The sequence below is a fragment of the Streptomyces sp. NPDC057702 genome (genome assembly GCF_042799315.1).
GTDB lineage: Bacteria > Actinomycetota > Actinomycetes > Streptomycetales > Streptomycetaceae > Streptomyces.
This window is the reverse complement of the sequence record NZ_JBHVJC010000015.1, coordinates 145,390-192,283: the sequence shown is the minus strand read 5'-3', so window position 1 is coordinate 192,283 and position 46,894 is coordinate 145,390. Positions and strand designations below refer to the sequence as shown.

The 46,894-nt window shown below is 73.9% G+C and carries 33 protein-coding genes (1 of these 33 cut by a window edge); 17 read left to right on the top strand and 16 right to left on the bottom strand.

Annotated features, from left to right (window positions below; genetic code table 11):
• The coding region (locus ACFVFR_RS14245; RefSeq protein ID WP_383701041.1) for a toprim domain-containing protein at window positions 1-762 on the top strand (762 nt) is incomplete at its 5' end.
• 240 nt (window positions 763-1,002) lie between these two features.
• Here the strand turns inward: ACFVFR_RS14245 and ACFVFR_RS14240 are convergent.
• Both ACFVFR_RS14240 and ACFVFR_RS14235 read right to left on the bottom strand, forming a co-directional pair.
• Window positions 1,003-2,016: an HNH endonuclease gene (locus ACFVFR_RS14240; protein ID WP_383701039.1), complete on the bottom strand. Its 1,014-nt coding sequence runs from the start codon at window positions 2,014-2,016 to the stop codon at window positions 1,003-1,005.
• Entirely contained in the window at window positions 2,013-2,669 is a 657-nt protein-coding gene (locus ACFVFR_RS14235) for a class I SAM-dependent methyltransferase (RefSeq protein ID WP_383701036.1), read from the bottom strand. The genes ACFVFR_RS14240 and ACFVFR_RS14235 overlap by 4 nt, the downstream gene beginning before the upstream one ends.
• 281 nt (window positions 2,670-2,950) lie before the next feature.
• Here ACFVFR_RS14235 and ACFVFR_RS14230 point away from each other — a divergent pair, with 281 nt between their 5' ends.
• The gene (locus tag ACFVFR_RS14230) at window positions 2,951-6,157 is read left to right on the top strand and encodes a bifunctional [glutamine synthetase] adenylyltransferase/[glutamine synthetase]-adenylyl-L-tyrosine phosphorylase (RefSeq protein ID WP_383701033.1); all 3,207 of its coding nucleotides are present in this window, start codon (window positions 2,951-2,953) and stop codon (window positions 6,155-6,157) included.
• A 52-nt stretch (window positions 6,158-6,209) separates the two neighbouring features.
• On the opposite strand, the gene ACFVFR_RS14225 is transcribed toward ACFVFR_RS14230, so the two are convergent.
• Complete coding sequence (locus ACFVFR_RS14225; protein WP_383701030.1) at window positions 6,210-7,190, bottom strand: phosphatase PAP2 family protein; 981 nt, start codon at window positions 7,188-7,190, stop codon at window positions 6,210-6,212.
• A gap of 140 nt (window positions 7,191-7,330) precedes the next feature.
• Complete coding sequence (locus ACFVFR_RS14220; protein ID WP_383701027.1) at window positions 7,331-8,383, bottom strand: LacI family DNA-binding transcriptional regulator; 1,053 nt, start codon at window positions 8,381-8,383, stop codon at window positions 7,331-7,333.
• 564 nt (window positions 8,384-8,947) lie between these two features.
• Here ACFVFR_RS14220 and ACFVFR_RS14215 point away from each other — a divergent pair.
• Window positions 8,948-10,657 (top strand): glycoside hydrolase family 13 protein, encoded by a 1,710-nt coding sequence (locus ACFVFR_RS14215; protein WP_383701024.1) that lies wholly within the window; start codon window positions 8,948-8,950, stop codon window positions 10,655-10,657.
• Between the two features lie 75 nt (window positions 10,658-10,732).
• Here ACFVFR_RS14215 and ACFVFR_RS14210 read toward each other — a convergent pair whose 3' ends face one another.
• From ACFVFR_RS14210 to ACFVFR_RS14165, 10 genes are all read right to left on the bottom strand, one after another.
• A complete protein-coding gene (locus ACFVFR_RS14210; RefSeq protein WP_383701021.1) occupies window positions 10,733-11,521 on the bottom strand; it encodes a hypothetical protein in 789 nt (262 codons plus the stop codon).
• 336 nt (window positions 11,522-11,857) lie between these two features.
• Complete coding sequence (locus ACFVFR_RS14205) at window positions 11,858-12,853, bottom strand: DUF4253 domain-containing protein (protein ID WP_383701018.1); 996 nt, start codon at window positions 12,851-12,853, stop codon at window positions 11,858-11,860.
• Between the two features lie 194 nt (window positions 12,854-13,047).
• Entirely contained in the window at window positions 13,048-13,806 is a 759-nt protein-coding gene (locus tag ACFVFR_RS14200; RefSeq protein ID WP_383701015.1) for a TetR/AcrR family transcriptional regulator, read from the bottom strand.
• 158 nt (window positions 13,807-13,964) lie between these two features.
• The gene (locus tag ACFVFR_RS14195) at window positions 13,965-15,068 is read right to left on the bottom strand and encodes a PDR/VanB family oxidoreductase (protein ID WP_383701012.1); all 1,104 of its coding nucleotides are present in this window, start codon (window positions 15,066-15,068) and stop codon (window positions 13,965-13,967) included.
• Window position 15,069: 1 nt separating this feature from the next.
• Window positions 15,070-15,999 carry a metal-dependent hydrolase gene (locus ACFVFR_RS14190; RefSeq protein ID WP_383701009.1) on the bottom strand — a complete coding sequence of 310 codons (930 nt, stop codon included), beginning with the start codon at window positions 15,997-15,999 and terminating at the stop codon, window positions 15,070-15,072.
• Between the two features lie 189 nt (window positions 16,000-16,188).
• Window positions 16,189-18,216, bottom strand: a complete 2,028-nt coding sequence (locus ACFVFR_RS14185; RefSeq protein WP_383701006.1) for a hypothetical protein — start codon at window positions 18,214-18,216, stop codon at window positions 16,189-16,191.
• Between the two features lie 83 nt (window positions 18,217-18,299).
• Window positions 18,300-21,467 carry an alpha-N-acetylglucosaminidase gene (locus ACFVFR_RS14180; protein WP_383701003.1) on the bottom strand — a complete coding sequence of 1,056 codons (3,168 nt, stop codon included), beginning with the start codon at window positions 21,465-21,467 and terminating at the stop codon, window positions 18,300-18,302.
• Between the two features lie 92 nt (window positions 21,468-21,559).
• On the bottom strand, window positions 21,560-22,207 hold the full coding sequence (locus tag ACFVFR_RS14175) for a LuxR C-terminal-related transcriptional regulator (RefSeq protein ID WP_383701000.1): 648 nt from the start codon (window positions 22,205-22,207) through the stop codon (window positions 21,560-21,562).
• Between the two features lie 179 nt (window positions 22,208-22,386).
• Complete coding sequence (locus tag ACFVFR_RS14170; protein ID WP_383700997.1) at window positions 22,387-23,214, bottom strand: RluA family pseudouridine synthase; 828 nt, start codon at window positions 23,212-23,214, stop codon at window positions 22,387-22,389.
• A gap of 371 nt (window positions 23,215-23,585) precedes the next feature.
• A complete protein-coding gene (locus ACFVFR_RS14165) occupies window positions 23,586-24,866 on the bottom strand; it encodes a sensor histidine kinase (RefSeq protein ID WP_383700994.1) in 1,281 nt (426 codons plus the stop codon).
• A 238-nt stretch (window positions 24,867-25,104) separates the two neighbouring features.
• Here ACFVFR_RS14165 and ACFVFR_RS14160 point away from each other — a divergent pair, with 238 nt between their 5' ends.
• Entirely contained in the window at window positions 25,105-27,423 is a 2,319-nt protein-coding gene (locus tag ACFVFR_RS14160; protein ID WP_383700991.1) for an MMPL family transporter, read from the top strand.
• A gap of 680 nt (window positions 27,424-28,103) precedes the next feature.
• Here ACFVFR_RS14160 and ACFVFR_RS14155 read toward each other — a convergent pair.
• Complete coding sequence (locus ACFVFR_RS14155) at window positions 28,104-28,643, bottom strand: hypothetical protein (protein ID WP_383700988.1); 540 nt, start codon at window positions 28,641-28,643, stop codon at window positions 28,104-28,106.
• A gap of 54 nt (window positions 28,644-28,697) precedes the next feature.
• Window positions 28,698-29,363 (bottom strand): winged helix-turn-helix domain-containing protein, encoded by a 666-nt coding sequence (locus ACFVFR_RS14150; protein ID WP_383700985.1) that lies wholly within the window; start codon window positions 29,361-29,363, stop codon window positions 28,698-28,700.
• Window positions 29,364-30,425: 1,062 nt separating this feature from the next.
• Here ACFVFR_RS14150 and ACFVFR_RS14145 point away from each other — a divergent pair.
• The 13 genes from ACFVFR_RS14145 to ACFVFR_RS14085 all read left to right on the top strand — a co-directional run.
• Window positions 30,426-31,148 (top strand): hypothetical protein, encoded by a 723-nt coding sequence (locus ACFVFR_RS14145; protein ID WP_383700982.1) that lies wholly within the window; start codon window positions 30,426-30,428, stop codon window positions 31,146-31,148.
• 265 nt (window positions 31,149-31,413) lie between these two features.
• Entirely contained in the window at window positions 31,414-32,025 is a 612-nt protein-coding gene (locus ACFVFR_RS14140; protein WP_383700979.1) for a sigma-70 family RNA polymerase sigma factor, read from the top strand.
• Between the two features lie 265 nt (window positions 32,026-32,290).
• On the top strand, window positions 32,291-33,043 hold the full coding sequence (locus ACFVFR_RS14135) for an aspartyl/asparaginyl beta-hydroxylase domain-containing protein (RefSeq protein ID WP_383700976.1): 753 nt from the start codon (window positions 32,291-32,293) through the stop codon (window positions 33,041-33,043).
• A 1,042-nt stretch (window positions 33,044-34,085) separates the two neighbouring features.
• Window positions 34,086-35,501, top strand: coding sequence for an MFS transporter (locus ACFVFR_RS14130; protein ID WP_383700973.1), 1,416 nt, complete (start codon window positions 34,086-34,088; stop codon window positions 35,499-35,501).
• 203 nt (window positions 35,502-35,704) lie between these two features.
• Window positions 35,705-36,754 (top strand): beta-ketoacyl-ACP synthase III, encoded by a 1,050-nt coding sequence (locus tag ACFVFR_RS14125; RefSeq protein ID WP_383701070.1) that lies wholly within the window; start codon window positions 35,705-35,707, stop codon window positions 36,752-36,754.
• Window positions 36,751-36,987, top strand: coding sequence for an acyl carrier protein (locus ACFVFR_RS14120; RefSeq protein ID WP_383700970.1), 237 nt, complete (start codon window positions 36,751-36,753; stop codon window positions 36,985-36,987). The genes ACFVFR_RS14125 and ACFVFR_RS14120 overlap by 4 nt, the downstream gene beginning before the upstream one ends.
• Window positions 36,988-37,058: 71 nt before the next feature.
• Complete coding sequence (locus tag ACFVFR_RS14115) at window positions 37,059-37,946, top strand: TauD/TfdA dioxygenase family protein (protein ID WP_383700967.1); 888 nt, start codon at window positions 37,059-37,061, stop codon at window positions 37,944-37,946.
• Complete coding sequence (locus ACFVFR_RS14110) at window positions 37,946-38,503, top strand: FcoT family thioesterase (protein ID WP_383700964.1); 558 nt, start codon at window positions 37,946-37,948, stop codon at window positions 38,501-38,503. Before ACFVFR_RS14115 ends, ACFVFR_RS14110 begins: the two co-directional genes overlap by 1 nt.
• A 111-nt stretch (window positions 38,504-38,614) precedes the next feature.
• Window positions 38,615-40,237 (top strand): long-chain-fatty-acid--CoA ligase, encoded by a 1,623-nt coding sequence (locus ACFVFR_RS14105; protein ID WP_383700960.1) that lies wholly within the window; start codon window positions 38,615-38,617, stop codon window positions 40,235-40,237.
• 46 nt (window positions 40,238-40,283) lie between these two features.
• Window positions 40,284-40,541, top strand: coding sequence for a phosphopantetheine-binding protein (locus ACFVFR_RS14100; protein ID WP_383700957.1), 258 nt, complete (start codon window positions 40,284-40,286; stop codon window positions 40,539-40,541).
• The gene (locus ACFVFR_RS14095) at window positions 40,528-45,201 is read left to right on the top strand and encodes an amino acid adenylation domain-containing protein (protein WP_383700954.1); all 4,674 of its coding nucleotides are present in this window, start codon (window positions 40,528-40,530) and stop codon (window positions 45,199-45,201) included. The genes ACFVFR_RS14100 and ACFVFR_RS14095 overlap by 14 nt, the downstream gene beginning before the upstream one ends.
• 72 nt (window positions 45,202-45,273) lie before the next feature.
• On the top strand, window positions 45,274-46,326 hold the full coding sequence (locus ACFVFR_RS14090) for an ABC transporter substrate-binding protein (protein ID WP_383700951.1): 1,053 nt from the start codon (window positions 45,274-45,276) through the stop codon (window positions 46,324-46,326).
• A 254-nt stretch (window positions 46,327-46,580) separates the two neighbouring features.
• Window positions 46,581-46,894 carry the start of a FecCD family ABC transporter permease gene (locus ACFVFR_RS14085; RefSeq protein WP_383701067.1) on the top strand. Its footprint extends 652 nt past the window's final position, so the window shows 314 of its 966 coding nt (coding positions 1-314); it begins with the start codon at window positions 46,581-46,583; its stop codon lies off the right edge, out of view.

Sequence of the window (46,894 nt, the reverse complement as noted above, 5' to 3'; positions counted from 1 at the left end):
AAGGCGCGGGACCTGACGCGGCGCAAGGGGTTGCTGGAGACGGCGTCGTTGCCGGGGAAGCTCTCGGACTGTCAGTCCAATGACCCGACGAAGTGTGAGATCTTCATCGTCGAGGGTGACTCGGCCGGTGGTTCGGCGAAGTCGGGGCGTAATCCGCAGTATCAGGCGATTTTGCCGATCCGGGGCAAGATCCTGAATGTGGAGAAGGCGCGGATCGACAAGATCCTGCAGAACACCGAGGTGCAGGCGTTGATCTCGGCGTTCGGTACGGGTGTGCACGAGGATTTCGATATCGACAAGCTGCGCTATCACAAGATCATTTTGATGGCGGACGCCGATGTCGATGGGCAGCACATCAACACGTTGTTGTTGACGTTCCTTTTCCGGTTCATGCGGCCGTTGGTGGAGGCGGGGCACGTCTTCCTCTCGCGTCCGCCGTTGTACAAGATCAAGTGGGGTCGGGACGACTTCGAGTACGCGTATTCCGATCGTGAGCGGGACGCGTTGATCGCGGCCGGGCGTGAGGCGGGCAAGCGGATTCGGGATGACTCGGTCCAGCGTTTCAAGGGTCTTGGCGAGATGAACGCCGAGGAGTTGCGGGTGACGACGATGGACGTGGATCACCGGGTGCTGGGTCAGGTCACGTTGGATGACGCGGCGCAGGCCGACGACCTGTTCTCGGTACTGATGGGCGAGGACGTCGAGGCGCGACGTTCCTTCATCCAGCGCAACGCCAAGGACGTCCGCTTCCTCGACATCTGAGTCCTCGGCGCCTGGGTCGACGACGGCCGGACCCGCCCCACCGCCCGCACCCGGCCCTCCCCGTACCTGGAGCGCACGCGTGAGCACTCCGCCCCCCGTCCCGTTCGCCCGGCCGCCGACGCGCTCCGGTACCGCGACGGTCCGGGCCCCGCACGGACTCCCGCGTGGCGGGGTGAGGCACCGGTCGTGGCGCCCCGTGGGCATCGGAGGGGGCCGGTCACGGGGGAGGCCCGGTGCCCGTCACACCGTCGACCGCACCGCGTCGAGGAACTCCGCCCACGTGGCAACGCGGCGGCCCGGCAGCGCGTGCTCGCGGCTCAGGCGCAGGGTGGAGCTGAGCGGGTGCGGGGAGTCCATGATCGCCTCGTTGCGGGCGGCCAGCCGCGCGAGTTCGGCGGCGGTGGGCATCCGGTCGCTCTTGGCGCCGTTGCAGCTGGCGTGCACCGGTGCGAGGTTCCACAGGACGTCCAGGTCGGGTCCACGCCACCCACCGACGCTGGCCAGCCGGCGCATCAACGCGTGGGGAAAGACGTGGTCGACGGCCGTGGCGTCGTCAGGGGCCAGGACCTCCTGGCAGATCAGGCAGCGCCCGTGCTGGAAGCTCACGGTCGCCTCCCGTACGCCGGTCACCGAGCGGCGCCGGTGTACGTCGGTGACGCTCAGGGTCTCCCAGTCGACCGCGACCCCCTCCCGGACCAGGCTCACCCCCACCTCGGCGTCGAAGGCGCACTCCACGATGCTCCACCGCGCGTCCAACTCGCCCGCCAGGCCGGCCGCCTGCTCCGACTCCGCCACCCGCAGCAGGTCGGGGGTCAGCCGCAGCACCCGGTCCCGCCCCCGCCCGGTCAGCGCGTAGAAGGTGTGCGGCGCCGGACCGCCGCCCCGCAGGTTGTGGAACGTGCGGAGCACCATCTCGGGTATCGACTCCGCCGCGGCGGCCACCAGCCGCTCAGTGGGCTCGCCGGCGGCCAGGGACGCCGGGCTCTCCCGGCGGGCCACCGTGAGGAAGTCCCGCTCGCCAAGCGGGGTGTTCGGCGACGCCTGGGCCGCCCGGCCCACGCGCTCGGCCATGGCCATGCCGTACGCGGCGGCGAACTCGGCCAGCGGGACCGCGTCCCGCCCGCGCCGGCCGAACTCCAACAGCGTGCGCCCCAGCGCGAACTTGTACGTGCGCGTGTTGGCGCCCATCAGCACGACCAGGCGCCAGGACGCGCGCGCCGAGGCGTCCCCCGCGTAGAACTCCCGCCCGATCACTGCGCGTCCCTACCGAGCACGACGGACTGCCACCACACCTCGGCGCGGCCGAGGCGGTCCGCTCCCTCCGTCACGGAACGGACGAGCCGCAGACCCGCGCGCTCCCCCTCGGCCGCCACCTCCTCGGCGGGCACGTCGAACATCTCGCGGTCCACGGGCGGGGCGCCGCGCCGCAGCGAGATCACCAGCAGCCCGCCCGGGGCCAGGATCTCGGCCAGGCGCGCCATGGCCCGCCCGCGTGCGGGCGGCGGCAGGTGCATCCACACCGCGGACAGCAACGCCAGGTCGAAGCCGCCGTCCACCAGCGGCAACTCGGGGAGCGCGTCCGCTACCCAGCGCACCCGCCCGCCCGGACGCAGGCGCCCGGCGACCTGTCGCAGCTCGGGCACCGGCTCGACCGCGGTCACCTGGTACCCCAGCGCGGCCAGCGCCGCCGCGTCCCTCCCGGTGCCCGCGCCGATGTCCACCACCCGCGCCGGCGCTGGCGGCAGCAGGTCCAGCACACCGCCGTGCACCTCCGCGAAGGTGACGCTCTCGTACCGCCGCCCCAGCAGCGCGGCGTTGCGCGCGTAGTAGCGCTGGACGCCCACGCCCGCCCGGTCCCGCCCGGCCGCCGGACCGTGCCGGTCGCCGTCCTCACTCGCTCCGTCCATGGCCGCACGCTACGCGCCCCCTCTGACAACGGGCGTCGTGGCCCCGCGCGGGCGCCCGCCGCCCACCCGGCCGCCCGGCCCGCGCCCCGACCGCCCCCGGTGGCGCGGCACCCCGTGCCGCGCGGGTATGGGGCACAGTGGACACGGCCACCCCATGCCGGGGGTTCCGCGCTGGGCAGGTACTAAGCTCCCTCGCGGACCAGGGCGAGCGGTCGTGGCCAGGGGCGGCTCGTCGCCGGCGACGGCACCGGGTGACGACCGCGCGGAAAGGCGGGTACGCCGTGCTGCAAGGGCGACGGGACAGCCGGTTCGGACGGCTGCTGCGCTATGGATTCACCGACCCCGAGGCGGCCGGGCGGCTGCTCGACGCGCCCGCGCTCGCCGCCGTACGGGCCGACCCGCTGCTGCTCGACGCGCTGGGCGCCACCGCCGACCCCAACCTCGCGCTGATGGGCCTGGTACGGCTGGCCGAGGCGCTGCCGGAGGACGAGCGGCAGACTCTGCTCACCACGGTCACCACGGCCAAGCCCCTGCGCGACCGGCTCCTGGGCGTGCTCGGCGCCTCCGAGGCGCTCGGCGACCACCTCGCCCGGCACCCGGGCGACTGGCACTCGCTGGTCACCTACGAGTCCGCCGACCTGCACCCCACCACGCCCGAGTTCGAGCAGGCGCTGACCCACGGCGTGTGGGGCGCGCCGCCCCAGGGACTGGACAGGCCCGACGCGCTGCGCGCCGCCTACCGTGGCTGCCTGTTGCAGATAGCGGCCCGTGACGTGTGCGGCACCACCGGCGTGGCCCAGACCGCCGCCGAACTCGCCGACCTGGCCACCGCCACCCTGCGTGTCGCCCTGCGGATCGCCACCGAGGAGGCGCCCGAGGACGCCGCCGCGTGCCGGCTGGCCGTGATCGGCATGGGCAAGTGCGGCGGGCGCGAACTGAACTACGTGTCCGACGTGGACGTCATCTTCGTGGCCGAGGCGCCGCAACGACCCGTGGCGGGCGGCGCCGACGACGCGACGGCCGGCACGGCGGGCGACGCCGAGTCGGCCGCGCTGCGCGCCGCCACCCGACTGGCCGCCCGACTGGTCCGCGTCTGCGGCGACGTCACCGCCGAGGGCACCATCTGGCCGGTGGACGCCAACCTCCGCCCCGAGGGCCGCAACGGCCCCCTGGTCCGCACCCTGGCCAGCCACCTCGCCTACTACCAGCGGTGGGCCAAGACCTGGGAGTTCCAGGCGCTGCTCAAGGCCCGACCGGTGGCCGGGGACGTCGCGCTGGGTCAGTCGTACGTGGACGCGCTGGCCCCGATGGTGTGGCAGGCGGCCGAGCGCGAGAACTTCGTGGCCGACGTGCAGCAGATGCGCCGCCGCGTCGTGGAGAACATCCCGGCCGCCCAGGTGGACCGGGAGATCAAGCTGGGCCCCGGCGGCCTGCGGGACGTCGAGTTCGCCGTGCAACTGCTCCAGCTCGTCCACGGCCGTAGCGACGCCTCCCTGCGCAGCGGCAGCACGCTGGACGCGCTCGCCGCGCTGGCCGCCGGCGGCTACGTCGGCCGCGCGGACGCCGCCGCGCTCGACGAGGCGTACCGCTTCCTGCGCGCCATGGAGCACCACATCCAGCTCTACAAGCTGCGCCGCACCCATCTGGTGCCCGAGGACGAGGCCGACCTGCGGCGGCTGGGGCGCTCGCTGTCGCGGCCCTTCGACTGGCCGCGCACCGAGCCGGTGACGCGGCTGCGACAGGAGTGGAAGCGGCACGCGCGCGAGGTGCGCCGCCTGCACGAGAAACTCTTCTACCGGCCGCTGCTCGACGCCGTCGCCCAGCTCGAACCCGGCGAGACCCGGCTCAGCGCCAAGGCCGCCGGCCAGCGTCTGGAGGCGCTGGGCTACGCGGACCCGGTCGGCGCGCTGCGCCACCTGGAGGCGCTGGCCTCCGGCGTGACGCGCAAGGCCGCCATCCAGCGCACCCTGTTGCCCGTGCTCCTGGGTTGGTTCGCCGACTCCGCCGACCCGGACGCGGGACTGCTGGGCTTCCGCAAGGTCTCCGACGCGCTCGGCAAGACCCCGTGGTACCTGCGGCTGCTCCGCGACGAGGGCGCGGCGGCCGAGAACCTGGCCCGTGTCCTGTCGGCCGGCCGGCTCGCCCCCGACCTGCTGCTGCGCGCCCCCGAGGCCGTCGCGCTGCTCGGCGACCCGCAGGGCCTGCGCCCACGCACCCGGGCCCACCTGGAACAGGAGGTGCTGGCGGCGGTCGGCCGCGCGGACGGGCCCGAGCAGGCGGTGGCCGCCGCGCGGGGCGTACGCCGCCGTGAGCTGTTCCGCACCGCCGCCGCCGACCTCATCGGCGCCTTCGCCCCCTACCACGAGCACCCCGGGCACCCCGGGCACGCGGGGGGAGCCACGCCCCCGGTCGGCGGGCCGCCCGCCGCCCCGCCACCGGCGCGCGGTGGCGAGTCCGCCGCGCACGGCCCCGGCGCGTCGGCCGGCGGCGCGCCAGCGGCCGGCCTGGACGCGGGCGCGGCGGCCGACGCGGTGGGCGCCGCGCTCTCCGACCTCAACGCGGCGACCATCGCCGGCGCGCTGCGCGCCGCCGTGCGCGACGCGTGGGGCGACACGCTGCCCACCCGGTTCGCCGTCATCGGCATGGGCCGCTTCGGCGGCCACGAGCTCAGCTACGGTTCCGACGCGGACGTGCTCTTCGTCCACGAACCACGGCCGGGCGTGGACGAGCAGGAGGCGGGGCGGGCCGCGTTCGCCGTCGCCAACGAGATGCGCCGACTGCTCCAGCTCCCCACCGCCGACCCGCCCCTGCTCATCGACGCCGACCTGCGCCCCGAGGGCAAGTCCGGGCCGCTGGTGCGCACCCTGGCCTCGTACGCCGCCTACTACCGGCGGTGGGCCAAGGTGTGGGAGAGCCAGGCGTTGCTGCGGGCCGAGCCGGTCGCCGGCGACGTCGAGCTGGGGGAGCGGTTCATCGAGCTGATCGACCCGCTGCGCTACCCCGTCGACGGCCTGGCCGACGACGCCGTGCGGGAGATCCGCCGGCTCAAGGCGCGAATGGAGTCCGAGCGGCTGCCGCGTGGCGCCGACCCCACCACCCACACCAAGCTCGGCCGGGGCGGCCTGTCCGACGTCGAGTGGACCGTGCAGCTCCTCCAGCTACGACACGGCTGGGCCGAACCGGGGCTGCGCACCACCCGCACCCGGCCCGCGCTGGCCGCCGCGCACGCGATCGGGCTCATCGACACCGACGACGCGCAGACCCTGGACGAGGCGTGGGTGTTGGCCACCCGGGTGCGCAACGCGGTGATGCTGGTACGCGGCAGGCCCGGTGACACCTTCCCCGCCGACGGCCGCGAGCTGGCGGCCGTCGGCCGCTACCTGGGATACGAGCCGGGGCACGTCGGCGAGATGGTGGACGACTACCGCCGTACGACGCGACGCGCCCGCGCGGTGATGGAGCGGCTGTTCTACGACTACGCGGGCTGAGCCCGCGCCCCGGCGTGGGCCGCGCCTCCGTCGGGCGGGGCGGGTGCCCGGGTCAGGGGCGGCGTGGCGCCGGGTCGGTGTGGTCCTCGGCCGCCCCGTCCGCGACGGGCCCCCGGTCGGTGTCGGCCGGCGTCGGCGGCGCGGGGTCCTCCTCGGCGGTGGGCTCGCCGGGGAGGGAGCGGTGGGCGACGGGGCTCGCGATGTGCCGGGGCAGCCGGTAGGGCGAGGCCGCGTACCACAGGGTGGCGACCGCGAAGCCGAAGCCCAGGCACAGCAGGCCGCCCACGGCGTCGAGCCAGAAGTGGTTGGCGGTGGCGACGATGACCACGAGCGTGGCCACCGGGTACAGCACGCCGAGCGCCCGGACCCAGCGCGGGCCGGCCAGCGCGGCGATGGTGATCCCGCACCAGGTGGACCAGCCGATGTGCATCGAGGGCATGGCCGCGTACTGGTTGGAGACCTCGGCCAGGTTGCCCGAGGCCAGCGAGCCCCAGGTGCGGTGGACGATGACGGTGTCGATGAAGTCCATGTCCGGCATCAGCCGGGGCGGGGCCAGCGGGAAGAAGTAGAAGCCGACCAGCGCCACGGCCGTGGTCGCGAACAGGACCAGGCGGATCGCCGCGTACCGCCCCGGGTGCCAGCGGTAGAGCCACACCAGGACGCCGACGGTCACCACGAAGTGCAGCGTCGCGTAGTAGTAGTTCATGCCGACGATCAGCCACGTCACCGAGTCGACGCCGTGGTTGACGCCGCGCTCGATCGCCAGCCCCAGGTGCTGTTCCAGATCCCAGATCCACTCGGCGTTGCGCAGCGCGGCGCTCTTCTGCGCGGGCACGGCGTTACGGATCAGCGAGTACGTCCAGTAGCTGACCGCGATCAGCAGGATCTCGAACCACAGCCGTGGCCGGCGGGGCGAACGGAGCCGGGCGAACCGGGTGCGGGTGGCCGACGGACGGCCCGCCGCGCGTTCCCCTATGGGTGGCGGGGGAGCTCCCGTCCGGCCTCGCGGAGTCCTCGAAATCGCTTCACCCATAGAAGAACAGTCTGCCAGACTTGTCCGCTCGACAGATCACCCGAGGGACGGGTACCCGCCGCTCAGAGCCCGATCCGACCCCCCCGTTCCGCCCCCGTTCCGCCCCGGGACGGGCCCCGGCCGGCGGCCGGGGACGGACCCTAGGTGACCCGTGGCGCGCGAGCGGTGGAATCGCGTACCACCAGCTCCGGCAGGAACACGAACTCGCCGTAGAGCGGAGCCGAAGCGGCGCTCGCCGCGTCCGCCGAATGGGCCCCGCCGATCTCCTCCAGCAGCGCCCGCACCGCCGCCTGCCCCATGGCCCCCACGGGCTTGCGCACCGTGGTCAGCGGCGGGTCGGTGAAGGCGATCAGCGGCGAGTCGTCGAAGCCGACCACCGAGACGTCCCCGGGGACCCGCAGGCCGCGCTCCCGGGCGGCCCGCACCGCGCCCAGCGCCATCATGTCGCTGGCGCACACCACCGCCGTACAGCCGCGCTCCAGCAGTGCGCCGCCGGCCGCCCGGCCGCCCTCCAGGGTGTACAGCGAGTGCTCGACCAGCTCCGCGCACGCCCGCGCGCTCACCCCGAGCCGCTCGCGCATCACGTGCTGGAACCCCTCGATCTTGCGCAGCACCGGAACGAACCGCCGGGGCCCGAGCGCCAGGCCGATCCGCTGGTGCCCGAGGGCGGCCAGATGGGTGACGGCCAGTTCCATCGCGGCCCGGTCGTCGGGGGAGATGAAGGGCGCCCGCACTTGCGGCGAGTAGCCGTCCACCAGCACGAACGGCATGCCACGGGCGCGCAGTCGGGCGTAGCGTCGCACGTCGGCCGTGGTGTCCGCGTGCAGCCCGGAGACCACGATGATGCCGGCCACGTCCCGGTCGACGAGCATCTCGGTCAGCTCGTCCTCGGTGGGCCCGTCCGGGGTCTGGGTGGCCAGCACCGGCGTGTAGCCCTGTCGGGTCAGGGCCTGCCCGATGACCTGGACCAGGGCGGGGAAGATCGGGTTCTCCAGCTCGGGTGTGATCAGCCCGACCAGTCCGGCGCCACGTCGGCGCAGCGCGGGCGGGCGCTGGTAGCCGAGGGCGTCCAGCGCGGCGAGCACGGAGGCGCGAGTGGCCGTGGCCACGCCGGGCTTCCCGTTCAGCACCCGACTCACCGTGGCTTCGCTGACCCCCGCCTGGGCTGCGATGTCGGCGAGCCGTGCGGTCATGGAGTGGGACTGTACCGGTCGCCCGGCGCCGTGCGCACCGCGGGCGCGAGAGCCGCCGACGCCTGTCGTACGGCACCACCCGGGCCACCGGAACAGTCCGTCCCTGCAAGTTCTTGCAGCGGTCGCGGCGGTCCGTGACTGCCTGCGGAGACCGTGCTGAGCTGGCTGTCAAGGGCGTACGGCGGCGACGGGGTGGGCGCGTGGAGGCGGGAGGTCGCGGGCCGGGTGGAAAAATTCCGCAAGCTCTTTCGGTGACCTTGCAACCCTGTTACGTTCCTCGGCAACCCGGACTCGCGCCGGGCCGGCGAGCCGGTCGCCCCCCGCCGCGACACCGGCCCGCGACGCCACCCCGCCGGCCCGGCGCACCCCCACGGCGCCCGCCCTCCCACACCCCCACACCACCCGCCTCACTCCCCGGCACCCCGCCCCGGCCACCGCGCACCCCGTACGCCGGCCGCACCCCGCCGCGACGACGGGCCGACCCCGCGAGGCCGGCGCCACCGCCTCCCGCACCCCGCACCCCGCACCCCCCGCACCCCGCACCCCGCACACACCAGGGATGACATGACAGAGCACCTCGCCGCCCCCACCGGCCCGGCGCCGACGGGCCAGCCCACCCCCACCCCGCGCGCCGTCGCCCCGCCCACGCCGGCCGCTCCGCCCCCCGCGCCGTGGTGGCACGACGCCGTCATCTACCAGGTCTACCCGCGCAGCTTCGCCGACGCCGACGGCGACGGCATGGGCGACCTGGAGGGCGTCCGCCGCCGCCTGCCACACCTGCGCGACCTGGGCGTCGACGCCGTCTGGCTCAGCCCCTGCTACGCCTCGCCGCAGGCCGACGCCGGCTACGACGTCGCCGACTACCGCGCCATCGACCCCGTCTTCGGCACCCTGGCCGACGCCGAGGCCGTCATCGAGGAGGCCCACCGGCTCGGCCTGCGGGTCATCATGGACCTGGTGCCCAACCACTGCTCCGAGCAGCACGTCTGGTTCCAGCGGGCGCTGCGCGAGGGGCCGGGCTCCGCGCCGCGCGAACGCTTCCACTTCCGCCCCGGTCGGGGCGCCGGTGGGGAACTGCCGCCCAACGACTGGGAGTCCGTCTTCGGCGGGCCCGCCTGGACCCGCGTCACCGAGCCCGACGGCACGCCGGGTGAGTGGTACCTGCACCTGTTCGCGCCGCAGCAGCCCGACTTCAACTGGGACCACCCCGCCGTACGCGACGAGTTCCGCTCGATCCTGCGGTTCTGGCTCGACCTGGGCGTCGACGGCTTCCGCATCGACGTCGCGCACGGCCTGGTCAAGGCGGCCGGGCTGCCGGACGCCGGGCACAGCGGCCAGCTCAGGCTGCTCGGCAGCCAGCCGTTGCCCTTCTTCGACCAGGACGGGGTGCACGCCATCTACCGGGACTGGCGCACCGTCCTCGACGAGTACCCCGGACCGCGCATCGGCGTGGCCGAGGCATGGACCCCCAGCGCCGAACGCACCGCGCTCTACCTGCGCCCCGACGAACTGCACCAGGCGTTCAACTTCCACTACCTCACCACCCCGTGGGACGCCGCCGCGCTGCGTACCGTCATCGACGCGTCGCTGGCCGCCCTGCGCCCGGTCGGCGCCCCCACCACCTGGGTGCTCTCCAACCACGACGTCGTACGGCACGCCACCCGGTTCGCCGAGACCAGCCCGGAGCAGGGCCTGGCGCGGGCGCGGGCCGCCACGCTGCTGACGCTGGCGCTGCCCGGCTCGGCCTACCTCTACCAGGGCGAGGAGCTCGGCCTGCCGGAGGTCACCGACCTGCCCGACGCGGTGCGGCAGGACCCCTCGTTCTTCCGGGGCGACGGGCAGGACGGGCTGCGCGACGGCTGTCGGGTGCCGCTGCCCTGGTCCGGCCAGGACCCGCCGTACGGCTTCGGGCCCACGCCCGGCGGCCCCAGCTGGCTGCCGCAGCCGGCCGCCTGGGCGCGGCTGAGCGTGGCCGCGCAGACCGGCGACCCGCACTCGACGCTGGAGCTGTACCGGCGGGCGCTGGCGGTACGCCGCCAGCAGCCGGCACTGGGTGCCGGGGACGCGGTGCGCTGGCTGCCGGCGCCCGAGGGCGTGCTCGTCTTCCGGCGCGAGGCGCCGGAGGGCGGCGTGCAGTGCGCGGTCAACACCACGCCCCACCCCGTACGCCTGCCCGAGCCCGGCCCGGTACTCGTGGCCAGCGCCGAACTGGGCCCGACGGCCGGGGGATCGCGCGAGCTGCCCGCCGACACGGCGGTGTGGTGGGCGGTGTGACCCCACCCCGGGGCGGGAGCACACCGCCCGCCCCGCCGCCGGCCCACGGTCCGGGGCCCGGCCGAGTGTGGTGGCTCAGCCGCGCAGGCGTACCCCGTACCGGGTGCGCAGGCGACTGATCTCCCAGCACGCCAGGGCCGTCACCGTGGCCGGGCCGCCGACGAGCAGCGTGTACGCCAGGACGGGTGGGCCGGTGGGGCGGCCGGTGACGACCGCGCACACCCAGACCAGGACGATGGTCAACAGGGCCGGGGCGGCGGGGTGCACGTCGGCCGCGCCGAACCCGGTGCGGGTGACCGTGAGCGAGGCGAACAGGAACAGGAACACCGACCACACGCACACCCCCAGGCCCGCCATGAGCAGCGCGAACGGCGGGAGCCCGCGCACCTCGTCCGGAGTGAGCCACACCAGGCCGGCGAACAGCGCGGGGACCAGGGCCAACGTGCCGAAGAAGCAGAGGAGTTGACGCAGTGGGCCACGCAGGGCGGCCCGCATCGCGGGGCGACGAGCCGGCGGCGCGCACCAGATGAGGACGCCGAGGACGACCGGCCCGCTGGCGATCAGCAGCCAGGGCGCGGCCAGGAGCGTGACCCACCGGTCCGAGACCTGCTCGTCGATGTCGTCGGCGGAGCCGAAGGCGGCCAGGACCACGAGCGTGAAGCCCACCGCCGCCCACATCCGCAGCGCCTTCAGACGCGCCACGTCCGGATCGTGTACGGGCACCGGGCCGCTGCCGCGCACGAAGACGTGCCAGGCGGCCAGCCGGCCGAGCCGGGCGAGGGCGTAGAGCCCCAGCAGGGGGGAGAGCATCAGCAGTACCGGCGTGAGGAAGAGCAGCACACCCGCCGGGAGTCGGATCAGCAACCGCCACAGCGCCGGCCAACCACGCGGCCGGGACGGGGTGTTCGGGGGCGGAGGTGGAGGTGGGGGCGGTGGCGCGGGTCCGCCGCCCGGCGGGCCGGGGACGGGTGGATCGGCTCCCTGGCGGACGGTGGTCATCTCCGCGCACCTCACCCTCTGGCGCTCACGCGCCGGCTGGACGGCCCTCCCCCGAACAGGACGCCCGCCCGGCTCGACACGGTTGCGCGCGCCACCTCCTCACACGCTGACACGCGGCCGCCCGGGCGCGCGCCGGGGCGCGCCGCAAGACGGCGCGCCACCAGGCGGGTTGGGCCGATCGGGCGGGACGAGGCGGCCCGGTCAGTCCCACCAGAAGGACCAGTTGTGCTTGCCCACCAGGTGCTCCCGCGCGTACCGCTCCAGGGTCTCGCTGTCCTGCCAGACGTTGTCCGGGCAGAACGCGAAGTGCTCGGCGGCGATCGGCAGCGCCTCCTCCAGCGTGCGCGGCGGGTGCGGCACCGACACGTGCAGGACGTCGAACTCCAGCGCCACCACGCGTATCCCGAACCGGTCCTCCCAGGAGCGCAGCACGGCGGAGAACGCGGCGGCGTCCTCGTCGTAGTTCAGCGGGCCCAGCCAGCCCACCGCCGCCAGGATGTCCGCGCTGCGCCCGGCCGGCACCAGGGCGATCCGGGGGGCGGTGAGGATGTCGTACTCCACCAGCGCGGCGGCCACCTCGGCGGCCCGCTCGTCCGGGTCCACCCGGGCCGAACAGGCCGGCGCGAGGCCGGGCCAGGCCGTGCCGTACGGGGCGAGCACCACGGCGTCGTCGGGGCCCTCGTCCGCCTCGCGCGCCGTCTGCCCCGCGCCGCGCCCGCGCCAGGAGCCCTCGTCCTGGCCGTCCGCCAGCTCGCCGTCCGCGCCCTCGTCGAAGGACTCGGCCCGCTCGGGAGTGCCCTCGCCGGAGGCCGACGCCGGCCGCTCCTCGTCCTCCTCCGGCGCGGTGTTGTCCGCCCACCACTCGGCCAGCAGCGCGGCGGCGTCGAACCGGGCCGGGTCGGAGGACAGGTCCGGGCCCAGCTCCTCGTTCCACGGCTGGTCCCCGTCGCTCTCGCGCGACCCGCCGAGCAACACCGGGTGCAGCCCGGCCGCCTTCAGCGCGGGCAGCAGCTGCCCCCAGGAGTCCTCCGTGGCCGGCTCGGTGGCCCGCCACAGCAGCGGCTCGTGCCACGGGCCGTCGACGGTGAGCCGGTGCAGGGTGCCCGGCGGCAGGTCGAAGTCGAGCCCGAGGGAGCGTCCGGTGGGGTCGGAGGCCAGGGTGTGGAGGGGGCTTGGAGGTGTCGCGTGCGTGGTCACGGGGTGACGCTACCCCCGGTGTCTGACAACTCGGCGTCGAACAGGCGTCCAGCGATCAACGTCGCGGCGCGAAACCGGCAGCTCACCGGGGTGCGCGGGCACCTCGCCCGGGCACGCGGGCAGCCCGCCGGGGGTCGCGCGGGCAGGTCGTGACACCGGCCGGGGCCGACGCGCGCCCGCGCTCACCACCGCCCTCAGCCCGGCGCCACCTGGGGCGTCACGGAGATCGGGGGCGCCGGTGTCATCAGGCCGGCCAGCCGCACGAGCAGGTCCGCGAACAGCCCGTCCGAAGGCTCGCGCGCGATCAGTTCGCGTACCAGCGCGGCCATGTCCGCGTCGGCCGCCGCGCCCACCGCCGCCAGCGCCGCGAAGTCGTGCACGAGCTGTACCTCCAGCTCGCCGCGCGGCACCGAGCGTCCGTCCAGCCACAGCAGCGCCGTCGTCTCCGCCAACGAGACCCACGACCTGACGACCAGCGCGAGCCGCGCCGAGGGCCGCTCGACGTCCAGATGCGCCAGGATCTGCTCGTACGCCGCCTGCCGCACCGCGTCGACCGTCGCGCGGGCGCTGCCCACGGGGTGCGGTTCGCCGCAGCCGACCGCCGCCGCCGGGCCGCCGCGCATCAGGGCCGCGAAGCCGGGGCCGTGGTCCTCGACGAAGTCGAAGAAGCGCGCCATGACGCGCGCCAGCCGCTCACTCAGCGGCCCCTCGCGCGGCTCGACGAAACGCTCCCGCAACTCGTCGCCGGCCCGCCGCAGCGCCGCCTCGTACAGGCTCTGCTTGCCGCCGGGGAAGTAGTGGTAGACCAGCGGCCGGGAGATACCGGCGTGTTCGGCGATCTCGTCGATCGACACGTCCTCGGGGGACCGGTGACCGAAGAGGTCGAGCGCCACGGTGATGAGTTGTTCGCGTCGTTCTTCCACGCCCATTCTGCGGCGCGCGCTCTTGGCCATGGCGCCATCCTAGTTGGCCGACGCGCCCCCGGGCGGCCCCCGTTCGCCGCCCGCGCCACGCGGCGCGGCGGGCCCCCGGCGCGCCGGCGCGGCAGCCGTCGCCCGTGGTCAGCGCGGTGGTCGGAGGCGTCGCCGGCCCAGGCCACCGACGCCCGGCCTCAGAGGTCGAGTACGAGCCTGTCGCCCCGCGCGCGCGAAACACAGATGAGCATCTGGTCCGCGCGCTCGGCGTCCGTCAGCAGCGCGTCGCGGTGGTCGACGTCGCCGGCCACCACGCGTTGCACACAGGTGCCGCAGAAGCCCTGCGCGCAGGAGTACGCCAGGTCGGGCAGGGCCTGTTCGCGGACGGCCGTCAGCACGCTGGTGTCCGGGCCGACGCTGACGGTGGCACCGGAGCGGCGCAACTCCACCTCGAACGCGCTCTGCGCGCCGGCGGGCCGCCCGGCCCCGCCCGGCGCGAACCGCTCCAGGTGCAGCCCGCCGCCGGGCGGGTCGGCCGCGCACAGCTCGGCGAGCGCGTCCATCAGCCCGTCCGGTCCACAGCAGTAGACCGCCGCGCCCTCGGGCGCCGTGGCCAGCGCGCCCGCCAGGTCGGGCGACCCCCGCTCGTCGGCGGGCACCAGCGTCACCCTCCCCGGCCCGCCGAGCTCCGTCACCTCGGCCACGAAGGGCATGCTGGCCAGCGAACGCCCCCCGTACAGCAGCGTCCACGGCACCCCCGCCGCCGCCACGGCGCGCAGCATCGGCAGGATGGGCGTGATCCCGATGCCGCCCGCGACGAAGACGTACGCCGGCGCCGGCACGAGCGGGAAGCGCTCGCGCGGCTCGCCGACCTCGATCTCCGTGCCCTCGCGCAGCTCCTCGTGCACCTCGCGGGAGCCGCCACGGCCGTCCTCGACCCGTCGGACGGCGACCGTGTACGCGGTGGTGTCGGCCGGATCGCCGCACAGCGAGTACTGCCGGACCGCGCCCGAGGGCAGGACGAGGTCGAGGTGGGCGCCGGGCCGCCAGGGTGGCAACGCGTCGCCGGCCAGCCGCAGGCGCACCACGCCCTCGGCCACCTCCCGCCGCTCGGTGACCACCACACGCCGCCGCGCGCCGCCGGGCCCGGCCCGGCCGCGCCCGGACACCGGGTCGGCCAGCGCGGGCAGCGGCCACAACGGTGAGCGCGCGATCCGGCGGCTCAGCGCGCACCGGACGGCCAGGGCGGCGACGCCCAGCGCCAGGGCGGTGCGGGGCCGGGGCAGCGGGACGCGGGCCACCTCAGGCACCTCCGGCGGGGCGGGCGGAGCGCGACCTGGCCTCGGCGGCGCTCGCGGCGGGCGAGCTGGCCAGGTAGGCCAGGGCCTGGGCGGTGCTGCACTCCCGCGAGGGGTGGTAGTCACGGCTCAGGTAGGCCGGTACGGAGCGCGCGATGGCGCCGGTACGCGGCAGCAGGCCCTGCCGCCCGGCGCGGACGAACTCCCGCAGGCTGGCCTTGCCGTCACACAGCGTCGGGTCGTTGGCCATGAAGAACCTGATGCCGCGTTGCCACATGAAGACCAGCGCGGTGAACGCCGTGCCCCAGGTCCGCACCCGGCGCCGGTAGCCGCCGTCCACGTGCGTGAACAGGTCGAACGCCACCGACCTGTGCTCGACCTCCTCGGCGCCGTGCCACCGCAGCAGGTCGAGCATCACCGGGTCGCAGCCCTCGCGGTCCAGCGCCTCGGCGCTCAGGATCCAGTCCCCGAGGAAGGCCGTGTAGTGCTCGATGGCCGCGATCAGCGCGACGCGCTCCAGCAGCCACCAGCGGCTCGCCCGGCCCGGCGGCAGCGTCCGGTCGCCGAGCAGCTTCTCGAAGAACCAGTCGACCTGCGCCGTGTACGGGGTCGGGTCCAGGCCGAGCTCGGCCAGGTGGGGCAGGACCTGGTCGTGCGCCTGGGAGTGCGTGGCCTCCTGGCCGATGAACCCGAGCACGTCCGCGCGCAGCCGCTCGTCGCGGATGAGCGGCAGGACCTGCTTGTAGACGTGCACGAACCAGCGCTCGCCCGCGGGCAGCAGCAGGTGCAGCACGTTGATCGTGTGTGTCGTGGACGGGTCGCCCGGCACCCAGTGCAGGGGAGTACCGGACCACTCGAACGTCACGTCGCGTGCCGTGAGCGGGGTGTACTCCGAGGCCACGGGGGCGGGCCGCGCCTTGGCCGTATTAGACATGCTGTCAATGTACTGGCGGGTAAGTGTATGCGACAGGGTGTGCGCACCAGTTTTCTCCCCGCCGTTCCGCTCCCGCCCCGGCCCGCGACAGCGGACGGGGCCGCACCGACGAACGCGGTGCGGCCCCGGGGACCGGCGGCGCGGGCCGAAGAACCGACGGGTGTGGCCCCACCGGCACGCGGCCGTGGCTCAACGCAGCGGCGTCAGCCGTTCGCCGTCGGCCAGGGTGGCGCTGAGCTCCGGGCGGGCGCCGGGCTCGACCGGCAGAGCCAGCAGCCGGCCCAGGGCCGAGCCGCTCATCGTCCCGTCCCACCGGATCGAGGCCACCGCCGGGTCACCCGCGGCCAGCACGTACCACTGGCCGGCCGGGGACTTCCACAGCACGCCGGCCAACGCGTGCGGAGCGCGCGGCCCGCACGCCGCCGAGTCCTCCGCGCGGGCGGCGGCTGTGCCTGGCGCGTCGGGGCGGCGCGCGGGCAGTTGGAGTTGGGCCAGCGTCCTGGTGCCCGTACCGCGCCAGGTCTCCGCCCTCACACACACCCAGTCGGCGCTGCCCGCGGCCTCCGGCAGCGGCTGGGTGGCGAAGCGCCAGGCGTTCACCTCGCGCACACCGGCCCCGCGCAGGGTCGACAACTGGCAGGCGGTGCGCGCGAGGTCGCGGCGCGCCCGCTCGCCCGCACCGGCCGCGCCCGCCGCCTCCGACGCGCCTCCCGTCTCCGGTGCGCTCGCGCCCGGGGGCGGCCCGTACGTCAGCCGGGCCGGGGCGAGCTCGCCCAGGTCGGTGACCAGCTGCGGGCCGAGCTGAAGGGCCGGCCAGGACGCGCAGTCCCGGGCTTCGGCGGGGCTGCGCACCGGGGCCGTGACCCCGTCCGCGCCACGCGCGAGGGGGCGCGCTCGATCCAGCGGCCTGAGCAGGTCACGCAGCCCCACCGCACGCACCCAGGGCGCCGTCAGATAGCGCACGTTCCCATCGACGCGGCCGACGACCAACGCCGTCGCCGACGCCTGGTCGGCGGCGTCCGCACGCCCCAGGTCGAGCAGCGCGCCGCCGCCGTCCCCGCTCCTGGCCTCCGCGTACCGGACCACCCGCAGCCCGTCGTGGAAGAGCACCACGGCCGCCTGGTCCACCGTGCCCGCGAACAGCAACCGGGGCGGCCCGGCCGGCGGTCCGGGCAGCGTGCCGGGCGTGGCCGAGACCCGCACCGAGCCACCGGGCCGCGCCCACACCGCCAGCGCGCGCCGCAACAGGTCCCGATCCTCCAGCCGGTCCCCACGCGCGGGCCAGGTGGCGAAGTCGGGCCGGCTGACCGTACGCCAGGCGCCCGGCTTCGCGCGGGTCAGCCTGCCCGGGTCCAGGGCCGCGTCGACGGCGGGGTTGCGGGCGTACGAGGGCGCCGCCGCGCCACTGGGGCCCCAGCCGTCACCGGGCAGCCCGAGCAGCACGCCACACACCGCCAGGGCCGCCGCCGCGGCCAGCGCGGCCCGGGTGTGCTGGCGGCGGCGCCCCAGGTCGGTGGGGCGGGCGCGCAGCGCGCACGGGTCGAACTCCGGCGAGCTCAGCAGCGGATGGTCGGCTCCGTCGGTCAGCGGGCCACGGCGGCGCTGGTCGTCGGCCTCGGCGAGCGCCGCGTCCGGATCGCTGACGCCGGCCTCCGCCAGCACCCGGCGCAACGCGTCCTGGTCCAGCCCGTCCAGGTCGCGCAGCGCGAAGGCGGCCCGGCCGGGACCGGAGAGCGCGCCCAGCGTCTGGTCCAGGGCCATCGCGTCGGACCCACCGGAGTGCGGCGCCAGCCGCAGTCCCCACACCTGGGGCAGCAGCGGCGGCAGGCCAGCCCGGGGCGGCAGCTCCCACCGCCGCCGTGGCCGGGCGGCCTCCAGCGCGGCCCGCAGCACCCGCACCCGCAGCAGCGCGTAGCCGCTGTCCTGGGCGCGCGCTCCGCGCTGGCCCGGCAGTCCGGACGCGTACGCGGCGGCCGGCGCGCCGTGGTGGGGCGCGCCGACCGGTGTCGTGGCGTCGGTGCCCGCGCCGCGCGGCAGGGCGCGCTGGGCCAGGGCGTGCGCGGTCAACACGCGCCGGGTACGGGGGAGGTCGGGTGGGAGGACGACGTAGCCGATCCGGACCAGATGCGCGTAGTGCGTCGCGAGTGCGGTTTCGGCGAGTTCCGGGTCGAGGGGGCTCGAAGGCTCGCTGGGGGGCGCTGTCGTCTGCTGTTCCACGGCCCGTAGAACGAGCGAGGCATGCGATGGTCACCTGAGCCGGGTGGACGCGGGGCCCGGCGTGCGGGCCCCGCGCCGTGGGCCTACCGCACCTGCCAGTCGCTGAGCTCGACCAGTCCGCGCGCCCCCGAGCCGCCGTGCGTGGCCGTCATGAACAGGCCCACGTCCTGGCTGGCGGCGGCGCCCGGCACGGTCACGGTGGCCACGGTGCGCCAGGTGGCCCCGTCGTCGGTGGACAGTGCCCCGGTGAAGGCGCCGGAGGGCTCGCGGGTCAGCCGCAGCAGGACCGGGGCCTGGACGCCGGCCACGCGCCGGTTGGTGTCGATGGTGCCGTCCCCGTCGGAGTCGTAGGAGAGCACCACCCCGTTGCCGGGCGTGACGGAGAGGTTGAGGAATCCGGTGGAGCGGCTGGCGGACAGGTCGTCGCGCACGATGACGCCGGCGCGCGCCCACGCCCCGGTGGCCGGCTGGCTGTCCACCCGCACGCTCACCACGCCGCCCGGCGCCAGCGACCGCGGCCGGTAGAGCGCGCCGAACTCGGCCGTGCCCTTCCACAGGTCCCGGCCGCCGCCCTCGATGGCGTACCGCTGGCCGAGCTGGCCGAAGACCGCGTCGTTGGTGCTGACCGTGCGCAGCCCCGGCTCCAGCGGTCCCGCGACGTAGAGCGCGCCGGTGCGCACGTCGGTGACCCGGTCCTCGCCGCGCGGGCCGTAGACCGTGCTCAGCTCGTAGGGCAGCGGGCGCAGCGGGTCCTTGAGCGGCGTGCTGGGCGCCCTCAGCCGCCAGTGGGCCGTGGCGTGGCCGGCGGCCGGGACGCTCGGCACCGAGGTCGGGCCCTGCGGGGTGGCGTCGGGGCCGGTGAGGCGGAAGTCGACGCGGCCGGTGGGAGCCAGGCCGTTGATGTTGTGGAAGTCCGCCGTCACCAGGGCGGTGCCGCCCGGTTCGAGGGTCTCCGGGTCGGCGCTGACCTCGATGGCGCCCTGGTAGGGGGCGCGGGCCAGCACCTCGCGGACCCGGCTCGCGGTGCGGTGCGCGTCGCGCGTGGGCCGCTGCGGGTAGCTCTTGCGCTCCCGGGTCCACGGCTCCTCGATCGCGTACCAGTCGAACGTCTTCGGCGCGCGCCCCTCGGCGAGCGCGTCCTCCAGCTCGTCGAGGTAGGCCCGCCACTGCGGCAGGTGGAAGTCACCGATCAGACCCTGCCAGTCACGGTTGCCGTAGTTGGCCAGCCGCCCCGTGTCGGCGGTCGGCCGGTCGGCCCAGGTGGTGATCAACGCCCGCGCGGAGTGCTCCAGTTGGACCTGCTCGGCCTCGCTGGAGGCCATCCGCTTGGCCTCCTCCAGCCACGGCCCGAGCAGGAACCGGCGGTGGGCGCCCGACATCTCCTCGCTCAGCTCCATCAGCCGCAGCCACAGCCGGGACAGGGCGCGGAAGGCGGTCAGGTCGCCGCGCCGGTAGGCCGACTGGAGCTGGGGCTGCAACTGCCAGGAGCGGTTGGCCAGCACCTGCCGGCCCAGGTCCGTGATGTCGTGCCGGTAGGTGTCCGAGCCGCGCAGCGCGGGGCGCACGCCGAGCAGGGCGGCGAAGGCGGTGTCGAAGACGGCCAGGTCGAAGGCGGGTTCACGGGTGGCGTAGTAGGTGCCCGAGCGCGCGCCCAGGTTGGGTCGCGCCGCGAAGATCGAGTCGTGCGGCCGGCCGTCGGCGCTGCTGATCCGGTACGCGCTCTCGCGCAGCGCGGCGAAGGCCCGCCGGGCGTGCTCGTCCCGGCCGCCGAAGCGGGCGTCGGCGTACGTCTCGAACCAGGCCGTGCGGTCCACGGCCGCCTCGCGCCAGGCCAGCTCGCTGAAGAGCTCGAAGGCCGCCGGATCGCGCTCGGCCGCCTCGGGCATGTACGCGGTGCCCACCAGGTGGCTGTCGGGCTTGTCGCGCCAGAGCGTGAACCGGTCCGCCCACATGTGGGTCTTGGCGCCGATCGTGGTGCGCCCGCCGAAGTTGGGGATGGTGCCGAAGGCGTACGGCGTGCCGCCCCAGTCCTTCTCGCGGTCGCCGATCCGCTCCAGGTCCGAGAGCCCGTCCACGATCAGCAGCCGGCTCTTGTCCACGGCGTCCAGCAGTTCCCGGCGCGGGTTCTGCTGCCAGCCGAGAATCACCCAGACGGCCTCGGGGCGGGCCGCGTCCAGCGCGCGCTGCACGGCGCGGGCCGCGTCGGCCACCGGCACGTCGCCGGCGGTGCCGCCCTCGTGCAGCAGGTCCATCTTGTAGCCGACGGCCGGGCCGAACAGCTCCTCCTGGTGGCGGTAGAACGCGGCGGCGACCCGCTCGAAGACGGGCGTACGCGGGTCCAGCCACTCCGGGCGCGGCAGCCCGTTCCAGGTGCCCTGGGTGACGGTGCGCCCGCCGGGGTTGCGCTCGGCGAAGCCGCCGGGGACGGTGCCGAAGTAGCCGGGGAAGACGGGCGACATGCCCAGCTCACGCAGTCGGTCGGCGATGCGCCGGCCCAGCGCGGTCCGCTTGGCCAGCAGCTCGGGGCTGACCGGGCCGGCGTACTCGCTCATGTTCTGCAACATCCACCAGGGCTGGTGGGAGGGGGCGGGCAGCCAGGTGCGCAGCTCGGTGTCGGAGTAGCCGAACTCCTGGAGCAGCCGGTGGTAGACCGCCTCCTGGCCCGCGGTGACCAGCACCTCGTTGCAGCCGTGCAGCGCGAGCAGGTCGATCATCCGCTCCCAGCGCTCCCAGTCGGCGTACGGGGCGGTGTACCCGTCGTGGGTGTCGTTGAAGGCGAAGCGGTGCGGCAGGGCCGTGGAACGGCTCAGGCCCTGGCCCGGGGCCGGCAGCCGCTCGGGCAGTTCGAGCTGGCTGCCCGACCAGGACAGATGGGCGTGACAGGTGTACTTGAGGTACCAGTGCACGCCGGTGAGCAGCGTCGCGGGGCTGGTGCCGGCGACCTCGACGCGGCCGGCGGAGCCGGTGACGGTGAAGCGCTCGCGCCGCGCGGGCCCGTGCCGCCGCCCGGGGCCAGGTCCGCCGTCGCGGCCCGGCCCGCCGTCCAGCCGCCGCAGGTGGAACTGGTCCGCGTGCTCGGGCAGCAGCCGGGCCAGGGCCGCGTGGGCCGGGGCGAGCGGGAACGGTTCGCCCGGGGCGGCGTCGGCCGTCAGCGGGGTGGCGCCGGCCCCGCCGCCGTGCGCGGCCAGTGCCGCGGTGACGCCGAGGGCGCCGGCGGTGCCAAGGACGGTGCGTCTGGTCAGGTCACTCACGGATGCCCCCAGGCTCGTCAGGATCGGCGGACACGTGCGAGGGCACGGTAGCCGCTGACACACCCCGGGTCGAGACGCCGCGAGGGGTGTCGTCAGCCGTGGTCCAGGTAGGCCAGAACGGCCAGAACGCGACGGTTGTCGTCGTCGGACGGGGGCAGTCCGAGCTTCCCGAAGATGTTGGAGGTGTGCTTGGCGACGGCCCGCTCGGTGACGTAGAGCTGCGCGGCGATGGCCGCGTTGGACCGACCCTGCGCCATCAGCTCCATCACCTCCTTCTCGCGGGGGGTCAGGTTGCCCATCGGCTTGTCCTGCGCGCGCCGCGTCAGGAGCTGCGAGATCACCTGCGGGTCCATCGCCGTGCCGCCGCCGGCCACGCGGCGTACCGCGTCGATGAACTGGTCGGCGTCGAAGACCCGGTCCTTGAGCAGGTAGCCGATGCCGCCGCTGCCGTCGGCGAGGAGTTCGCGCGCGTACAACTGCTCCACGTGCTGGGACAGGACCAGCACCGGCAGCCCGGGCCTGGCGCGGCGCGCGGCCAGCGCGCACTGGAGACCCTCGTCGGTGAAGGACGGCGGCAGCCGTACGTCCACCACGGCCACGTCGGGCGCCAACTCGGCCAGCGCGCGGGTGAGTTCGGGGCCGGACTCCACCGCCGCCGCGATCTCGAAGTCGTACGCCTCCAACATCCGCACCAGGCCGTCCCGGAGCAGAAAGAGGTCTTCGGCCACGACAACGCGCACGGCGTACTCCAGCACAGGGGGTGGCCGTCGGCCTTCCCGACGGCGGGTTCGCCCCGCACTCTACCCAGCGCTCCCGAGCCCGCGACCAGCACGTGGACGGCTCCGACCACGCCTTTGCGCCGCGTACTTGGCGCACGGGCGGCGGGCCGTCGGGGGCGGGGCTCAGGCGGAAGTGGGGCTCAGACGACGGCGGGGCCGGTGGCGGCGGGGCCCTCCAGCAGCGCGGCCGGCCCGCCCGCGGGCAGCCGGTCGGCCACCGGGGCCCAGAAGTCCTCCCCGGGGTCTGCCGCGACCTTCACCCGCGCACCCCTGGCCCACGTCGCGTCGAACGCCAGCCGCCACGAGTGCAGACAGGTCCGCGCGCCGCCCGCCGCGGCCTGCTTGTCGAACAGCGGATCGCCCACCAGCGGAAAGCCGATCCAGGCCAGGTGCACCCGGATCTGGTGCCGGCGCCCGGTGACCGGCGCGATGGCCAGCAGCGTGTGCCGCTCGTCGGCCCACAGCCGGGTGAAGTGCGTGATCGACGGATACGTCTTGACGTGCGTGAACACCTTCTCCTCCGGCACCCGCCAGCAGCCGTGCGCGAACGCGTCCGCCGTCTCGGGGTCCGTGGTGATGTCCTCGCGCTGCGCGCCGACCCGCACCCGGTTCTTGCGGCCCACGCTCAGCGGCATGTCGATCGTGCCGCGCGCGGGCAGCCCGCCCGGCCGGCCGTCGGAGGGCACCAGGGCCAGGTACGCCTTGTCCACGGTGCGCTTGTTGAACTGCCGGGTGACCTCGGACTGGATGCGCTGCTCCTTGGCGAACAGCACCACACCCGAGGTCACCTTGTCGATGCGATGGCACGGGATCAGCGTCTCGCCGGCCTCCTCGGCCAGCCGCACCAGGTCGCTCTCGTGCCGCTCGCCCATGACGGAGATGCCGGCGGGCTTGTTCACCACGAGGAACGCCGCGTCCTCCCGCACGATGGAACCCGCACGGTCCCGGATCTGGGTCCACTCGTTCATCTGCATCCATCTCAGGTCCACGACGCGGCCAGGCGCCAGCGCTCGGCCCATGCTCCCAAACCGCGCGGCGCGCGCGAAATCCAGCCGGCGCCCCCACCACCGGGCCGCCCGACCCCGCCCCCGTCCGTCACCCGCACCCCCGCCCGCGCCACCCGACCGCCGCGCGTACGCCATCGGCCCAGGTCAGCCGGGTCAACCGGGAGTGGCGGCGGGCGGCCGGCGGCCGGCACGAAACGGGGCGGGGCCGCCACCCACGGGCGCGGCCCCAGCCGATCGGCCCGGGGGTCATCTTTGGTCAGGCCGGGCCAGTCTCGGACACTTCGGGGCGTCCTCGGTCACACCGGGTCGTTCCCGGTCGCGCCGGTTCCCGATCAGGGGCGATGCGACGCGACGGGGTAGGGCTCGCACGGGATCTCCATGGTCACCATCGTCGGCCCGCCGACCGGACTGTTGACGGCCAGCAGCCCGTCGAAGGCGCCGAGCCGCCGCTCGATGCCGGTCAGCCCAGAGCCGGCCGAGGTGTCCACGCCGCCCCTGCCGTTGTCGGTCACCGCGATCCGCAGCGCTCCGCCCGCGTGGTGCACATCCAGCCACACCTTCTCCGCCCGCGCGTGCTTGGCCGCGTTCGTCAGCACCTCGCTGACCGCGAAGTACGCCGCCGACTCCACCGGCTCCTCGAACCGCCCCGGCAGCTCCACGTCCACCTCCACCGGCACGGCCATGCGCAGCGCCAGCGCCCGGACGGCGTCACCCAGGCCGCGCTCGGCCAGCACCGGCGGGTGGATGCCGCGCACCAGGTCCCGCAGCTCCGACAGGGCCTCGGCCGAGTTCGCCCGGGCCATGGCGAGCATCTTCTTCGCCTGCTGCGGGTCCTTCTCGATCAGCGCCTCGATGGTGCCCAGGCTCATGCCCATCGCCACCAGCCGGGCCTGCGCGCCGTCATGCAGGTCGCGCTCGATGCGGCGCAGCTCGGCGGCCGAGGTGTCCACCGCGTCGTGCCGGGTCGCGGTCAGCCGCTCCACCCGGGCGGCCAGCGCCATCTGCGGGGTGGGCGCCAGCAGCCCCCGGGCCAGCGTGAAGTGGGCGCGCTGCAACATCGGGTTGGCGAACACGCCGACCGCGATGAACACCAGGCCCAGCAGGGCCGCCAGGCTCGCCGTGAACTGCGAGGAGACCGGGATGAAGGCGTACCACTCGTTGCCGCCCGAGTGGACGATCGGCCGCCAGACGCCCGCCGCGAGCACCGAGCCGTAGACGCCGTAGGGGATGAACACGAAGGAGAACAGCGCGGTGACGAAGCCCGCCGTCATGTCCGTGAACAGCCACAGCAGGTCGCGCCAGGTCGCCGGGTCCTTCAGGAGCAGCGTGCTCCGCTCCACGACGCCGGCCACCCCGGGCCGCAGGTCGGCCGGGAAGGGACGGTAGGGGCTGGGGATGCTCACCCCGGCCCAGTCACCCGCCCACGCGCGCCGCCAGTTGGCGAAGCCGCGCACCGCGGCCACCACGTACGGGGTGGTGATCAGTCCGATGCCGAGCACGATGAAGACGATCGACAGGATGGAGAGCACGAACAGCGTGATCGAGCCCGCGAGGGTGATGAACATCAGCGCCAGCCCCTGGGCTGACACGCGCAGCGCGTTGCGGACTCTCATGTGTGCTCTCCCCGTCGTGGGCCACCTCACCCGTACTTCGGGCACTCTCCAGTCTGGCCGCCCGACCCATTGTGAGGCACTGGCGCCGGACCCCGAGTCGGGGTGTACCTAGCACCACCCCACCGACCTCGCCTTTTGCTTCGGGCGTTGGGTGCTTTGGCGGCTGGGGCGGAGGGCCGGCGATTTCTAGGTTGAGGGACGTGACGCATCCGGTCCTTACCTCAGGGGGAGAAACGCCATGAAGCAGAACCTCGCGGCCCGGCTCGGCGGGTGGAGCACCCGCCACCGCAAGACCGCGATCTTCGGCTGGCTGCTGTTCGTCGTGCTGCTCGCCGTCGTCGGCGGCGCGTCGGGCATGGTCGAGATAACCAATTCCGAGAACGGCGCGGGCGACTCGGTCAAGGCCGAGAAGATCCTGGAGGACACCGGGCTGGAGACCCCCGCCAGCGAGATGGTGATGGTGCGCAGCGCCGAGCCGGACGGCTGGCGTCGGGTGGCCGGTCAGCTCGTCGCCGACATCCGGAAGACCGGCGAGGTCGAGCGGGTCAAGGATCCGATCCGGTCCGACAGCGGGCGCGAGGGGTTGATCACCTTCGACATGAAGGGCGACGCGGACACCTCGGGCGACCGCGTGGACCCCGTCATGGACGTGGTGGACCAGGCGGCCAGGTCCCACAAGGAACTGGAGGTCTACCAGTTCGGCGAAGCCAGCTCCGCCACCTGGCTGGAGACGGTGCTCGGGGACGACATGAAGAAGGCCGAGTTCACGGCCGTTCCGCTGGCGCTGGGCATCCTGTTCGTGGTCTTCGGCGCCGTGGTCGCCGCGCTGCTGCCGGTGATCCTCGCGCTGACCGCCTGCGTCGCCACCTTCGGCGTACTGGCCCTGGTCAGCCACCAGATGCACCTGACGCCCACCATCAACTCGGTGATGTTCCTGGTCGGACTGGCCGTCGGCGTCGACTACTGCCTGTTCTACCTGCGCCGTGAGCGGGACGAGCGGGCCGCGGGCCGGGACGCGGAGAGCGCGCTGCGGATCGCCGCGGCCACCAGCGGACGCACCGTGCTGGTCTCCGGCTTCACGGTGATGGTCGCCATGGCCGGCATGTTCTTCTCCGGGCTGCTGCTGTTCAAGGGCTTCGCGGTCGCCACCATCGCCGTCGTCTTCATCGCGATGCTCGGCTCGGTGACGGTACTGCCCGCGATGCTGTCCTGGCTGGGCGACCGGGTGAACAAGGGCCGGCTGCCGTTCGCGGGCCGGGTCGCCCGGCGTCGGGCCGCCCGACCCGCCAGGACCGGCCTGGTCACACGCATGATCCGGCCCGTCGTGGCCCGGCCGAAGGTGTTCGCCGCCGTGGCCACCGTCCTGCTGGTGGTCCTGGGGGCGCCGGCGCTGGGCATGAAGACCGAGCAGCTCGGCCTGGAGAAGCAGTTCGGCAAGGACGCCGGCATCGCGGTGGCCTTCCGCGAGATCACCGACACCTTCCCCGGCGGGCCGACCCCGGCCCAGGTGGTCATGGCGGGCGACGTGGGCGCGCCCCGCTTCACCGCCGCCGTCGACGCCTTCCGCGAGCGGGCGGCCGACACCGGCGAGTTCGGCAAGGCGATCGAGGTCACCGTGCACCGGGACAAGGGCGTCGCGGAGATCGACGTACCGCTGGCCGGCAACGGCTCGGACGCCGCGTCCAAGCGGGCGCTGTCCACGCTGCGCGACGACGTGGTGCCCGCCACGCTGGCCGACGTCACCGACCGGGTGTACGTCACCGGCGACCTGGCCTCCTCGGTCGACTTCAACGACCAGCTCAAGGCGGGCATCGTGCCGGTCTTCCTGTTCATCATCGCCATGACGTTCGTCCTGATGCTGGTCTGCTTCCGCTCGGTGCCCATCGCGCTGGTGTCGATCGTGCTCAACCTGCTGTCCGTGGCCGCCGCCTACGGCGTGATGGTCGCCGTCTTCCAGCACGGCTGGGGCGCCGGACTGCTCGGTATGGAGAAGGTCGGCGCGATCGAGTCCTGGATGCCGCTGTTCGTGCTGGTCATCCTGTTCGGCCTGTCGATGGACTACCACGTGTTCGTCGTCTCCCGCATCCGGGAGGCGCACGACCGGGGCCGCTCCACCCGGGCGGCGATCGTCGAGGGCATCCAGGCCACCGCCGGTTCCATCTCCGGCGCGGCGGCGATCATGGTCGCGGTGTTCGCGGTCTTCGCGATGCTCTCCATGCAGGACATGCAGCAGATGGGCGTCGGCCTCGCGGTCGCGGTCCTGCTGGACGCCACCCTGGTCCGCATGGTGCTGCTGCCCTCGGTGATGGCACTCCTCGGCGACCGCAACTGGTACCTGCCGCGCTGGCTCGGCTGGCTGCCGCACTTCTCGCACGGCGAGGAGCCGACGGAGCCGACCACCCGCCCACTGACCCCCCAGCCCGCGACGGCCGCGACCCCCGGCCCGTACGACCAGCGCCCCGGCCACGACCCGAGCCACGCCCGGGGCCACGCCCCCGACCAGGGATACGCCACCGGCCACGGCCGCCCCTACGACGCCGGAACGCACCGCCCCTGAGCCCCGCGCCCCGCCGCCTCCCCCGTGAGGGGCCGCGCACCCGGGGCCGGTGCGAGGACCGGACCACCGGCCCCGCCCCAAGCCGCTGTCGGACACGGAACCCCGTGTCCGACAGCGGCTTCGCGCGATGGACACCCGCACCACACACGGGCGACGGAACGGGTCCGGGTCGGCCTTGCCTTGTTTGGCCTTGCCTTGCCTGGCCGAGGAAACTGACGCGCACGCCGCCCGCGCGGCGGCCAGGCCGCTCGCTGGGCCTGGGCCCGGATGTCGGTGACGCGACCGTGTCGCGTACGGCGTTCGCCCGGTCGGGACGCCGACGTCGGGCACCTGATCCCGTCGCGTGCGCCGCTCGCCGGGTCGGGGCACGGGTGTCGGGCACCTGATCGTGTCGCGTGCGCCGCTCGCCGGGTCGGCCCGGATGTCGGTGACGCGACCGTGTCGCGCGTGTCGGCCGGGGCGCGGGTGCCGCCGCGCACCGGCCGTGGTGTGGACCTGGGCCGCGGTGGTCGCGGGAGGCGGTCGCCGCCCGGTGCGGCGTCCGCGATCCGTCGCCCCAACGTGCCGCGCACGTCGGCCGCCCGTCGGACGCGGCGCGCGGGCCTGTGTGCGGGGGGTGCGGGTCGGTGACCCCGTCGCACCGGGGCCCGCCCCGGTGCGGGATCGGACCTGGGGCGCGCTCAGGCCGCGGTCGCGACGGGCTCCACCCGGCGCGCGACGGCCTGCAACATCTCCAGCCGCACCAGGCCGGCGCCGCCCGCGCGAATCGCCAGCCAGTACGCCCCGAAGATCAGCCGGGAGCGCTCGTCCGTGCAGCGCACCCGGGTCTCGATGGTCATCAGGCTGCCGTCGCCGTCGGCGACCACCCGGGCCCCGGTGACGGTCTTGGCCCAGCCGGGCTCGACGAAGTCGGCGAACGCCTCGGGGTCGCCGTCCGGGATCGGGGCCGTCTCGGGCCGCACGTGCCAGAACTTGGCGATCTTCCCGCGCACCTCGGACAACGCGCCGCGCTCCAGCAGCGGGACCGGGGCCGTCTCCGAGACCCGCCCGCTGAGCCGCAGGGTGCCCAGCGAGCGGATGCCGGTCAGCATCTGGGTGATGTGGAGTTCCTCGGCGGTCAGCTCCTGGAAAGCGCGCCAGGCCGCGCCCGGATCGGCCGCGATCCGACGGCTGTAGTGGGACCGGAAGTCGTGCTCGGGCATGAAGCGGTCGAGTTCCATACGGGCACGCTATACCGCGCCCCGCCCCACGGACGGCCGCCCGTGGGGGGTGAGTTAGCCGATGGGCGCGTACTTGTAGCCGACCCGGCGCACGGTCACGATCGCCGCCCGGTGCTCCGCGCCCAGCTTGCGGCGCAGCCGGGCGATGTGGACGTCCACGGTCCGGCCGTCGCCGACGTGTCCGTACCCCCACACCGTGGTGACGAGCTGGTCACGGGTGTGCACCCGGTGCGGGTGCGCCACCAGATGCGCCAGCAGCTCGAACTCCAGGTACGTCAGGTCCAGCGGGCGGCCACCCACCACCGCGGCCCGCTGCTCGGGGTCGATCTGGATCAGCGCGTCGCCGTGCGTGGGCGCGGACGGCGCGGCGGCCACGGGCGCGGCCCCCGGGCGCCGGTCGGCGGGCACCAGGACCAGGTAGCCGACCATCGGCGGCTGCCCGGGCAACGAGGGGAGGCTGTGCGCGGGCGCCGGCAGCCAGGTGGCGTCGGCGTGCAGGAGGTCCGCGACCGGCGGCAGTTCGTCCGGCGCCACCGCGCGTAGCCGCTGCCGAGGCGGCTGTGGCCGTGTCGCGCGCAGCGGGGCGGCGGAGGACGCGGTCGAACCGGTGGGCCCGGGGGAGAGGTGAGCGGCCGAGGAGGCGGAGGAACCCGTGGGGACCGGGGAAACGGTCGAAACGGAAGAAACGGCCGAAGGGGACAGCGAGCGTACGTTGGTCATGAGAGGTCAGCTCTTTCGCGCAGAGGGCGTCAGTGGACGTCGTGCGCGCGGGCAGGGCTGGCGGCCGGGAAGCCGGCGTCCACGGGGGACGTCAGGCGTCAGCGCAGTGAGCGGGCCCGCGCGTCAGAGCGCGCGACAACACTCACGATCGAAGTGGTGCCCCTGGCGAGAAGGCCAAAACGGCTCAAGGTCGCTGCGACCTGTCGCGATGCTGTGGAGGCTGGCCATGCCCCTATTGAAGCAGACAATCCGACGGGGGTCCCGGCTCGGTCGCAGGTCACATCGTCCCCCCGCGTCTCACCCGGCACTCGCGCGTCACGGCGAACGCACGCGCACACCCGGCCCCCACCCCCCTCCCTCCCCGGTGCGCGCCCGGGGGTGTCCGGAGCGTGCCGGGGGCATGTCGGGGGCGTGTCGGGCGTGCGTCCGGGAGCGGACCCCGGGTGGCGAACGCCGGTGGTGTGGGGCGTGGGGCGGCGTCGCGGTGCGTGGCGAGCGGTGCGACGGGGCGGCGCGGGCTGCACGGTGTCCGCCTCCCCCGCTCCGCCCCTCTTCCCTCCCGCCCTCTTTCCGGGGGCGGCTGTGAGGCGGCGGGCGAGGTGGTCGGGTCGGCGGTGCGCGCGCGTGGCGGCGGTGCGGGGCGATGGTCAGCGCACCTGGTGGGGCTGTGGGGGCGGGGCCGGGTGGGAGGTGGCGGTGTGGGGTGTGGGGGAGCGGTGGCGGGTCGGCGGGGGTGGCTCCGGTGGCGGCGCGGGGGCGGCGGTTGGCCGGCTCGGGGGCCGGGTGCGGGCCGGGCCCGGAGAGCCCGTGGCGGGGAGCGGAGAGTTCCGGCACCCGCGTCGAGGTCGGGGGCGGGCGCCGGTTTTCGGACATGCCGACGGCCTGTCGGGCGGCGGAGGCGCGGAGTCCGGTGAACTGTCGACGGGCCCTCAGAACCCTTGTGCGCCAGGCAAAGGAGGGGCTCAGCGAGGTGGTACGGGCCTGTCATGAGCGTGCCGACCACCGGCAAAGTTTCCCCCTGGTCTGCACCACTTGTCGGTGTTGGCTGGCAACATGTCGACTATGACCACAGGGCTGGCGTCCCGCGCCGTACGAGCCGCGACCTTCGCGGCCGTATGCGTGATCGCCGCGGCCGTGGGTCACTCGTTGGCTGCCGGAGTGGGCGTCACACCGCTCGCCCTGGGCAGCGCGTTCGCCGGTACGGCCTCGGCAGCCTGGTGGCTCGCCGGGCGCGAGCGGGGCGTGTTCGCGGTCACGGGGGCGACCGTGTTGTCCCAACTCGCGCTCCATGTGCTGTTCTCGCTGACGGATCGTTCCGCCGCCGCGGCGGCCCACGCGGGCCACATATCCGGGGCGGCGAACGAGCAGCGTGCCGGACTCCTCTCACCGTCGGGGCGGCCGGGTGCCGCGGTCGCCGCCGACCCTCTCGCACAGCCTCCTCCCGCCGGCGGCGGGGGCGGTGGCCCCTGGGGCATCGACGCGAGCGACCTGGAGGGGCTGACGCCCTTCTGTCACGGCTGGGGCATGCTGCTGGCGCACCTGCTGGCCGCCCTGGTCTGCGGACTGTGGCTGTGGCGCGGCGAACGGGCCGCCTTCCGCCTCGGTCGCGCACTGGCCGCGGCCGTCTTCGTCCCGCTGCGCACCGCGTACAGCGGTCTGGCCATCAGTCCCCGCCGGCGACCCCGGTCGCGCCCGGTGCGCGTCTTCCGCGTCCGCCGGGCCCGGTCGGTCCTCCTGCGACACGTCCTGGCCGGCCGAGCGCCGCCCCGCCCCGCCTCGTACTGAACGTGCCGTCACCCGCGCCCCGACGGGGCGCCGTCGTGGGGTGACGGGCGCAGTTCCGATGCCGGTGGCCGCCCCCGCGAAGGCGACCCCGTGAGGCGTCGGCTCCAGGCCCCGCGGTCCCTCGCCGTGCGTCGTGCCGCATACGCGCCGTGTCCTGGGCGACACGGCGGCCGTCGGCGTGGCCGGGTGAGGTGTGCGGAGCTGTCATCGCCGGGCCGTGGTCATCCATGGCGCGGCACACAGCCCCCCAAAGGACTCCGTTGCGATGATTCCTGCCCAAGTCCGGGCCTGCCCCGGACCGTCCCGCCCCGCGGACGACGAGGAAGTGACCAACTGGGCGCTGGCGGCACGGGATGGCGATCCCGCGGCCGTGGAGCGCTTCGTACGCGCCACCTACCGGGATGTCTGGCGGTTCGTCACCCACCTGAGCGCCGACGTGCACAGCGCGGACGACCTCACCCAGGAGACGTTCCTGCGGGCGCTCCACTCCCTGCCGCGCTTCGCCGGCCGCTCGTACGCGCGCACCTGGCTGCTGTCGATCGCCCGACGCGTGGTCATCGACCGCTACCGATCCGCCGCCGCCCGCCCCCGTGTCGCCGACGCCCCCAACTGGCAGTCGGCCGCCGAGGGCGCGCAGCCCTCCGGGCTGCCCGGCTTCGAGGAGGGCGTCGCCCTGCTCGACCTCCTCAACACCCTGGAACCCCACCGACGCGAGGCGTTCATCCTCACCCAACTCCTGGGGCTGCCGTACGCGGAGGCCGCCGCGGTCGTCGGCTGCCCGGTCGGCACCGTGCGCTCCCGTGTGGCCAGGGCGCGTGAGGACCTCATCGCGCTGCTGCGCACCGCCGAGGTGTCGGGGGTCGCGTTCGCCGCCTGACCGGGGCGTCGGTTGTGTCGCCGTGCCCGCGCGCCGCGCCAGAGCGGCGCGCGGGGCACGAGCACGCCCTCGCCCGACGCGATCCGGCCACCCGGCGTGGCCAGATCGCATGAGCTTCTCGATCCGGCCACCGGGGTATGCCCCGGTTGTCCGGACCGTGCTGCCCGCTCGGCCACCGTCCGGCACGTCGTGAGTGCCATTCCCCCTCCCACGTCTTTCTCACCTAACGTTGCCTCACCTTTTCTCTCACCCTGAGGAGAATTCTGTGACCCCGGAGATTGAGAACGCCTTCGCCGCGATCCGGAGCGAGTACGGCTCGGACTCCATCGAGCGAGTGGAGGAGATGCTTGACAGCAAGAAGCAGCAGCGGCACCCGTTGCAGCAGGGGGCCAAGTGGATCATGCCGGGTATTTCCCAGCAGCCGTGGCACGATCCGTACGGACATGCCGAGCACACGCCCTTCATAGCCGCCCTTGAGGAGCACCACGGTTCGATCAAGTCGGAGCTTGAGACGGCGTGGGCCGCGCGCCGCGAGGCATTCTCCAACTACGAGCACTATCTGACGCCGCAGGACAACTGGCAGGCCCTCTACCTCTACCGCAAGGGCGGCCTTGTGGCGGAGTCGCAGGGACCCGCGCCGACGGCGTACAAGGTGCTCAAGGATTTCGCCGTCGACACCGAGAAGATCTGCCCGCTCCTTGAGTGCCATTTCTCCACGCTGCTGCCGGGGGCGGCCATCAAGCCGCACTCCGACCTGTGGAACTTCAGCATCAACCTGCACCTGGCGGTGGACATCCCCGAGGGGTGCGGGATCAAGGTCGCGGGCGAGACCCGCTCCTGGGACGAGGGAAAGTGCCTGCTCTTCGACTACTCCTTCGAGCACGAGGCGTGGAACTCGGGGACCCGGCCGCGCACCTGCCTGCTGGTGGACCTGTGGCACCCGGACACCACCGTGCCCGAGCGCGCGGCCCTGGTGGCGCTCATCACGGAGATTCGCACGTTGATGGGTGAGAGCTGACCGACCCCCCGCCCCGGCGGCCCTACCCCTCTTACTGCCGCCGTTCGTCACCTGTGACGAACGGCGGCAGTTGTGCGTCACGAGGCGGATGGTGGTGAACGCGAGGTGGACGCTGGGCGAGGAGTTCACGACGGTCCGTAGCCGTATATGCTCCCCCGACCTGACGGCGCGATCTCGTGTGCCGGGGGGAATTCGTTGGGCCGGGTATCGGGCGGGCGGGTTCGCGACCCCCCCTACCGCACGCTGCGGGTCGGCTCCCGGTGGCCCAGTGGGCTTTTGGGTGAACGGCTCCCGACATCCCTCTATGCGGACGCAAATCGCTCGTCAACTGTCCAACGGGTAGACAGCTTGGTCTATGCCAAGGCAGCATGTGATGAAGAAGTTCGCGCCTGTCGGGAACTCGATGGCTTTCCGGTACGACTACCGAAAAAGGCCCTTCCTGGAGCCCCGGAATGGCACCCTCCGAATGACGGTGGGAATGCTCTTCGGGTGCCCGCATTTCGGCTCTCTAGCCGCTTGAATCGGTCATCCCTGCCGCTGTACGCTCGCCTGGCGATGGCCGAAAACTGTCTGTTCTTAGGTGCACGCGAGACCGTTGAACCGGGCAAATAGCTCGAAGTGCAACGATGTTTCGCTCACTCTTTCACGGGGCAACGCCCTGGCCCGCCGGATGTTCCTGCGAAGGGAGAGAGGGGAACGCGCCACCCCGCGTGGCCGATTTCCCGCTAGGCATGAGGACGCTCGGTGACGCCTTACCCAGAACCGCAACCGGGATCTGAGCCAGACCGAAAAGAAGGCCAATTGCTTGCCGCGTCGTTGGGGGTGAGCAAGCATCCAGAACACGTCGCCCATTGGCGTGTGGCCAGGTGTTCGCGGGCTGGGGAGGCCCGTCGCCGGGGCCGGTCCTCTCCGTGTGGGGTGCAGCGTTTCGGCGCCCACGGGGATGACCCCGCCGTACACATCGCAGTGATGATCCACCGCACAGAGGCATGGGGAACCGCTGTCACGCTTGCAGCAGGTTCCTAAGGGGGAATGTCCGAGGATGTCCGCAATAACGTCGTCAGTCGCACCACCTCGTCAACGGCTTGGGCTGTCCCTGCTCGTGTTGGCCGCCGCGCAGCTCGTCATCGCGCTCGACTTCAACATCGTCTACGTGGCCCTGCCGAGCATCCAGGACGGTCTCGGCTTCTCCGAGCAGGACCTGCAGTGGGTGGTCAGCGCCTATGTCGTGGCCACCGGCGGGTTCCTGCTGCTGGGCGGCCGGGCCACCGACCTGTTGGGCCGGCGGCGGATGTTCGTGTTGGCCGCGGGGTTGTACGCGGTCTCCTCGCTGATCGGCGGGCTGACCGACACGGCGTGGCTGCTGATCGCGGTGCGTGCGGTACAGGGCATCGGCGGTTCGCTGCTCTTCCCCGCCACCCTCTCCCTGATCAACACGATCTACGAGGAGGGGCCGCGCCGTAACCGGGCGCTGGCGGTGTGGGGTGCGGCCGGTGCCGGCGGTCTGTGCTTCGGCTCCCTGCTCGGCGGCGTCCTGGTCGAGGCGTTCGGCTGGCCCTCGGTGTTCGTGGTCAACGTCCCGCTGGCCGGGGCGATCGCGCTCGCCGGCTGGCTGCTCTTCCCCGTCGATCCGCCGCTCGCGCGCGAGCGTGACTTCGACGTCCTGGGCGCCGTCACCGCGACCGCGGGCATCACGCTCCTGGTCTTCGTGCTGGTCCGTGGCCCCGAGGTCGGCTGGACCAGCAGGTCGACCCTGGTGTGCGCGCTGGCCTCGGTGCTGCTGCTGGTCGCGTTCGCCGCCGTCGAGGCGCGCGCCCGTGACCCGCTCACCCCGGCGCGGCTGCTGACGCACCGTTCCCTGGTGGCCGGAATGGCGCTGGCCGCGGTCTTCAACGCGACCTTCGCCTCCGTCCCGTACTTCCTCACCCGCTACTTCCAGACCGTGCACGGCTACAGCGCGCTGGAGACCGGACTGGCCTTCCTGCTGCCGGCCGTCATGGTCGCGGCCGGGACACAGGTCGGCGAGCGGGCCATCGCCGCCTTCGGCGTACGGGCCACGCTGCTCGGCGGGTTGGCCCTGGGGGCCGCCGGCGCGCTCGCGCTCGCCGTGGGCTTCACCGACGACGGCGCGTACGGACGCCTGGTGCCCGGGCTGGTGCTGCTCAGCCTCGGGCAGGGCGCGGCCTGGACCGCACTGTGGATCGTGGCCGCCACCGGTGTCGGGCCCAACGACCAGGGCATCGCCTCGGGGTTGGCGTCCACCACGCTCCAGGTGGGTGGCGCCATCGGCCTCGCGCTGCTGGTGGCCGTGGCCAACACGCGCGCCGACGGGTTGGCCGGCGACGCGCTGCGCGAGGGGCTCATCGACGGCATCCGCCTGGTCAGCTATCTGATCGCGGCCGGCATCTGCTGTGGAGCGCTCGTGCTCCTGGCGCTCAGGAAGGCCCCGCGCCGGTAACGACCGATGGGCCCAACGGCCCTACGTCACCGCCCGCCGTACCGGTCGGGCCCATCCCACCCACTCCCGTCCGCGACCACTTTCGCCTGCCGATTGAGGAGACCGCCGTGCCCAGCGCCGCCGTCCCACCGCCGAATCCCGACGATCGAGCCACCGCGCACGGCCCGCGCGCGGTCGGCGCGCGGCCGGAGCGCGCCGCCGTACTGTGCGGTCTCGCGGGCTGGGTACCACCGCGTGTCGTCACCAACGACGACCTGTCCCAGTACCTGGACACCAGCGACGAGTGGATCACCACGCGCACCGGGATCCGGCAGCGGCACTTCGCCGAGCCCGGCCAGGCCACCTCCGACCTGGCCGTCGAGGCCGGACAGCGCGCACTGGCCGCGGCCGGTGTCGAGCGGGTGGACGCGGTCGTCGTCGCCACCACCACGCCCGACCGCAGCTGCCCGGCCACCGCCCCGCTGGTGGCCCACCGACTCGGCCTGACCGGGGCCGCGGCCTTCGACGTCAGCGCCGTGTGCACCGGCTTCGTCTACGGCCTGGCCACCGCGGCCGGTCTGATCACCGCCGGTGTCGCCGGCAGCGTGCTGCTGATCGGCGCGGACACCTACACCACCATCGTGGACCCGCTGGACCGCGCGAACGCGATCATCTTCGGCGACGGCGCCGGAGCGGTCGTCCTGCGCGCCGGCACCGCCGACGAACCGGGCGCCGTCGGCCACTTCGACCTCGGCAGCGACGGCGCCGAGGAAGAGATGATCATGGTGGCGGCGGGCGGCTCGCGACAACGTTCGCAGCCCGACTCGCAGCCCACCCGCGCCGAGCGGCACTACACGATGGAGGGCCGGGCGGTCTTCCGGCACGCGATCACGCGCATGTCGGCCTCCGCCCGCGCCTCGCTCGACGCCGCCGACTGGAAGGTCGACGACGTCGACCACCTCGTGCCCCACCAGGCCAACAAGCGCATCCTGCGCGCGGTCGCCGACGATCTCGGCCTGCCGCGCGAGCGCTGCGTCTCCCATGTCGAGTCGGTCGGAAACACCGGTGCCGCCTCCATTCCGCTGGCGCTCGCGGACGCGGCGGCCGGCGATGTGCTCAAGCCCGGCGACCGGGTCCTGCTCACCGCCTTCGGCGGCGGCCTGACCTGGGGTTCCTGTGTCCTGCGCTGGCCCGAACTGACGCCCCCTACGCCACCCGCGACTGCGGCAGCCGCACCCGTAACCGCCCAAGAGGGAGGACCTCTCGCACCATGAGCGCCACCTACGACCAACTCATCACCCTGCTGACCAAGCTGCACGAGGCGCCGCCGGAGGACACCACCCCGGACGCGACCTACGCGGATCTCGACGTCGACTCGCTGACGCTCGTGGAGATCGTCATGCACGTCGAGCGCGAGCTGGGCGTGAGCATCGAGGACAACGAGCTCTACCCCGAGCTCAGCCTCGGCGCGACGGCCAAGCTCATTGACGAGCGGCTCGCCGGATAGCCGTACACGTCCTTCCCGAGCCCATTCCGACACACCCGGTTCCACCCCTATTTCCTCGAAAGGCAGTCACCATGGAGATCGTTCCGCAGGAAGGCAAGAAGCTCGGCGCGGCCGTGCACGGGTTCGACTACGCCACCGCTTCTGACGCGGACATCCAAAAGCTCAAGGAAACCGTTTACACGAAGAAAATCGCGGTGCTCAAGAACCAGGATCTTGACGCCGCGCAGTACCTGGCGCTCGGTAAGCGGCTCGGCCAGCCGGTCACGTACTACGAGCCGATGTACCAGCATCCGGACGTGCCCGAGGTCTTCGTCTCCTCGAACGTCCCGAAGGACGGCAAGCAGATCGGTGTGCCGAAGACCGGGAAGTTCTGGCACGCGGACTACATGTTCATGCCCGACCCGTTCGGCATCACGCTGATCTACCCCCAGGTCATTCCGCAGAAGAACCGCGGCACGTACTTCATCGACATGGGCCAGGCGTACGAGGCGCTGCCCGAGGACCTGAAGAAGGCGGCCGAGGGCACCCGCTGCAAGCACTCGGTCCGCAAGTACTTCAAGATCCGCCCGCACGACGTCTACCGGCCGATCTCCGAGATCATCGAAGAGGTCGAGACCAAGACGCCGCCGGTGCTGCACCCCACCACCTTCACGCACCCGATCACTGGCGAAACGGTCCTCTACCTGAGCGAGGGCTTCACCGTGGACATCGAGGACGCGGAGGGCAAGCCGCTGGAGACCGACCTGCTGCACGACCTGTTCAAGGCCACCGGGCAGCTGGACGACACCTTCACCCACCCCAACATCCACCTGCAGAGCTTCGAGAAGGGTGACCTGCTGGTCTGGGACAACCGCAGCCTCATCCACCGCGCCCTGCACACCACCGCGCCGGAGCCCACCTCCTCCTTCCGCGTCACCGTCCACGACGAGCACAAGCTCTACGACGGACTCACGGTCTGATGGGGACCCCCACCGCCGAACGCGCCGTCGACACCCAGCCGTCGGCACCCGAGTGGTACGCCACCGACCACGCCCTGCTCGCCCCGGTGCTGCGCCCCTACAAGGAGAACTGCAAGTACCTGCTCTCCGCCGAGGTCAGCGCCAATGCCGGACGCGGTACGGCACGCTGTGAGTTCGCGATTCCGGAGTCGTGCTACATCGACGACACCGGGCATCTGAACGCGGTCGAGGTAAACATCTGCTACAACCAGATGATGTATTACCTGGTCGCCAAGTCCGTGCAAGAGGGACTGATGCCGGGATTCGCCTCGTGGACCATGGACGACTACTGGCGGCACCAGCTGCCGGACATACTGATCGCCCGATTCGGTAGTAACTTCCGGCGACCGATCAATCCCCGTTCGTTCTCCGGTGAGATGACGTTCCTCTCCCTCACCCGACGTACGCCCGGTGGCGGCGATCCCATGCTGCTCGCCGAAACGTCGTACCGGTACTGGGACGCCGACGGCGGGCGCTGCGACGGCGAGGCGACCCTCGCTTTCGTGGGTGTCGCTTAGCCATCACCTTTACCCAGCGACAACACCCGACGCGATGCGGGCCGCCGACACAAAGGCGGCGGCCCGCGTCGCGGACCGAATGCGGAGGCGCAGGACATGGCCGATTCCACGATGACGCGTACAGCCGGCGACCGGCTCTACCACCCGAATCTGCACACCCTCGACGAGACGGCACGCTTCCACGCCGAGCGGCAGCCGGACGTGGCGGCCGTGCTGTGCGAGGGCCGCGTCCTGACGTACGGGGATCTCCACCAGGAGAGCAACCGCATCGCGCACGCCATCGAGGCCGCGGGACTGGCCCCCGGCGCGCGCGTCGCCTACCTCGGCAAGGAGTCCGAGCACTACTACGAGATCCTCTTCGGCTGCGCCAAGAGCCAGACCGTACTGGTCCCCATCAACTGGCGGCTGACCGCACCCGAGGTCAGCCACATCCTGCGGGACTCGGGCAGTGAACTGCTCTTCCTGGAAGGGGAGTTCGCCCCCGTCATCGACCGGGTGCCGGACGCGGCACCGGCCACCGTGGTCCGGCTGGGCACCGGCGCCGGTGCCCCGGCCGCCGGTCAGGACGCGCCCGGCGTCGCGGCCGTCGACTTCGCCGCCTGGAAGGGCGCGCACCCCGACACCGAGCCGGGGCGCCCGGCGACCCCGGAGACGGCCGTCGCCCAGATCTACACCAGCGGCACCACCGGGCTGCCCAAGGGCGTGGTCCTCGCCCACCGCAGCTTCTTCGCCATCCGCGACGCGCTCGCCTCCCAGGGCCTGGACTGGATCGACTGGCGCGCCGGCGACATCGCCCTGATCGGCATCCCCGGCTTCCACGTCGGCGGCCTGTGGTGGGCCACGCAGAACTTCAGCGCGGGCGTGACCGTCGTCGCCATGCGCGCCTTCGCGCCGCACCAGGCCAACGCGCTGATCAGGGACCTGGGAATCACCACCGCCTGCGTGGTGCCCGCGATGCTGCGCATGATGCTCGCCGAACCCGGCGTCACCCCCGAGGACTTCCGCACCCTGCGCAAGATCGTCTACGGCGGCTCGCCCATCTCCGAGGCGCTGCTCGAACAGAGCCTGGCCCTCTTCGGCTGCGAGTTCGCCCAGATCTACGGGCTCACCGAGACCGGCAACACCGCCGTGTGCCTGCCCCCGGCCGACCACGTACCCGGCCACCCCCGGATGAAGGCCGCCGGCCACCCCTACCCCGGCGTACGCGCCAAGATCATCGACGACCAGGGGCGGGAACTGCCCGTCGGCACGGTCGGCGAGGTGTGTCTGGCCACCCCCGCCCGCATGGTCGAGTACTGGGGCCTGCCCGACAAGACCCGCGAGACGCTGGTCGACGAGTGGATCCACACCGGCGACGCCGGCTACCTGGACGCGGACGGCTACGTCTTCATCAGCGACCGGATCAAGGACGCCGTGATCGTCGCCGGCGAGAACGTCTACCCCGCCGAGATCGAGGGCGCCCTGGAGGCCCACCCCGGCGTCCGCGAGGCGTGCGTGGTGGGCGCGCCCGACGAGCGCTGGGGCGAGACCATCCACGCCTTCGTCGTCGCCGCCCCCGGCCACCAGCCCACCCCCAGGGACCTGCACCGCTTCCTGGTGGACCGGCTGGCCAGCTTCAAGCTCCCCGCCAAGTACGAGTTCATCGACCAGGTGCCGCGCAACCCCAGCGGCAAGATCCTCCGCCGCGAACTGCGCGACCGCTTCTGGAAGGACGCGGACCGCAAGGTCAACTGACCGCCGTCGCCGCACGCCCCCGCCCCGCTACCCAAGAGAGAACGACATGTCTGAGCCCTTGACGCTGGCGACCTTCCGCGCCGACCTCGCGGAGGTGCTGCACCAGCAGCCGGATGAAGTAGACCTCAGCGAGAACCCCCTGTACGCGGGCCTGGACTCGCTGCGCATCGTCACCCTGGCCGAGCGCTGGCGCCAGGCCGGCGCCGAGGTGAGCTTCGTGGAGCTCGCCGAGCGCACCTCGTTCGCGCAGTGGTGGGACCTGATCTCCGAACGCCAGGCGGGAGCCCAGCATGCCCAGGCCTGACGGTACGCCGAGCACGACGGCCCCCGCCCACCCCGGCGCGCCGGCCGCCGGCCAGCGCCATCCGCTGCTCGCCGCGCAGGAGGGCATCTGGACCGGCCAGCAACTCGACCGGGAGAGCCCGGCGTACAACACGGCCGAGTACGTGTGCATCGCCGGGCCCGTGGACACCGGGGCGTTCGTGGCCGCGCTGCGCCAGGTCGTCGCCGAGACCGAGGCGCTGGGCGTCCGCTTCACCGTCGAGGACGGCCAGCTCTGGCAGGTCACCGCGCCCGTCACCGACTGGCAGCCGCACGTGGCCGACCTGACCCCGGAGGCCGCGCCGCGCGCCGCCGCGCTGGCGTGGATGGCCCGCGACATGGCCCGCCCCGTCGACCTGGAGCGCGAACCGGTCTTCGGACACGCCCTGTTCCAGGTCGCGCCCGACGAGTTCTGGTGGTACCACCGCGTCCACCACATCGCGCTCGACGGCTTCGGGCTCTCCCTCGTCGCCCGCCGCGTCGCCGAGGTCTACACCGCGCTGGTCGCCGGTGAGCCCACCGGCCCCAGCGGCTTCGGCACCCTCCAGTCCGTCCGCGACGAGGAGAGCGCCTACCAGAGCTCACCCCGGCGGGACAAGGACGGCGCGTACTGGGCCGGGCGCTACGCCGACCGGCCCGCCGTGCCCACCCTCACCCATGACTCCGCGCTGCCCGCCCGGACCTTCCTGCGCCAGGTCACCGACCTGGCCCCGGCCGAGGTCACCGCCCTGCGCGCGCGGGCCGACGAACTGTCCGTCACCTGGTCGGACGTGCTGCTCGCGATCACCTCGCGTTACATCCAGCAGGTCAGCGGCGCCGCCGAGGCCGTCCTGAGCGTGCCCGTCATGGGACGCCTGGGCTCGGTCTCGCTGCGCGTGCCGTGCATGGTGCGCAACGTGCTGCCGCTGCGGGTGGCCTCCGGCGACACCGACAGCCTGGCCGACCTGGCCCCCCGGGTGGCCGCCGAACTGCGCGCCGGCCTGCCCCACCAGCGCTACCGCTACGAGCACCTGCGGCGCGACCTCAAGCTCGTCGGCGGCAAGCGCCGTCTGTCGGGTCCGGGCGTGAACATCATGCCCTTCGAGTACGACCTGCGCTTCGCGGGCCACGCCAGCACCGTGCACAACGTGTCCGCCGGCCCCGTCGACGATCTGTCGGTCAACGTCTACGACCGGGCCGAGGGCGCCGGGCTGCGCTTCGCCTTCGACGCCAACCCCGACCTGTACGACACCAGCGCGCTGGCCGGGCACCAGCGCGGGCTGCTCGCCCTGCTGCGCGCGGCGCTCGCCGAGCCGCACCGCCCGCTGTCCGAGCTCGGCACAGCCCCCGCCGCCCGCCCCGCGCCGGCCGCCACCAGCGAGGCCGCGCCCACCGCGCCCTGGCCGATCGTGGACGGCGAGCCGCTGCGCGCGCCCGCCCGCCCCGTACTCGACCAGATCACCGAGCGGGCCACCACCCACGGCCAGGCCACCGCCGTCGAACACGGCGACCAGCGGCTGAGCTACGTCGAACTCCACGCCGCCGCCCGCGACCTGGCCGAGCGCCTGACCGCGCGCGGCCTCGGTCGGGGCGCGCTGGTGGCCATCGCCCTGCCCCGGGGCATCGAGGCGATCACCGCCATCCTGGGCACGCTCTACGCCGGCGCCGCCTACTGCCCGCTCGACCTCGGCGCCCCCGCCTCCCGTACCACCGCGCTGCTGGCCGCCGCCGACACCGCCGCCGTGCTGACCACCACCGACCACCTGGCCAAACTGCCGGGCGGCGGCGCGAGCGCGGACCAGGCCACCGGGCCCGCCGTGACACTGGCGGACGACGCGCCGGCCGTGCCCGTCCTGCTCCTGGACGCCGAGGCCACCGCGCGACCGACGCCCCCCGCCGAGCCCGCCCCGCCGACCGTCGGCGCCCCGGACGACCTGGCGTACGTCATCTACACCTCCGGCTCCACCGGCGCGCCCAAGGGCGTGGAGATCGGCCACGGCGCGCTGGCCCACTTCGTCGCCGGCGCCACCCAGCGCTACGCACTGGACTCCCGGGACCGGGTCATGCAGTTCGCGCCGCTGCACTTCGACGCCAGCGTCGAGGAGATCTTCCTGACGCTGTGCGCCGGGGCGACGCTGGTGGTGCGCACCGACGAGGTGACCGAGTCCGTCGCCACCCTCGCCGGCGCCTGCGAGCGGCTGCGGATCAGCGTCCTGGACCTGCCCACCGCGTACTGGCACGAGGTCGCGTACGCGCTGGCCACCGGCGCGGCCACGCTGCCCGCCTCGGTGCGCGCCGTCATCATCGGCGGCGAGGCCGCCGTGCCCGAGCGCGTGGACGGCTGGCGGCGCGCGGTGGGTGACTCGGTGCGCCTGTTCAACACCTACGGGCCGACCGAGGCGACCGTCGTGGCCACCGTCGCCGACCTGCACGCCCCCGAACTGGCCGCCGGCGACGTGCCCATCGGCCGACCGCTGCCCGGCACCCGGGCCGTGCTGGTCCCCGTCGAGGGGTCGGAGTCGGCGTCCGGCGAGCCCGGCGTGGTCGGCGAACTCCACCTGCTCGGCGACGCGCTGGCCCGTGGCTACCGGGGCGCGCGCACCGCCGACGCCGAACGGTTCGCGCCACTGACCGCCCTGCCACACGCGCCCCGCGCCTACCGCACCGGCGACCTGGTGCGGCTCGCCGACGACGGGCTGCTGCGCTTCGTCGGCCGGGTCGACGGCGAGTTCAAGATCAGCGGACACCGGGTGCACCCCACCGAGGTGGAGGCGGCCCTGCTGCGCCAGTCCGGCCTGCGCGAAGCCGCCGTGATCGGACAGATCCTGCCCGACGGCACCCGCCGCCTGGTGGCCCACCTGGTCGCCGACGGCCCCGCGCCGCAGCCCACGGCGGTACGCGAGGCGCTGCGGGCCGTGCTGCCCGCCGCGATGATCCCCTCCGCGCTCACCTTCCACGAGCGGCTGCCGCTGACCGGCTCCGGCAAGATCGACCGCAAGGCGCTGGCCGCCCTGGACACCGCTGTGGCCGCCACCCCCGCCGACCAGCGGGCCACGGCCGACGCCACGCCCGAGGCGGGCGACCCACTGGAAGCGGCCATCGCCGGTGTGTGGGCCCAGGTCCTGGGCGCCGACCACATCGCCCCGGGAGACGACTTCTTCGACCTCGGCGCCCAGTCGCTCCAGGCCATCCAGGTCGCCAACCGGCTCGGCGTGGAACTGGCCCGCGAGGTCAAGGTGGCCTGGCTCTTCCAGTACCCGACGGCCGCCGACCTCGCCGCGCACCTGGCCCGGCAGGCCGAGGGCTCCGCCCCGGCGACCGGCGCCCCGGCCGCCGCCGAGTCGGGGGCGGGCACGGCCGGGGAGGCCGGGCTCCCCGCCGCCGTCCTCGCGGTGGCGCGCGACGCCGTCCTGGAGGCGGAGATCGCGCCGGGCGCCGGCGCCGCCGGGGCCACGCCGGTGGACCGCGCCGCCCCGCCGCGCCAGGTGCTGCTCACCGGCGCCACCGGCTTCGTCGGCGCCCACCTGCTGGCCGAGCTGCTGACCAGCACGGACGCCGAGGTCGTGTGCCTGGTGCGGGCCAGCGACCGGGAGCAGGCCACCGCCCGGCTGCGGCAGGCGCTGGACGAGCAGCAGTTGGCCGTCGGCGAGGCGGCCCGGCGCATCGTCGCCGAACCCGCCGACCTCGGCCGACCGCACCTGGGGCTCACCCCGGCGCGGCTGGCCGAACTCGCCGCCAGCTGCGACGCGATCTTCCACAACGCCGCGACGGTCAGCATCATGCGCGAGTACACCAGCCTGCGCGCGGCCAACACGGAGTCCACCCGTGAGCTGCTGCGCCTGGCGGCTCCCCGGAGCGTCCCCTTCCACCTGGTCTCCACGCTGTCCACGGCCCCGCCCCACAGCCAGAGCCCCGAGGTGCCCGAGGCGTTCCTGCCGCCGCACGCCGGTCTCATCTACGGCTACCAGCAGAGCAAGTGGGCCTCCGAGCGACTCCTGGAGCAGGCGGCGGAGCGTGGCCTTCCGGTCACCCTGCACCGGCTGGGCCGCGTCGTCGGAGCCCCCGACACCGGCTTCGTCAACGAGCGCGACTTCGTCTGGAGCGTGCTGCGCGCGGGCATCCCCGCCGGCATCGTGCCCGACCTCTTCGAGGCCGAGGTGTGGACCCCGGTGGACTACGTCGCCCGCGCCGTGGTCCACCTGTCCCTGCGCCCCGGGCCCGACGCCGACGTCGTGTTCAACCACGCGCCGGCGCCGCAGCTGCGACTGGACGACCTGTACACGTGGGTGGCCGCGTACGGCTACCGAGTGCGCCGGATGCCGCTGGCCCAGTGGCGCGCCGAACTGCCGCGCGCCGCCGACGTGGCCACCACCACGCTCGCCTTCTTCGACACCTTCGACGGCCCCGGCGACCCGGTGGCCGGCGCGGGCGGCGACGGGGCGGGCGCGGCCGGCGACGCCGGGCCCAAGGCGGCGGCCGAACCGGAGCTGCGGCTCGGCGACATCCGCGCCGACCACGTCCTGCGCGGCCTGGCCGGAACCGACATCAGCTGCCCGACCACGGACCGCTCCCTGGTCTTCCGCTACCTGGACCACTGCGTCAAGACGGGCACGCTGCCCCGCCCCACGGGAGGTGACCGGCCGGAACCCGTCACGGCGGGATAGCGCGTCTCGGGAACTGGGTCGGACTCCGCCACGACTACTGAGGCGGAGTCCGACCACCCCCGAGGAGCCCGCATGCATAGGAAACGGCCCGCCATGGCGGTGCTGGCCGGAGCGCTCTGCCTGGTCACGGCGGCCTGCGGCCAGAGTTCGACGTCCACCACGACCGAGAACGCCGCCCAGGGCGAACGCGCCGGCGCCGGCTATCCCGTCACGCTGGAGAACTGCGGACGCGAGACGACGTACGAGAAGGCGCCCAGCCGCGTCGTCGTCATGAACGGCGCCTCCGTCGCCGAGGTCTCCACGCTCCTCGCGCTCGGACTCGGCGACCGGATCGTGGCCAACCAGCAGTCGTACGGAGCCTCCGAGGTCCCGGGCCGCGCCCAGGCCATCGAGAAGCTGCCCGACGGGGGCGTCAAGCCCAACGACGCGTTCGACATCCCGCGCGAGGCCATGCTCGGGCTCCGCCCCGACCTGGTGATCTCCACCACCGCGTACGGCTTCTCCTCGGGCAACGGCTTCGCCACCCGCGACGACCTGTCCTCGGTCGCGGCGAACAGCTACGTCTCGCCGCAGGGCTGCGACGAGGACACCTCCAAGATGACCATCGACGACAGCTACCAACTGCTGCGCGACCTGGGCAGGATCTTCCAGGTCCCGTCCCGCGCGGAGAAGCTGATCGCCGACTCCAGGCGCCGCATCGCCGAGGTCACCGACAAGATCGGGACCCAGGACGGGGGGCGCCCCCGGGTGATGGTGGTCTTCTCCAACATGTCGATGGGCGCCAACGACTTCAGCTCCGTGGCCGCCAACGGCATCTGGAACGACATCCTCGCCAAGGCCGGCGGCACCAACGCCTTCGCCAACGTCACCAAGAACACCTTCGCCGACCTCAGCAAGGAGAAGGTCGCGGCCGAACCGGTGGACGCGCTGGTGGTCATCGGCTACCAGGACAAGAACCCCGCGGCCTTCGCGCGCAAGCTGCTGAAGGACTTCCCGCAGTGGCCCGCCGCCCGGAACAACCGCTACGTCACCCTCTCCGACTCCGCCTACCTGGGGCCCAGCAACGACGTGGCGGTGGCGAAGATCGGGGCCATGCTGCATCCGAAGGAGCTGGGGGAGCGGTGAGCGCGCAGGCCGCCGAAGGTCCCCGCCCGCCCCGGATACCCCGCCCCCGGGCCGCCGTCGCCGACCCGGGCCGCGCCGCGCGGTCGCTGGCCGGCGCGCTGCCCCGGCCCTTCGCCGCCCGCGGCGCCACCGCGACCCGCACGCGCGCCACCCGCCCCGCCCCGAGCGCGCCCCGCCCGGTGCGCGGCCCGCGCATCCTCAAGGTGCCCACCGGGCCGTTGTTGTTCGGCCTGCTCGTGGTGCTGGCCGCCACGATGATGGTGGCCATCAGCATCGGCTCGGTCACCATCCCGGTCGCCGACGTCTGGCAGATCGTCTGGCACCACCTCACCGGCGCCGGCCAGGCCGCCGACCCCGCGACCGACCAGATCGTCTGGAACTTCCGCACCCCCCGCGTGGTCCTGGCCGCCCTGGTCGGCACCGGACTCGCGGTCTCCGGCGTGGTCCTCCAGGCGGTGGTCGCCAACCCGCTGGCCGACCCGTACGTCCTCGGCGTCTCCTCCGGCGCCTCGCTGGGCGCCGTCATGGTCATCACCATGGCCGGTGGCGCGCTGGGCGGGCTCGGCGT

What these genes read in the sequence shown, in the direction of transcription:
- ACFVFR_RS14235 (WP_383701036.1), bottom strand. Translation starts at nt 2,669, where the DNA reads ATGGACGGAGCGAGTGAGGACGGCGACCGGCACGGTCCGGCGGCCGGG.
- ACFVFR_RS14225 (WP_383701030.1), bottom strand. Translation starts at nt 7,190, where the DNA reads ATGGGTGAAGCGATTTCGAGGACTCCGCGAGGCCGGACGGGAGCTCCC.
- ACFVFR_RS14220 (WP_383701027.1), bottom strand. Translation starts at nt 8,383, where the DNA reads ATGACCGCACGGCTCGCCGACATCGCAGCCCAGGCGGGGGTCAGCGAA.
- ACFVFR_RS14215 (WP_383701024.1), top strand. Translation starts at nt 8,948, where the DNA reads ATGACAGAGCACCTCGCCGCCCCCACCGGCCCGGCGCCGACGGGCCAG.
- ACFVFR_RS14200 (WP_383701015.1), bottom strand. Translation starts at nt 13,806, where the DNA reads ATGGCCAAGAGCGCGCGCCGCAGAATGGGCGTGGAAGAACGACGCGAA.
- ACFVFR_RS14190 (WP_383701009.1), bottom strand. Translation starts at nt 15,999, where the DNA reads ATGTCTAATACGGCCAAGGCGCGGCCCGCCCCCGTGGCCTCGGAGTAC.
- ACFVFR_RS14170 (WP_383700997.1), bottom strand. Translation starts at nt 23,214, where the DNA reads ATGAACGAGTGGACCCAGATCCGGGACCGTGCGGGTTCCATCGTGCGG.
- ACFVFR_RS14165 (WP_383700994.1), bottom strand. Translation starts at nt 24,866, where the DNA reads ATGAGAGTCCGCAACGCGCTGCGCGTGTCAGCCCAGGGGCTGGCGCTG.
- ACFVFR_RS14160 (WP_383700991.1), top strand. Translation starts at nt 25,105, where the DNA reads ATGAAGCAGAACCTCGCGGCCCGGCTCGGCGGGTGGAGCACCCGCCAC.
- ACFVFR_RS14155 (WP_383700988.1), bottom strand. Translation starts at nt 28,643, where the DNA reads ATGGAACTCGACCGCTTCATGCCCGAGCACGACTTCCGGTCCCACTAC.
- ACFVFR_RS14150 (WP_383700985.1), bottom strand. Translation starts at nt 29,363, where the DNA reads ATGACCAACGTACGCTCGCTGTCCCCTTCGGCCGTTTCTTCCGTTTCG.
- ACFVFR_RS14145 (WP_383700982.1), top strand. Translation starts at nt 30,426, where the DNA reads ATGACCACAGGGCTGGCGTCCCGCGCCGTACGAGCCGCGACCTTCGCG.
- ACFVFR_RS14140 (WP_383700979.1), top strand. Translation starts at nt 31,414, where the DNA reads ATGATTCCTGCCCAAGTCCGGGCCTGCCCCGGACCGTCCCGCCCCGCG.
- ACFVFR_RS14130 (WP_383700973.1), top strand. Translation starts at nt 34,086, where the DNA reads ATGTCCGCAATAACGTCGTCAGTCGCACCACCTCGTCAACGGCTTGGG.
- ACFVFR_RS14120 (WP_383700970.1), top strand. Translation starts at nt 36,751, where the DNA reads ATGAGCGCCACCTACGACCAACTCATCACCCTGCTGACCAAGCTGCAC.
- ACFVFR_RS14115 (WP_383700967.1), top strand. Translation starts at nt 37,059, where the DNA reads ATGGAGATCGTTCCGCAGGAAGGCAAGAAGCTCGGCGCGGCCGTGCAC.
- ACFVFR_RS14110 (WP_383700964.1), top strand. Translation starts at nt 37,946, where the DNA reads ATGGGGACCCCCACCGCCGAACGCGCCGTCGACACCCAGCCGTCGGCA.
- ACFVFR_RS14105 (WP_383700960.1), top strand. Translation starts at nt 38,615, where the DNA reads ATGACGCGTACAGCCGGCGACCGGCTCTACCACCCGAATCTGCACACC.
- ACFVFR_RS14100 (WP_383700957.1), top strand. Translation starts at nt 40,284, where the DNA reads ATGTCTGAGCCCTTGACGCTGGCGACCTTCCGCGCCGACCTCGCGGAG.
- ACFVFR_RS14095 (WP_383700954.1), top strand. Translation starts at nt 40,528, where the DNA reads ATGCCCAGGCCTGACGGTACGCCGAGCACGACGGCCCCCGCCCACCCC.
- ACFVFR_RS14090 (WP_383700951.1), top strand. Translation starts at nt 45,274, where the DNA reads ATGCATAGGAAACGGCCCGCCATGGCGGTGCTGGCCGGAGCGCTCTGC.